The 57,671-nt window shown below is 42.0% G+C and carries 48 protein-coding genes, 2 pseudogenes and 1 riboswitch (2 of these 51 cut by a window edge); of the genes and pseudogenes, 20 read left to right on the top strand and 30 right to left on the bottom strand.

Features of this window, described 5'->3' with window-relative positions:
• The 14 genes from FTT92_RS09675 to FTT92_RS09610 form a co-directional block, all read right to left on the bottom strand.
• Nucleotides 1-1,378, bottom strand: the 5' portion of a protein-coding gene (locus tag FTT92_RS09675) for an amino acid permease (RefSeq protein WP_180172004.1). It extends 26 nt beyond the left edge of the window; the window shows 1,378 of its 1,404 coding nt (coding positions 1-1,378); it begins with the start codon at nucleotides 1,376-1,378; its stop codon lies off the left edge, out of view.
• 213 nt (nucleotides 1,379-1,591) lie between these two features.
• Nucleotides 1,592-2,230, bottom strand: a complete 639-nt coding sequence (locus FTT92_RS09670) for an ATP-binding cassette domain-containing protein (protein ID WP_180172003.1) — start codon at nucleotides 2,228-2,230, stop codon at nucleotides 1,592-1,594.
• Nucleotides 2,217-2,915, bottom strand: coding sequence for a molybdate ABC transporter permease subunit (gene modB / locus FTT92_RS09665; RefSeq protein WP_180009449.1), 699 nt, complete (start codon nucleotides 2,913-2,915; stop codon nucleotides 2,217-2,219). Before modB ends, FTT92_RS09670 begins: the two co-directional genes overlap by 14 nt.
• A 3-nt stretch (nucleotides 2,916-2,918) precedes the next feature.
• Complete coding sequence (gene modA / locus FTT92_RS09660) at nucleotides 2,919-3,680, bottom strand: molybdate ABC transporter substrate-binding protein (protein WP_180172002.1); 762 nt, start codon at nucleotides 3,678-3,680, stop codon at nucleotides 2,919-2,921.
• 9 nt (nucleotides 3,681-3,689) lie between these two features.
• Nucleotides 3,690-4,940 carry a molybdopterin molybdotransferase MoeA gene (locus FTT92_RS09655; RefSeq protein WP_180172001.1) on the bottom strand — a complete coding sequence of 417 codons (1,251 nt, stop codon included), beginning with the start codon at nucleotides 4,938-4,940 and terminating at the stop codon, nucleotides 3,690-3,692.
• The gene (moaCB, locus tag FTT92_RS09650) at nucleotides 4,937-5,860 is read right to left on the bottom strand and encodes a bifunctional molybdenum cofactor biosynthesis protein MoaC/MoaB (protein ID WP_180172000.1); all 924 of its coding nucleotides are present in this window, start codon (nucleotides 5,858-5,860) and stop codon (nucleotides 4,937-4,939) included. The genes FTT92_RS09655 and moaCB overlap by 4 nt, the downstream gene beginning before the upstream one ends.
• Nucleotides 5,861-5,911: 51 nt before the next feature.
• Nucleotides 5,912-6,478 carry a molybdenum cofactor biosynthesis protein MoaE gene (locus FTT92_RS09645; protein ID WP_180171999.1) on the bottom strand — a complete coding sequence of 189 codons (567 nt, stop codon included), beginning with the start codon at nucleotides 6,476-6,478 and terminating at the stop codon, nucleotides 5,912-5,914.
• Nucleotides 6,479-6,480: 2 nt separating this feature from the next.
• Nucleotides 6,481-6,732, bottom strand: a complete 252-nt coding sequence (locus FTT92_RS09640) for a MoaD/ThiS family protein (protein ID WP_180171998.1) — start codon at nucleotides 6,730-6,732, stop codon at nucleotides 6,481-6,483.
• Nucleotides 6,733-6,734: 2 nt separating this feature from the next.
• Nucleotides 6,735-7,772 carry a GTP 3',8-cyclase MoaA gene (moaA, locus tag FTT92_RS09635; protein ID WP_180171997.1) on the bottom strand — a complete coding sequence of 346 codons (1,038 nt, stop codon included), beginning with the start codon at nucleotides 7,770-7,772 and terminating at the stop codon, nucleotides 6,735-6,737.
• A 356-nt stretch (nucleotides 7,773-8,128) separates the two neighbouring features.
• Complete coding sequence (locus FTT92_RS09630) at nucleotides 8,129-8,752, bottom strand: molybdenum cofactor guanylyltransferase (protein WP_373683052.1); 624 nt, start codon at nucleotides 8,750-8,752, stop codon at nucleotides 8,129-8,131.
• Entirely contained in the window at nucleotides 8,752-11,544 is a 2,793-nt protein-coding gene (locus tag FTT92_RS09625; protein ID WP_180171996.1) for a nitrate reductase, read from the bottom strand. Before FTT92_RS09625 ends, FTT92_RS09630 begins: the two co-directional genes overlap by 1 nt.
• Nucleotides 11,545-11,835: 291 nt before the next feature.
• Nucleotides 11,836-13,446: a nitrite reductase small subunit NirD gene (gene nirD / locus FTT92_RS09620; RefSeq protein WP_180171995.1), complete on the bottom strand. Its 1,611-nt coding sequence runs from the start codon at nucleotides 13,444-13,446 to the stop codon at nucleotides 11,836-11,838.
• A gap of 113 nt (nucleotides 13,447-13,559) precedes the next feature.
• On the bottom strand, nucleotides 13,560-16,106 hold the full coding sequence (gene nirB / locus FTT92_RS09615) for a nitrite reductase large subunit NirB (protein ID WP_218951572.1): 2,547 nt from the start codon (nucleotides 16,104-16,106) through the stop codon (nucleotides 13,560-13,562).
• 66 nt (nucleotides 16,107-16,172) lie between these two features.
• Nucleotides 16,173-17,522 (bottom strand): MFS transporter, encoded by a 1,350-nt coding sequence (locus FTT92_RS09610; protein ID WP_180115624.1) that lies wholly within the window; start codon nucleotides 17,520-17,522, stop codon nucleotides 16,173-16,175.
• Between the two features lie 444 nt (nucleotides 17,523-17,966).
• On the opposite strand from FTT92_RS09610, the gene FTT92_RS09605 reads away from it, so the two are divergent.
• The gene (locus tag FTT92_RS09605; RefSeq protein WP_180171994.1) at nucleotides 17,967-18,554 is read left to right on the top strand and encodes an ANTAR domain-containing response regulator; all 588 of its coding nucleotides are present in this window, start codon (nucleotides 17,967-17,969) and stop codon (nucleotides 18,552-18,554) included.
• Nucleotides 18,555-18,557: 3 nt separating this feature from the next.
• Nucleotides 18,558-19,553 (top strand): ABC transporter substrate-binding protein, encoded by a 996-nt coding sequence (locus tag FTT92_RS09600; protein WP_180171993.1) that lies wholly within the window; start codon nucleotides 18,558-18,560, stop codon nucleotides 19,551-19,553.
• Between the two features lie 76 nt (nucleotides 19,554-19,629).
• Here the strand turns inward: FTT92_RS09600 and catM are convergent, their stop codons facing one another.
• Nucleotides 19,630-20,553, bottom strand: a complete 924-nt coding sequence (gene catM / locus FTT92_RS09595) for a cis,cis-muconate-binding transcription regulator CatM (protein WP_078193763.1) — start codon at nucleotides 20,551-20,553, stop codon at nucleotides 19,630-19,632.
• A 103-nt stretch (nucleotides 20,554-20,656) separates the two neighbouring features.
• Here catM and FTT92_RS09590 point away from each other — a divergent pair, with 103 nt between their 5' ends.
• The 6 genes from FTT92_RS09590 (at nucleotide 20,657) to pcaD (ending at nucleotide 25,765) form a co-directional block, all read left to right on the top strand.
• On the top strand, nucleotides 20,657-21,766 hold the full coding sequence (locus tag FTT92_RS09590) for a muconate/chloromuconate family cycloisomerase (RefSeq protein WP_180171992.1): 1,110 nt from the start codon (nucleotides 20,657-20,659) through the stop codon (nucleotides 21,764-21,766).
• A 20-nt stretch (nucleotides 21,767-21,786) separates the two neighbouring features.
• Nucleotides 21,787-22,077 (top strand): muconolactone Delta-isomerase, encoded by a 291-nt coding sequence (gene catC / locus FTT92_RS09585; RefSeq protein WP_078190886.1) that lies wholly within the window; start codon nucleotides 21,787-21,789, stop codon nucleotides 22,075-22,077.
• A gap of 154 nt (nucleotides 22,078-22,231) precedes the next feature.
• The gene (locus tag FTT92_RS09580) at nucleotides 22,232-22,918 is read left to right on the top strand and encodes a 3-oxoacid CoA-transferase subunit A (RefSeq protein ID WP_078193765.1); all 687 of its coding nucleotides are present in this window, start codon (nucleotides 22,232-22,234) and stop codon (nucleotides 22,916-22,918) included.
• A 19-nt stretch (nucleotides 22,919-22,937) separates the two neighbouring features.
• On the top strand, nucleotides 22,938-23,588 hold the full coding sequence (locus tag FTT92_RS09575; protein ID WP_180171991.1) for a 3-oxoacid CoA-transferase subunit B: 651 nt from the start codon (nucleotides 22,938-22,940) through the stop codon (nucleotides 23,586-23,588).
• Nucleotides 23,589-23,713: 125 nt separating this feature from the next.
• Nucleotides 23,714-24,919: a 3-oxoadipyl-CoA thiolase gene (gene pcaF, locus FTT92_RS09570; protein ID WP_180171990.1), complete on the top strand. Its 1,206-nt coding sequence runs from the start codon at nucleotides 23,714-23,716 to the stop codon at nucleotides 24,917-24,919.
• Between the two features lie 66 nt (nucleotides 24,920-24,985).
• A complete protein-coding gene (pcaD, locus tag FTT92_RS09565; protein ID WP_180155708.1) occupies nucleotides 24,986-25,765 on the top strand; it encodes a 3-oxoadipate enol-lactonase in 780 nt (259 codons plus the stop codon).
• 638 nt (nucleotides 25,766-26,403) lie between these two features.
• Here pcaD and FTT92_RS09560 read toward each other — a convergent pair.
• The 3 genes from FTT92_RS09560 to FTT92_RS09550 form a co-directional block, all read right to left on the bottom strand.
• Nucleotides 26,404-27,642: a CaiB/BaiF CoA-transferase family protein gene (locus FTT92_RS09560; RefSeq protein ID WP_180171989.1), complete on the bottom strand. Its 1,239-nt coding sequence runs from the start codon at nucleotides 27,640-27,642 to the stop codon at nucleotides 26,404-26,406.
• A gap of 51 nt (nucleotides 27,643-27,693) precedes the next feature.
• Nucleotides 27,694-29,121 (bottom strand): MFS transporter, encoded by a 1,428-nt coding sequence (locus FTT92_RS09555; protein WP_180171988.1) that lies wholly within the window; start codon nucleotides 29,119-29,121, stop codon nucleotides 27,694-27,696.
• Between the two features lie 209 nt (nucleotides 29,122-29,330).
• The gene (locus FTT92_RS09550; protein ID WP_180023660.1) at nucleotides 29,331-30,551 is read right to left on the bottom strand and encodes an acyl-CoA dehydrogenase; all 1,221 of its coding nucleotides are present in this window, start codon (nucleotides 30,549-30,551) and stop codon (nucleotides 29,331-29,333) included.
• 246 nt (nucleotides 30,552-30,797) lie between these two features.
• Here FTT92_RS09550 and FTT92_RS09545 point away from each other — a divergent pair, with 246 nt between their 5' ends.
• From FTT92_RS09545 to FTT92_RS09515, 7 genes are all read left to right on the top strand, one after another.
• On the top strand, nucleotides 30,798-31,733 hold the full coding sequence (locus FTT92_RS09545) for a LysR substrate-binding domain-containing protein (RefSeq protein WP_180107060.1): 936 nt from the start codon (nucleotides 30,798-30,800) through the stop codon (nucleotides 31,731-31,733).
• Between the two features lie 103 nt (nucleotides 31,734-31,836).
• Complete coding sequence (locus FTT92_RS09540; RefSeq protein ID WP_111884690.1) at nucleotides 31,837-32,538, top strand: NAD-dependent deacylase; 702 nt, start codon at nucleotides 31,837-31,839, stop codon at nucleotides 32,536-32,538.
• 188 nt (nucleotides 32,539-32,726) lie between these two features.
• Nucleotides 32,727-33,671: an ABC transporter permease gene (locus FTT92_RS09535; protein WP_180171987.1), complete on the top strand. Its 945-nt coding sequence runs from the start codon at nucleotides 32,727-32,729 to the stop codon at nucleotides 33,669-33,671.
• The gene (locus FTT92_RS09530; RefSeq protein WP_120367011.1) at nucleotides 33,671-34,552 is read left to right on the top strand and encodes an ABC transporter ATP-binding protein; all 882 of its coding nucleotides are present in this window, start codon (nucleotides 33,671-33,673) and stop codon (nucleotides 34,550-34,552) included. The genes FTT92_RS09535 and FTT92_RS09530 overlap by 1 nt, the downstream gene beginning before the upstream one ends.
• A gap of 81 nt (nucleotides 34,553-34,633) precedes the next feature.
• Nucleotides 34,634-35,650 carry an isopenicillin N synthase family oxygenase gene (locus FTT92_RS09525; RefSeq protein ID WP_180171986.1) on the top strand — a complete coding sequence of 339 codons (1,017 nt, stop codon included), beginning with the start codon at nucleotides 34,634-34,636 and terminating at the stop codon, nucleotides 35,648-35,650.
• Complete coding sequence (locus FTT92_RS09520; RefSeq protein ID WP_180171985.1) at nucleotides 35,647-36,528, top strand: hypothetical protein; 882 nt, start codon at nucleotides 35,647-35,649, stop codon at nucleotides 36,526-36,528. Before FTT92_RS09525 ends, FTT92_RS09520 begins: the two co-directional genes overlap by 4 nt.
• A gap of 7 nt (nucleotides 36,529-36,535) precedes the next feature.
• The gene (locus FTT92_RS09515) at nucleotides 36,536-36,865 is read left to right on the top strand and encodes a multidrug efflux SMR transporter (RefSeq protein ID WP_168377505.1); all 330 of its coding nucleotides are present in this window, start codon (nucleotides 36,536-36,538) and stop codon (nucleotides 36,863-36,865) included.
• Nucleotides 36,866-37,005: 140 nt separating this feature from the next.
• Here the strand turns inward: FTT92_RS09515 and FTT92_RS09510 are convergent, their stop codons facing one another.
• The 4 genes from FTT92_RS09510 to FTT92_RS09495 form a co-directional block, all read right to left on the bottom strand.
• Entirely contained in the window at nucleotides 37,006-37,806 is an 801-nt protein-coding gene (locus FTT92_RS09510) for a sulfite exporter TauE/SafE family protein (RefSeq protein ID WP_180171984.1), read from the bottom strand.
• A 45-nt stretch (nucleotides 37,807-37,851) separates the two neighbouring features.
• Complete coding sequence (locus tag FTT92_RS09505) at nucleotides 37,852-38,346, bottom strand: flavin reductase (protein ID WP_180023652.1); 495 nt, start codon at nucleotides 38,344-38,346, stop codon at nucleotides 37,852-37,854.
• Between the two features lie 104 nt (nucleotides 38,347-38,450).
• On the bottom strand, nucleotides 38,451-39,479 hold the full coding sequence (locus tag FTT92_RS09500) for a methionine synthase (protein WP_180171983.1): 1,029 nt from the start codon (nucleotides 39,477-39,479) through the stop codon (nucleotides 38,451-38,453).
• A gap of 78 nt (nucleotides 39,480-39,557) precedes the next feature.
• Entirely contained in the window at nucleotides 39,558-40,547 is a 990-nt protein-coding gene (locus FTT92_RS09495; protein ID WP_180064233.1) for a putative oxygenase MesX, read from the bottom strand.
• 623 nt (nucleotides 40,548-41,170) lie between these two features.
• On the opposite strand from FTT92_RS09495, the pseudogene FTT92_RS16865 reads away from it, so the two are divergent.
• Both FTT92_RS16865 and FTT92_RS16860 read left to right on the top strand, forming a co-directional pair.
• Nucleotides 41,171-41,454 (top strand): annotated as a pseudogene (locus FTT92_RS16865) (epoxyqueuosine reductase QueH).
• Nucleotides 41,455-41,461: 7 nt separating this feature from the next.
• Nucleotides 41,462-41,836: pseudogene (locus tag FTT92_RS16860) on the top strand (epoxyqueuosine reductase QueH); the annotation flags it as partial.
• Between the two features lie 94 nt (nucleotides 41,837-41,930).
• Here the strand turns inward: FTT92_RS16860 and FTT92_RS09485 are convergent.
• Genes FTT92_RS09485 through FTT92_RS09475 form a run of 3 tightly spaced genes read right to left on the bottom strand, consistent with a single transcriptional unit; the run spans nucleotide 41,931 to nucleotide 43,599 of the window.
• A complete protein-coding gene (locus tag FTT92_RS09485) occupies nucleotides 41,931-42,953 on the bottom strand; it encodes an ABC transporter substrate-binding protein (protein ID WP_180171982.1) in 1,023 nt (340 codons plus the stop codon).
• Nucleotides 42,950-43,147 carry a hypothetical protein gene (locus FTT92_RS09480; RefSeq protein WP_180171981.1) on the bottom strand — a complete coding sequence of 66 codons (198 nt, stop codon included), beginning with the start codon at nucleotides 43,145-43,147 and terminating at the stop codon, nucleotides 42,950-42,952. Before FTT92_RS09480 ends, FTT92_RS09485 begins: the two co-directional genes overlap by 4 nt.
• Nucleotides 43,148-43,158: 11 nt before the next feature.
• Nucleotides 43,159-43,599 carry a CopG family ribbon-helix-helix protein gene (locus FTT92_RS09475; protein ID WP_078190923.1) on the bottom strand — a complete coding sequence of 147 codons (441 nt, stop codon included), beginning with the start codon at nucleotides 43,597-43,599 and terminating at the stop codon, nucleotides 43,159-43,161.
• Between the two features lie 449 nt (nucleotides 43,600-44,048).
• Between FTT92_RS09475 and FTT92_RS09470 the strand changes: the two genes are divergently transcribed.
• The 3 genes from FTT92_RS09470 (at nucleotide 44,049) to FTT92_RS09460 (ending at nucleotide 49,573) form a co-directional block, all read left to right on the top strand.
• The gene (locus FTT92_RS09470) at nucleotides 44,049-45,131 is read left to right on the top strand and encodes a putative zinc-binding metallopeptidase (RefSeq protein WP_180116988.1); all 1,083 of its coding nucleotides are present in this window, start codon (nucleotides 44,049-44,051) and stop codon (nucleotides 45,129-45,131) included.
• A gap of 202 nt (nucleotides 45,132-45,333) precedes the next feature.
• Nucleotides 45,334-47,271 carry a triacylglycerol lipase gene (locus tag FTT92_RS09465; protein ID WP_257231655.1) on the top strand — a complete coding sequence of 646 codons (1,938 nt, stop codon included), beginning with the start codon at nucleotides 45,334-45,336 and terminating at the stop codon, nucleotides 47,269-47,271.
• Nucleotides 47,272-47,710: 439 nt separating this feature from the next.
• Nucleotides 47,711-49,573 carry an AAA family ATPase gene (locus tag FTT92_RS09460; protein ID WP_180171979.1) on the top strand — a complete coding sequence of 621 codons (1,863 nt, stop codon included), beginning with the start codon at nucleotides 47,711-47,713 and terminating at the stop codon, nucleotides 49,571-49,573.
• Nucleotides 49,574-49,596: 23 nt separating this feature from the next.
• On the opposite strand, the gene uca is transcribed toward FTT92_RS09460, so the two are convergent.
• From uca to FTT92_RS09435, 5 genes are all read right to left on the bottom strand, one after another.
• Complete coding sequence (gene uca, locus FTT92_RS09455; protein WP_180171978.1) at nucleotides 49,597-53,202, bottom strand: urea carboxylase; 3,606 nt, start codon at nucleotides 53,200-53,202, stop codon at nucleotides 49,597-49,599.
• Between the two features lie 4 nt (nucleotides 53,203-53,206).
• Nucleotides 53,207-53,869, bottom strand: coding sequence for an urea amidolyase associated protein UAAP2 (locus FTT92_RS09450; RefSeq protein ID WP_180171977.1), 663 nt, complete (start codon nucleotides 53,867-53,869; stop codon nucleotides 53,207-53,209).
• An 11-nt stretch (nucleotides 53,870-53,880) separates the two neighbouring features.
• Nucleotides 53,881-54,618, bottom strand: a complete 738-nt coding sequence (locus FTT92_RS09445; protein WP_180171976.1) for an urea amidolyase associated protein UAAP1 — start codon at nucleotides 54,616-54,618, stop codon at nucleotides 53,881-53,883.
• 29 nt (nucleotides 54,619-54,647) lie between these two features.
• Nucleotides 54,648-54,759: riboswitch (guanidine-I (ykkC/yxkD leader) on the bottom strand.
• A gap of 277 nt (nucleotides 54,760-55,036) precedes the next feature.
• Entirely contained in the window at nucleotides 55,037-56,725 is a 1,689-nt protein-coding gene (locus FTT92_RS09440; protein WP_180171975.1) for a tetratricopeptide repeat protein, read from the bottom strand.
• 39 nt (nucleotides 56,726-56,764) lie between these two features.
• A protein-coding gene (locus FTT92_RS09435) for an NERD domain-containing protein (RefSeq protein WP_180171974.1) crosses the window boundary here: on the bottom strand, nucleotides 56,765-57,671 show its 3' portion. Its footprint extends 329 nt past the window's final position; the window shows 907 of its 1,236 coding nt (coding positions 330-1,236); the start codon falls outside the window, past its right edge — the gene reads right to left on this strand; it ends in the stop codon at nucleotides 56,765-56,767.

Here is a 57,671-nt window from a genome sequence, read left to right as displayed (position 1 = left end):
ACTTAGCTTTTCTTGTCACAACTAAGCCGCAGAGCACCACCAATGTCGTAACACCTAAAGATAATGAAGTTTCATAACTGTAGGCTGGAGATAAAAACATATAGATCAGCACACTTAAGATCACCAAAATGACTGCCCATGTGAGCCATGGAAATAGCCACATTTTAAACGCAACCTCAGTCCCATTTTTTTCGATTTGTGTTCTCAATTTAAGCTGTGAAAATGCAATCACTAAATAAACCAATAAGGCAATTGAACCTGTTGTAGACAGTAAAAATCCAAATACTTGACCTGGAAATAAATAGTTGACTGCACAGCAAACCAAACCCACTACAGACGATGCCAATACTGCAATTGCAGGCACACCAGAGGCATTAATTGATGTGACCCATTGAGGTGCTTCTTTGCGTGTCCCCAATGAAAATAGCATCCTTGATGAACTATAAAGTGCAGCATTCATACAACTTGCAACCGCAATAAAGACCACACAATCAATAATCAATTTTGATTGAGGGACATTTAAACTGACCAAGACATATTGGAAGGTGCCTAATTGTTGTAATTGCGGTGAACGCCAATCTACCAGTGCAACCGTTATAAAAATTGAAACCACAAAAAATAAGATGACTCGATACAACACTAAATTGGTTGCGCGTTTAATTTTTTGCTCAGGATCTTTTGATTCTGCTGCAGCGATCGATAAGATTTCAACACCAAAGAATGAAAATGCTGAAATCAATATTGCTGAAAGTACACCACCCAGGCCATTTGGCATAAATCCATCATTTTTAAATAGATTTTCTACACCACTTACATTAGGTGCTAAGGGCCAAAACCCCAATATGGCGGTGAGTCCAATGCCGATAAAAATTACAATAGCCAAGACTTTTATCAGAGAAAACCAAAATTCAAACTCACCAAAACTCCGAGTACTAAAAAAGTTCGCTAAACTGAGAAGCACAATAAAGAATGTCGCAAATACAGCACTTGATATTGAAGGAAACCATGCATGCAGAATTTCTGCACCAGCGATTGCTTCAATTGGAATAACTAAAACCCAAAACCACCAATATAACCATCCGATGGTAAAGCCCGCCCAAGGCCCAATGGCTTTTCTTGCATAGGTTGAAAATGAGCCGGTGTCAGGTTGAGCTACAGCCATTTCTCCCAACATTCGCATGATTAAAAAAACCAAAATACTGGTAGTAATATAAGCAAGAACGGCGGCAGGCCCTGCTTTTGCAATCGCAGCAGATGATCCAACAAACAGTCCAGCACCAATTACACCACCAATACTGATCATTGTAATATGCCGATTAGATAGCCCTGCACCCAGTTTTGCAGTTGAATTATGTGTGGCTAAGCTATCATCATGCATCGATTAGATTCCCTGTCTGCACGGTCAGTCGTACAAATCATTATTTCCAAGATCATTAGGAATAAAAAAGGGAAAACGCTGTGTTCTCCCTTGTTTTGTAACAATTTAATCTAGAAAATGAGTTTTTCATAGTTCTAATCAAAACTTTAAGATGCAGCTTAATACCATTTTTTCATCTAATTCACTGTTATTACTTATATAATTTATATTTATTTAAAAACTTATTTGACCATTTTCTAGATACAAAATATGGGCTTTTAAATAATCTAACTCATCGCCATGATGCGTAACATATATCATCGGCAGCGCCAACTGTTCTTTCACCGTGTTTAAAAATGGCAATATTTGATCTTTCAGCCTGCGGTCCAGTCCTGTCAGCGGTTCATCTAACAGCAGTAAGTCAGGCTGTGACAGCAATGCGCGTCCTATGGAAACGCGCTGCGCCTCACCGCCAGAAAGTTCATGCGCCCGCCGTTTGAGCAGTGGCTGTAACTCAAGCAGATTAATCACTTGCTCAAATTTAAATTTCGCATTTTCCTGAGCGCCTAAGTTCTCCGCATATTGCAGATTTTGCTGCACATTCATATGCGGAAAAAGCCATGCTTTTTGAAAAATCAGCGCTATATGGCGTTTATGCATCGGCACGTTAATCTTCTGCGCCGTATCGAACACATCACGCTGATTCAGCGATATATAACCTTGCTGCGGCTGCAGCAAACCAACCAAATTTTTCAGCAGCGTAGACTTGCCGCTGCCTGATGGCCCCATAATGCCAAGCAGCTGTTCTTGCATCTGCAGCCGAGCCTGCAATTGAAAATCTGCATATTGAAACTGAAAATCACACTGAAGCATGGCCGGCTCCGAGTTTTCGCTGATAGCGCTGTAAAATATAATAATTGGCAATCAATGCGCCAAAAGCCGCCAGCAGTGAAAGGATCACTAAACGCATTGCGGATTCTTCGCCATTGGGCTGCTGTATCAGCGAATAGATAGCAATTGGAATGGTTCGGGTTTCATCAGGAATATTACCCACAAAGGTAATGGTTGCGCCAAATTCGCCTAAACTTCGGCTAAATCCTAAAATACTGCCGATTAAAATGCCCGGCAATGCCAGCGGCAGGCTAATTGATGCAAATACCCGTAACGGATGCGCGCCTAGTGAGCCTGCAACCTGCTCCAGCTGCTGATTAATCATTTGAAAAGACAAACGGATCGGCTGCACAATCAGGGGAAATGACACAATCATGGATGCTAAAACGGCGCCTTTCCAATTAAAAGCCAGTTGAATGCCCCATTCATTGAGCAGCTTGCCGATCCAGCCATTTGAACCAAACAGCACCAATAGCAGATAACCTAAAACCACCGGCGGCAGCACCATCGGCATTTGTAACAGCGCTTCGACTAAAAATTTCAAATGAAACTCATAGCGCGCCAGCACCCAAGCCAGCCCAATAGCAAATGGCAAGCAAAATACAGTGGCGCAAACGGCAACCTTAGCCGACAGAAACAAGGCGCTCCACTCTTCTGGGCTGAGCATGCTTTAGCCTTTCACACCAAAGCCATAATGCTTAAAAAGCATTTTGCTTTGCGCATGGTCTTTAAGATAACGGTAAAACTTCACGGCCTCAGGTTTAGCTGCGCCTTGATGTGTTAAAGCCAATGGATAAATGATCGGTTGATGAGTATGATTTGGAAAAATCCCGGCTATTTTAACTTTAGAACTGATCAGCGCATCGGTACGGTAAACAATCCCCACTTGGCACTCACCGCGTTCAACAAAAGCCAAAGCCGATCGTACATCATCTGTCCCGACAATCCTTCCATTCAAACTTGATAGCCAGCCCAACTTGGTTAGGCTTTGTTTGGCATATTTTCCAGCAGGTACAGACTCCATTTGCCCTGTACATAAGTGACCTTTGAATGCCTTGGCAAAATTAAACTGCGGCACGGCTTTAAATTGCATATTCACCGCTTTAGGCGTAATCAGCACCAAATCATTGCTTAGCATGTTGAATACTTGCTTTGCAGGTATTTTCTGTTTTTGCACCAAATAATTCATCCAGTCCACATCTGCTGAAAAATACAAATCACTTGGCGCACCGGCTTCAATCTGTTTGGCTAAAGCAGATGACGCGCCAAATACCGGTACAATTTTGATGTCTGGATTCTGTGCCTGATATTGCTTTGCAATATCGCTGATAGCATTGCTTAAACTGGCTGCAGCATAAATTTTGACTGTTTCCGCCTGAGATGCGCCAGCAATGAAGCTCAGTCCTAGTGCTAAAATAAATTTGAATCGCATAGCAAACTCCTAATGCTGAATAAATACGCCTTGAAGAATTTGTCCTGCTTGCACAGACTGCCCTGCAGGAATCCGAACAATGCAATTAGCTTGCATTAAATTGCTCAACATATGCGACTGCTGTTTAGACAGGCTAGTTAGTTGAAGCTTGCCTTGCTTATCAAAGTGCGCCGACATTCTTAAAAACCGCTCACGTGCATCTGCTTTTAGGTCATGTGTCATGACTGCGCTGAACCAGTCCAGCGCAGGTGTTTGACCTTGTAGGGCTTTCAATAATCTATCTGTATAAATTTGCATGCCGACATAGACTGCAGCGGGGTTGCCCGGCAGTCCGAGTAAATAACAGGAACTGCTGTCAGGACGTCTATATTGTGCAAACAGCATCGGTTTGCCGGGTTTTTGTTTCACTTTCCAGAAAATTTGCTGAAAACCGATGTCCAAGGCTGCCGGCCGAACAAAATCATAATCACCGACAGATACGCCGCCAGTCGTTAAAATTAAATCAAAGCTGTCTTTTAAACGGTTGAATAAATCTAAAACCGCCTGTTTTTCATCTGCAATATGAATCACTTCAACTTGGACGTGCTGCGACTGAAACCATACTAAAATCAGCGGCGCATTGGCATCAAATATTTTACCAGCACGGTAATCTTCTATATTTTGCGCAACTTCATCACCTGTAATCACGACCGCAATTTTCGGATAGGCAAAAACTTCGCAGTGTGAAATACCAGCCATACTGAGCGCTGCAATTGATCCAACCGTCAGCTTTTGACCACGCACTGCTAAACATTGTCCAAATGAAATTTCCTCACCTGCATCTCGAATATCTGCATGCGGGCTTAAGGCTGCAGTCAGTTCAATCTGCTGTCTATCCGCCTTTACAATTTCTTGCCGCGCTACAGTTGCCGTGCCTTCAGGTATCGGCGCGCCGGTAAATATGCGGACAGCTTGTCCTGCTTTTAAGCTTATTTCAGCCGTTTGCCCTGCGCGGATTTCTCCAATCAGCTTAAATTGCGCGCCGGGTTTAATTTCACCCGCTGCGCAAATGGCATAGCCATCCACTGCGCTTTGCGCAAATAAAGGCAGCTGAATTGGTGAATGCACATCTGCCGCCAAATAACGGCCTAAAGCGTGCTGAAGCGCCAAAGTTTCATGCGCTAAACTTTGCGTATGTGTCTGAATCAGCGTAAGCGCTTCGTCCACTGAAATCAGTCCAGCCTCGGCCCCGCAGCCTGCGTGCAATACGGCTTGGTTCATTGGTAGCCTCCTGCATGCGGAATATTCTTCTGCACATCAAATAGATGCACCAAGGCAGGTAAAATGGCAATCAATGATTCTTTTGCGCCTTGTCTGCTGCCCGGCAGTGTAATGACTAAACTGTCATCAATATAGCCGGCAACACCGCGGCTGAGGGCCGCATAAGGGGTGCGTTTCTGCCCAAAACTGCGGGATGCTTCCATCAGCCCTGGAATTTCCCGTTTTAACAGCGGCTGAATGGTTTCAACGGTTAAATCTTTCTGGCCTAGACCTGTACCGCCCACGGTCAAAATCAGCGGATATTGCGTCTTATGCTGTTCAATAAGAGCCAAAAGCTGTTCAGGACTGTCCGGTATCACTTGATAGCTGATGTTGCTGAAGTTTGCTTCTTCTAAAATTTCGAGGACATTTTGCCCTGCAGTATCTGATTTTTTACCGGCAGCAACCGTATCTGAAAGCACAATAATCGACGCTGATAAGCTTTCTTTCAATACACGGGTAAAATGTGATTTACCGCCTTTTTTCTTTTGCAGTTTCACCTGATCTAGGCATAAATCTTCAGGCTCACAGTGCGGTTTCAGCATGTCATACAGCGTTAAACCGGCAAGGCTGACAGCAGTTAAAGCTTCCATTTCTACCCCTGTAGGCCCAATGGTTTCTACAGTGGCAATAATTTCGACCTGTGCTTCACCCAACTCATATTCCACATCTGCACGGTAGATCGGCAGCGGATGACAGAGCGGAATAAGTTCATCTGTACGTTTAGCGCCCAAAATACCTGCAATACGTGCGGTTTTCAGCGCGTCGCCTTTTTCTGTATTGCCATTACGCAGCAGTTCAATGCAATGTGGCGGTGCATGCAGTATTCCAGTTGCAATGGCTGTACGGTAACTTTCCGCTTTCATGCCCACATTTTTCATTGCTTTGTCCTTGTCTTATTCATTTGCGTCTGCAGTATTAAATTTGGAGTTTTATAGGTGCCATTGGTAAATATTGGCGTTCAAATGCATGGTCTGATGGCTGTTTTGATGTGCATGTTCACATGACTCGCCATGAATATGAGCATGCTGCGCTGCATGACTTGTCGCCTTGGGCACATGATCTTTACGAATACAGCAGCCCTCTACATATTGGCTGCTGCCGTCCATATAAAACTCTTCTTTCCAGACCGGAACTTCATGCTTAACCCGCTCAACCGCTTCTTCGCAGGCAGCAAAAGCCTCACGTCGGTGCGGCGCATAGGCCATGGCGATAATGGCGGTATCACCGACCTGCAGCGCGCCAATACGGTGTACAACCCGTACATATGACACGCCGTATTTGGCTTGAATTTCCTGTTCAATTTGCCGGATCATTTTTTCAGCCACAGGCGCATAAGCGGTATATTTCAAAGCTTTTACCTCTTTGCCTTCATGGTGATTACGCACCGCGCCTATAAATACACCTATACCGCCGCATTCAGGAAATGCCTTAATGCTGTCAAAATCGGCTTGGCTGAATACCGTGTCTTGTATGCGTGAAATATGCTTGAGCTCCATATTCAGCCTCCCGCCACAGGTGACAACAGCACAATGGTACTGTCCTGCATCAATGCGGTTTGCCTTGGCACAATGTCTTCTCCCATAGCGCAGGCGCAGCGTTCAAGCATGCTGAACGACTCCGGAAATTGATCTGTAACTTGCTGCAAAACCTCTGCAATCGACTGCTGTGCGAAGCAAGTCAGACTCAAATTCTCTGGCAGCAGGCGTTCAATAGCGCCAAAAGATTCTATTTTGATGGTGATATGAGTCATCTTTAACCTCCAATCATATGCATGCTGATTTTTCTAGATGGGCTGGATTGGGCAGTTATGGCATGAAAGCCTTGCTCCTTCTGCCAAATATAACTGCCTAATTTTTGCTGCAAAGCCATTGCATCGAGCGGCATTAACTCTGTTGTTTTACTGCTTTTCAGCTGCTGAATTTCATGGCTGAGATTTAAACCTTTTCGGGCAAACAGGCAGTTAAAAAACTCGCCTTGCGCATTCAGTCTTAGACGGTCGCAGCTGCCGCAAAAAGAATTGCTGATGGTTGAAATAACACCTATAGGCAAGCCGTTGATTAAGTAAGATCTGGCTGGTGACGCACCTTGACCGTGCAATGTTTGCACTTCAAAAACAGTCTTGAGTTTATCCAGTATGTCTTGTTCGGTAACGACCGCAGCTTTAGACCAGTTTTGATCACCATCCAGCGGCATAAACTCGATAAACCGCAGTTCGAAACCTTGTTGCAGCGCCCATTTTGTTAATGGAATGATTTGCTGTTCATTTAGACCTTTCATTAACACGGTATTGATTTTTATTTCAAAGCCCGCTTGCTGAGCCGCTTCAATACCTTCTAATACAGGCTGTAATTGTTTTTGTGTCAGCTGGAAAAATTGCGCTTCATACAAACTGTCCAAACTGATGTTTATGCCATCTAGGCCAGCTTGTTTTAGGGCCTGTGCATATTGCTTCAGATAATGTCCATTGGTGGTCATGGAAATACGTTTAAGGCCTAGCTTTCTGAGCTGCTGCAGCTGTTCAATAAAATGTACAACGCCTTGACGCATAAGAGGTTCACCGCCGGTGATCCGGATTTGATCAATCCCGCGCAGCACCATAAACTCACAAAAATTGTAAAGTGATTCAAAACTAAGAAGATTATGCTTTTTCATCCACTCAGGATGTTCAGGCATACAATAGACACATTTAAAATTACAGCGGTCTGTCACTGAAATGCGCAATTTGCGTTTTTCACGGCCAAACTGATCCTTAAAAATGGTCGCTGGCTGTAATTGTGTCATGCTGTTCATGTTTATCTTCCATGGTGCTGTCATTTGCCCTGTCTTAGCTCAGTACAAATTTTGCGCCCTCTTTTCTTGCAGTAAAAATAGCAATAAGTGTTCCAACTTTGCGCTTTTTTGAATATTTATTTCAGAGGATTTGGTTTGTTTTTTTGACATACAAAATCAATAACTTACAAACAACTAATAGCAATTAAAAATATAAATTGCCGTTAAGCCCATTATCAAAGGTATAAAATTAGTCTGTTTTATCGCTAGATATCATGCTCAAAAGCTTCATATTGGCTGTAGATTTTCTCTCTGGGTTCAAAAACAGCACATTAGGCTCATCATTTAAAATGAAAGCTCCGCAAAAAGTACAGCTTTCAGAGAAAATTCAGCTGACGGTGCTGCTGCAGCTCATCTAAAGAGTTAATACTGTGAAAAAAGAGTGCATTATTTTGAAAACGTGCAACTTGCATGTGCATTTGACTGAAACACCCCTTCAAACTGCGCTGTTTTTGATCAAGATGGGCTTGCAGCATTGTGAGACTGCTTCGTTTCAGCAAACAAAATGGATACAGCGCTTTGCCATTAATTTCCACAACTGCCACTTCACACAATGGATCCCGCTGCATGGCCTGATGCAGTCTCGAAAGCACTTTCTTCGGGATATAGGTCACATCGCACGGGACAAACAAAACATAATCCGACTGTACATGTGACCACGCGCTTTTCATGCCCATCAACGGCCCTAAAAAACCCGCTTCATCATCTTTATACAGCTTTATTGAAGGAATCATGCATTCATAGATTGAATGGTCACGATGGCTGTTAATCCAGACATTTGCAGCCCGTGATTTTAAACACTGATGAATCTTAATGAGCTGAATTTCATCATCAAATTTTTGTAAAACTTTATTTATACCGTTCATTCTGCGGGCTTGACCGCCCGCCAAAATAACCAAGTCTGTTTCTGGATAGCCTACTGATTTGGTGATTTTCTTCATCATTCTGCGTACTCCGTCTGACAGGCTTTAATTAAGCCTCGAATTTCTGATAAGCACGAACCGCAATTGCCGCCGGCCTTTAAACATGCAGTAACTTGTTTTTCATGGGTAATATTCTTTTCTTTAATGGTTTCGATAATGGTATTTTTACCGACTTTAAAGCAGCTGCACACCAGCGGACCTGCACTGTTGGTCATGTTCATCGGCTGACCTGCCAGCAGCGCTTTGCGGTGCATTGCGCTTAGTCGTTCACGCTTAAACATGCCAGCAATCCAATCACGGTCTGGCAGCATAGAGCGTTGCGCAATATATAGACTGGCAATTAAATGCCCATCTTGCAGCACCACGGTATGACTCAAATCGGCAGTTTGATCTTCCAAATTCAGCCATTCAAAGCTTTCATCGGTAAATGGCAGTAATGTTTTCAGCTGCTGGACAGTGTTTCTAAATTTTTTACGATCTGCCAACTCAAAACGTGTCGCTTTCGCTGTTTTAATTTTGGTCCACCAAACCGTGTTTTGAATGGTGTTTTGCACCATTTGCTCAAAGCCGTCACGTACATACAGTACACCTTGCCACTGTATATAAAACGGCTGCACAAATACAGGCGTGTGTTTAAATTCAGGTTCGCCTGAAAGCGCATCGACCACAGGATTCACTACTTTGCCGATACGCGCATCCGATGCAACTTGGTCATTCCAATGAATTGGCGCAAAGATTTGACCGCGCCGAATTTTATTGCTGACCTGCGCACGTAAAATACATAAGCCCCAGTTAGATTTCACCTCAACCAGTTCACCATCTTTAACACCAAACTTCAGTGCATCTTGCGGGTGTATTTCACAAAATGGTTCGGCGATATGTGTACTCAAGTTTGCAGATAAACCTGTACGACTCATGGTGTGCCATTGATCACGGATACGGCCAGTATTTAAAACCAGCGGATATTCGCCGCAAATCTTGTTCAAAGGGTCAATAGCGGTTGTTGCTACAAACTTAGCTTTGGCATCGGCATGACTGAATTGGCCTGCTGCAAACAAACGGCTGACTGCATCAGCGCTCTGATCTAACTGCCAAACTGGCCATTGCACGGGCTTTAATTCAGCATAATCTTGTGCAGATAACTTACTTAAACCCTGCAAGTTAAAGTAGCGAAAAGACTCAGTGGTATCACGTTGATCTAAAGGCGCATTTTGATAAGCAGATAATTTTGCATGTTCAATAAATATGTCATAGCTGCTGCTGTAGTCAAAACCGCTATAACCCATCTTTTTCGCAACTTGTGCAATAGACCACCAGTCTGCTCTGGCTTCACCCGGCGCATCTAAAAAAGCAGTTTGACGTGAAATACGGCGTTCAGAATTGGTAACGGTTCCGTCTTTTTCACCCCAGCCCAATGCAGGTAAAAGCACATCTGCATATATTGCTGTGTCTGTGTCTTTGCAAATATCCGACACCACTACAAACTCGCATTGCTCTAAGGCACGTTTGACTTGATCTGCATCTGGCAAGCTCACAACAGGATTTGTCGCCATAATCCAGATGACTTTTATTTTGCCGCTTTCAACCGCCTGAAACAGATCAACCGCTTTTAATCCCGCTTTATTGGCAATAAATGGACTTTGCCAAAACTCTTGTACTAATGCCTGATGCGCCGTGTTATCGACATCTAAGTGCGCAGCCAGCATATTGGCTAAGCCGCCAACCTCGCGGCCACCCATTGCATTGGGCTGACCTGTCATAGAAAAAGGCGCTGCACCTAATTTTCCGATTTTGCCAGTCAGCAAATGGCAGTTAATAATACTGTTGGCTTTGTCTACACCGCGCGAAGACTGATTAACCCCCATCGAAAATAGCGACATAACTTTGTCAGTTTGCGCAAATTTTTCAAAGAATAGCTGTAATTTTTCTAAAGAAATACCTGTACGCTCAGCAACTGCTGTCATAGAAGCTTCTGTTTTACTTTGCTCCAGCGCTTGCGCCAAACCTTGAGTATGTTTGGTGATAAAATCTACATCACTATGATTATTTTGTACTAAATACTGCAGCAAACCGTTGAACAGTGCGACATCTTGCCCCGGTAAAATTGGTAAATGCAAATCTGCAGCCTCACAGGTACTGGTAAAGCGCGGATCAATGACCACCACGAACAAATCACGTTCTTCTTTGGCTTTCATAATGCGCTGATACAGCACGGGATGGCACCATGCTGTATTGGATCCGACCAGCACCACCATATCTGTATGCTCAAAGTCTTCATAGCTTGCTGGTACAAGGTCTTCACCAAATGCACGCTTATGTGCCGCCACAGCCGATGACATGCAAAGCCGTGAATTGGTGTCAATATTTGCAGTACCTAAATAGCCTTTGACAAATTTGTTAACGGCATAGTAATCCTCCGTCAGCAGTTGGCCCGACACATAAAAAGCGATGCTTTCACGTCCGTAAAGATCTATACATTGCTGAAATTTTTCGGCAATCAGTGCTGTTGCTGTGTTCCAATCTGTAGCCTGACGAGTATGAAATGGTGATGTTTGACGCCCAAGCATCGGCTGTAAAACACGTGTTTCTAATCCAATCGTATCGGCTAAGTTACTGCCTTTAATGCACAGCTTGCCATAGTTTGATGGATGGTTCGCATCGCCAGTCACGCTCACTTTTTGCCCTAAAGCTGTCTGTTCAACTGTTGCGCTCACGCCGCAGCCGACACCGCAATATGGACAAGTGGTTTGCGTTGTTTTAATTTTATTTTCTGTGGAGCTATGCAGTTCCACTATCGGGATGCTATTCACTTCTGCTGGCTCCTTTTCCAAACTTTTTTAAACACTTAACACGCTCAAATCGGTGTCTTTTCATTTACGTTTATATTTAAAGGTCAACATTCGGTTCGACCTACTTTTCTTTCGGGAAAAGTAGGCAAAACCATTGTCATCCGCTGAACTCGTCCACTACCGGCTTCTAACAGATGTATTGCAAATACATGACTATTCATCTGCAATCCTGCCTTAAACAACAGCGGATGACGTTATCGCGTATCCAATGACGATTTAAATCTTGTATCTTTTTTTATCAGGGCGATTCCGTTACCCTGCTTTCTTTAATGCAAAATCCTTACCAAACAGCAATTTGTTTCGGATACTTGAAATTGGAGTTTGATCTGAAATCAATTCTGCATACCATGCCCCGTCTTCAGTATCGCCAAACAGCACAGCACCAATCACTCTATCTTTTTGAATAATAATGCGTTTATAGATTTGGCGTTTTTCATCATTCAAAATAATGTCTTCAAAATCATCCAACGGTTCAAAGTTGCCTGCAGAAAAAACATCACAGCCGCTGACTTTTAACTGCGTCGGAACCGTAGGCGCTTTGAAGGTTAAGCTGCCATGTTCGGCCAAATGCGATGCACAAATGAATGCCTGTCCCCAAAGCGGTTCAACTAAACCGAAAGTTTGGCTTCGGTGTTCAATACATTCACCCACCGCATAAATACTCGGATCAAAAGTTTGCATGGTGTCATTCACCATGACACCGCGGCCGCAGCGCAGTCCTGCACTTTGCGCCAATGCAATATTTGGGCGAATACCGACTGCAAAAACTACAAGATCTGCATCTAAAACAGTATCGTCCTGCAAACGCAGCTGCTTCACATGGCCATCTTCACCCATCAACTCTTGGGTATTTGCTGCAGTCATGATTTTTATACCTTTTTGTTCAATCGCATGATTGAGCATTAAGCTGGCTTTTTCATCTAGCTGACGGTCCATAATGCGGTCCATCAAATGCAGCACTGTGACATTCATGCCACGCTGTTTCAGGCCATACGCAGCCTCTAGGCCAAGTAAACCACCGCCAATCACCACTGCATTTTGCTTAGATTTACAGTAATCCAGCATGCGGTTTACATCATAAATATCACGGAAGCTGAGAACACCTTTTAAGTCAGTTCCCGGTATAGGCGGAATAAATGGCTTAGAACCTGTCGCTAAAATCAGACGGTCATAATCGATGACCAAGCCCTTTTCTGTGTATACCTGCTTACGCGGACGGTCTATGCGTACCGCCGCATCACCTGCTACAAAACGGATATTTTTGTCTTTATACCAAGCATGTGAATGCAGCATGATATCTTCAATGGTTTTATCGCCTGAAAGCACAGGTGAAAGCATAATTCGGTTGTAGTTCCCCCAAGGCTCTTCACCTATGACCGTAATCTCATAACGCTCTGGCGCCATATCCAGCAGATCTTCTAAGCAACGCATACCTGCTAAGCCATTGCCGACCAAAACAAGTTTCATCAACTCAGACGATGGCGCGTTATTGGTAATATAGGTTTTTTGAGCAGTTGGACTAATCAGCACACGGCCATTTTCAATTTTGCTTGGAAAAACCAAGAGTTTTTGGTCTTTATCTTCTAAGCAGCGCCCAGTAGCAAGGCTGAAATGCTGTTTATAAATGGGTGATGCCACAACACGCTCACCCTGCAAGTCACCAATAATACCACGGGACATAACATAGGCTTGACTAAACGGATCTTGATTGCTCAGTGCATAAACCCGCTTTTCTTCACCGACACGGAATATCGCAATTTGCTGATTTTCAATCAGTGCACCCACACCTGTATTTGGCGTAATATCTTCTAATGCACAAACCTCAAACCAGTCTAAATTATTCATTTCTTTTAAAATTGTCATATTCTTCATCCTTTTTTAAACTTCTTTTAGTTCACCATCTTTCGTTTCCGCTTTAACGAGAAACCGAATAAGGATGTAAATCAAATAAAAGAAGTTTTAAATTCGTTATTCTCTTAAGCTTCAACCACTGGAATGCGTGACGAATCGCGTTCAGCTTCTGTTTTGGGTCTGATTTGACCGCGAACGGATGCAAACTGAATATGCGGATCATTTTGCTGTTCTGCTTTTGCATTCACGAAAGTCACAAAGCGTTTACGTACTTCAGGATCTTCTACAGCAGTACGCCATTCATCTTGATATGTACCCACAACATGGCTCATACGGCGTTCAAGTTCACCCGCTACGCCAAGCGAATCATTCACAACGACATCTTTCAGGTAATCTAAACCGCCTTCCATGTTGTCGCGCCATACAGAAGTACGCTGCAAACGGTCTGCTGTTTGAATGTAGAACATAAAGAAACGGTCAATGTATTTGATCAATGTTTGCGTATCTAAGTCTGATGCCAAAAGCTCTGCGTGACGTGGCTTCATACCGCCATTGCCGCATACATAAAGGTTCCAGCCCTTTTCTGTCGCAATCACGCCCACATCTTTACTTTGCGCCTCAGCACATTCACGGGTACAGCCCGACACAGCCATTTTCAGTTTGTGCGGTGAGCGAAGGCCTTTGTAGCGGTTCTCTAAATAAATCGCCAAGCCGACTGAATCGTCCACGCCATAACGGCACCAAGTACTGCCGACACAAGATTTCACCGTACGCAGTGATTTGCCGTAGGCATGGCCAGACTCAAAACCAGCAGCAATCAATTTTTCCCAGATTTCAGGCAGTTGATGCACTTGTGCACCAAACATATCAACACGCTGACCGCCTGTAAGTTTGGTATATAGACCATATTCTTTGGCAATTTGACCCACGGCAATTAATCCGTCCGGAGTAACTTCACCGCCAGCCATACGCGGTACAACCGAATATGAACCGTCTTTTTGAATATTGCCGAGGTAGTAGTCATTACTGTCTTGCAAGCCCGCATGGCTTGGTTTAAGTACAAAGTCATTCCAGCATGACGCTAGGATATTGGCTGCCGTCGGTTTACAGATATCACAGCCTAAACCATGGCCATGCTGTTGAATCAGGTCATCAAAGGTTTTGATTTCGTTCACACGTACCAAGTGATAGAGCTCTTGGCGTGAATAAGCAAAGTGTTCACATAAATGGTTATTTACAGTTACACCTTGACGCTGAAGCTCCGATTTAAGTACTTGAGTGACTAATGGCGCACAGCCGCCGCAAGCTGTTGCAGCTTTCGTACATTTTTTCAATGCGCCTAAAGAGGTCGATCCGTCTGCAATGGCTGAACAAATATCTGCTTTAGAGACGTTGTTACATGAACAAATCGTTGCGCTGTCTGGCAGCAGATCGACACCGCTTCCGCCCGATTTACCTGCAGATTGTGCATAACCAGGCATGATTAGGCTTTCTGGGCTTTCTGGAACTTCTAAGCCATTCAGCATCATTTGCAGCAGGTCATTGTATTCTTTAGCACAGCCCACCAATACTGCACCTAGCAGCTTAGTTTTCTCTGCATTCACGACAATTTTTTTATAAACCTGAGCTGCTTCATCTGCATAGAAATAGCTTAAAGAATTTGGTGTCATTGCATGCGCATCGCCTACAGATGCAACATCAACTCCCATCAGTTTCAGCTTGGTGCTCATATCTGCACCAGCGAAAAGCGTGCAGTTTTGTTCCATCACATGCTTTGCTGCAATACGTGCCATCTCATAGCCCGGCGCAACTAGGCCATAAATTTTATTTTGCCAAAGCGCACATTCACCAATGGCATAAATGTCAGGGTTTGAAGTTTGGCAATAATCATTAATTACAATACCGCCACGCTCACCAATGGCTAAACCACTTTGGCGCGCTAATTCATCGCGTGGGCGGATACCTGCAGAGAATAAGATGATGTCGGTTTCCAGTTCAGAACCATCACCAAACTTCATTACATGCTTCGCATTTGCACCGTCTTCAATGCAAGATGTTGCTTTTTGCGTATGGACTTTAACACCTAGATTTTCAATTTTCGAGCGTAAAACTTTACCGCCTAGATCATCAATCTGAACTGCCATTAAGCGTGGTGCAAATTCAACAACATGGGTTTCTAAGTTTAAATCACGCAGCGCTTTTGCTGCTTCTAAACCCAATAAACCGCCGCCGATCACCACACCTGTTTTAGCATTGAGGCTTGCGGCACGGATGGCATCCAAGTCTTCAATGGTACGGTACACAAAGCAGTTTTCACGCTCATTGCCTGGAATTGGCGGCACAAATGCATATGAACCTGTTGCGAGCACCAGCTTGTCAAAAGAAAGAATATCACCGTGATTGGTCGTGACCGTTTTATTACGCTGATCAATTTCAACCGCTTTGGTGCTCAGGCGTAAATCTATACCGTATGCATCAGCAAAGTCGCTGCGGCACAGGGTTAAGTCTTTCGCTGACTTGCCGCTGAAGTATTCAGTTAAATGCACACGGTCATAAGCAAGACGCGGCTCTTCAGCTAAAATGGTTAATTCAACATCATCACCTGCGTGTTCCAGTACAGATTCGATAAACTTGTGGCCAACCATGCCATGTCCAATCATGATGATTTTCATATTCTTTCTCCGCAATATTTTCTTTGGCACAGCCTAAGCCTCTATACGCTTAGGCCGCTATTTGTATTAGTTTTGAACTTCAGCTAGATTTCTTTCATTCACAGCTTGTTCAAATAAGCGCTGTTCTTTTTCTTTATGCTCTACAGAGAAGCGGATCATCAGCACACAGCTTGCAGCAATCACCACCAAACCGCCAAGCACCATCAGCGTGGTTTGAATATCCAACATGCCTTTAAGCAAGAATCCTGCAGCTACCGCACCAACGTTACCGCCTGCGCCGATAATGCCTGCCACGCCGCCTAAAGCATCACGGTCAATGAATGGCACCAAGGCATAGGTTGCGCCGCACGCCATATGGGTGAAGAGCGCAAAGACTGTCATGGCAAGAATGGCGAAGATTGGCGTGCTCATTTGCGAGAACAGTATTAAAAACAGTCCTTCGAGCAGAATCATCGCAAACAGAACTTTGGTACGGCCATCCAAGCCTTTGGTGGTCGCGACTTTGTCTGAAACAATACCGCCCAGCGCGCGGGCAAACAGTGCCAATAGACCGAAGATCCCTGCTGCCATGCCGGCTTCTTTTAATCCGAATTGGAAATTGTCGACGTAATACAGCGCAATAATGTTGTGAATAAAGATTTCGATACCAAAGCAAGCTGCATAAGCGCCAAATAAAATCCATACGCGATAGTTACGCGCTGCGTGCATGAGAATGGCTGCACCGCCTTTTTTGTCTGAACCGACCGCAACGCCTTGTTCACGCAGTTCTTTAAAATTGCCTTGCGGGCAGTCTTGGGTAAATTTCCAATACAACGCGCCTACGATCAGCATCATCACACCAGGAACGATTAACGCTATGCGCCAGCCCATCGCTTGCTCTACACCAAACATAACGAGTGCGCCAAGCAGTAAAGGCATGAGGGCTTGAGTTGCACCGCCGCCTGCATTGCCCCAGCCTGCTGTTGCCGCATTGGCTGTACCCACCACATTAGGCGCAAACATAATGCTGGTATGGTATTGCGTGATGACAAAGCTTGCGCCGATCGCACCGATCAGCAAGCGGAAGAAAAGAAAAGATTCATAGCTATTCGCAGATGCAACCCCAAAGACTGGGATGCTGCCGACAATTAATAATGCTGTGTAGGTCTTACGCGGGCCATATTTATCACATAAAGGGCCGACAATCAGGCGGACTAAAATCGTGATTGCAACCGCGGCAATATTAATATTGGCAATTTGATCTTTAGTCAGGTGAAATTCGCCTGCAATCACTGGCATCAACGGCGCACAGGCAAACCATGCAAAGAAGCAAACAAAGAATGCGAGCCAACTCATGTGGAAGGCCCGCATTGCTGCTGAAGAAAAATTAAATAGACTTATTTTTGTGGCTTTTTTGGCATTTAAATTTGAAGACATAACCTTCTCCTGACTGAACTGAACGCATGAATTACTCGGTTATGTCGCTAACACATAACAGAGTCGATCAGAACGGACGTCGTTGGCCGTCTACAAATTTTTAGAGTCTTCATTGACTCAACAAGTATTAAGCACGAGCCATGCCAAGTTTTTATTTTCGACTTCAATTCATCTTTACATTGCGGCTTTGAACGCCGACTTGTCAGAAATTAAGCGAATTAAGGTAAATAGATAGTCAATATGCCTATAGAGATGCGGCTGAATGTTCAAACGTGGTTCAGCCCTGCACAAGATCAGTGCACGGAAATGGTTCAATTTTAAAATGTGCATATAACCAAGCTAAAATTTAGAAGCAGATTTATATTTTGTATTGTCTTAAAATTTGGCATTTAAATTGCTTAGAAAACTCAATACGTATTTGTTTGGCTCTGTCTGAGCGTTTGCATGCCAAAACTAAAAATAGCCCTAATTGATGATGATCAAGAACGCGCTGAATTTATTCAAGCCTCATTAATTCAACATGACTTTGATGTGGTCGCCAGTTTCATGATTGATCATTTAAATATGTCATATCTGCAAAATATTCAGGCAGATGTGATTTTATTGGATATGGATCACCCGCATCGCGATGTCATTGAAAGCTGTGTCAGCCAATTTGACTTACCGACTGTTCTATTTACTAAAAATTCGAGTCTCGAAATTATCCGAAGCGCGATTGATGCAGGTGTCACGGCTTATATTGTCGATGGCATTGACCCTGCACGTTTGAATAGTATTTTAGAAATTTCAATTGAACAATATAAAAAGCATAAAAAACTGCTGAATGATTTGGCTGAAACCAAGTGCAAATTGGCCGATCGAAAAGATATTGAAAAAGCCAAAGTACTTTTAATACAAATGCATGGATTAACCGAAGATCAAGCATTTAATTTGCTGAGAAAAAATGCCATGAGTCACCGTATGACAATGGGTGAAATGGCGCGCCGGCTGATTGATGCGCAAGCACTGTTACAGTCTCAATTTAAGGAATAAACCATGCAAAAGCTTGAAAAAACAGATATTCAATTGGGCTATATTCCTTTACTGGACTGTGTTGCTTTGCTCTGGGCAGAACATCAAGGATATTTTGCTGAACAAGGGTTAAATGTCAAACTGACTCAAGAACCGTCTTGGGCAAGTTTACGCGACCGTCTAGCTTTTGGTTTTTTAGATGCTGCCCATTGCTTATCGGCCATGCTGCCTGCGTCTGTGACGGGTAAAGACCATCTCGGCATTCCCTTACAAACCTCTCTTACACTCAGTACTAATTGTGCTTATATTAGTTTGAGTCAAAAGCTGTGCTATGAATTAAATATCCATGCTTTGGATCTTCCAAAAAATTCAGCAGAGAAATTTGCATCGGCGATAAAACAGAATCAAACGATTCAGTTGGCGCATGTTTTTCAGCATTCGATTCATCATTATATTTTAAGAGAATGGCTGGCACTTGCCGACACGGAACTCGCTCAAACGCAAACGTTTTCAACTTTACCACCGCCTTATATAGTGGAAGCAATATCAACGCAACGAATTGATGGATTTTGTGTCGGAGAGCCGTGGAATACACAAGCTGAAATACAAGGCTATAGTCGTATTATCGTCAATAGCCAAGATATTATTGATCATATTCCAGATAAAGTTTTGGCTTTTACCCATGATTGGGCAGAAAAACATCCCAATACCTTAAAGGCAATCAATCTTGCCATCCAAAAAGCCCAAAACGATCTGCTTCAACAAACGCATTTTTCTGAAATATTTTCTTTGTTAAAGCAATATCACATCATCCGTTTTGATTGTTCTGAGCAGATTCACGTCGAGGCTTTTCATCGGATCAAAAGCATCATTCAAAATTTTGGCAAGACCCAAGCACCACAAATTTCAGACTTTGAATGGATGATTCAAAAAATGCAGCAATACGATCAATTAAATATTGAAGATGAAAAGGTTTTTGAAATAGCTCAGTCTTGTATTTATCAAGATACTTTGGGCTGAAGTGATTGATATTCCATAAGACTCTATCATCTGAATAGTGGATTTTATGAAATATCAATCATGAAACCTTGATTAGTTATGCATCTGCATCGATGGCGCGTAAATCGATATTTTCTTCAACGAAAACTTCACGAATGCAATCCAGTATCTTTGGAATGTAATTACTATGATCCATATTGCGCACCGACAAAGAAATTGGACTATAGGCTTCCAAATCTAAGATTGGGATGTACATCAAATTTTTCATCCCAATATCACTAGCACTTTCAGGGATCAAAGAAATGCCTTCTCCCGACGCCACCAAGCCCAAAGCCATATGAATTTCACGCACTTCGGTTAAATGTTTAGGCACAAGTCCTAATTCGGTAAAAATGGATTGAATGAGGGTGGAAAAATTCGGTTTAGGTGTCGTAGGGTAGGCAAAAATTGGTTCATCTAAAATTTGAGAAAGATAAATGCCTTTGTCTTTAAATTCAGCCAAATGATGATTTTTATGTATAGCTAAACGTAGCGCTTCTTTTCTTAATAAAATACGTTTAATAGACGGATCTGTTAATCGCAGTCGTCCAAAACCAATATCGATTCGACCGGTTTTTAAGGCTTCAATCTGATCGCGTGTACCACATTCTATGAGTTCAACATGAATATCTGGGTTACGTTGTCGAAATAAATAAATAATTTGTGGCAATAATGCGTATAAAAGCGAACTGACATAACCAATGCGGACAGTTTTATCGACGGCATTAATTCGCTGTGCCATGGTTGTGGCCTGGGCGGTATGCGTCAATATCTGTACAGCATGCTCATAAAAGAACATACCTGCTTCTGTGGTTTTCACGGGTCTAGAACCACGCTCAAACAACGTAATCCCCAGTTCTTCTTCAAGTTTTTGAATTTGGCGGCTCAAAGGCGGCTGAGCAATACATAATTTTTCTGCTGCCTTGGTAATACTTTGCTCTTCAACCACGGTGACAAAGTAACGTAAGTGCCTTAATTCCATTTATATACCTTTTAAGTATCTAAAAATACCAAAATCGCTCTAGTTAAAGATATTACATTAAATTAGGGTATATAAATAGTTGGATAGATAAGAAATACGCAAGATGTATAAGTCGATTGAAACCCTGCTCGTGGAAATCCCAACAATCCGTCCGCACAAGATGGCTGTTGCAACCATGCAAAAGCAAACCCTTGTTTTGATTAAAATCACCACCGAAGATGGTTATATCGGTTGGGGTGAAGCGACGACGATTGGTGGTCTAGGCTATGGTGAAGAAAGCCCTGAAAGCATTCGTACCAATATTGAAACTTATTTTAGTCCTTTACTGAAAACCCTCACTGGTTTGAATGTTGCTCAAACCATGCAAGCCATTAAACGTAATATTAACGGCAATCGCTTTGCTAAATGTGCCATTCAAACGGCGCTACTCGATATTTTGGCGCAGCGTTTAAATTTGCCTTTAAGCGAAGTACTGGGCGGCCGTTTACGTGACAGCTTACCTGTTCTTTGGGTACTTGCATCTGGCAATACGGAAAAAGACATTGCCGAAGCAAAAAAAATGATTGCGACAAAACGACATAATATTTTCAAACTTAAAATCGGTTCACGGCCCGTTGAAGCTGATGTTGAGCATGTATTAGCCATAAAAAAAGCGTTAGGTGCGGACATTTCTATTCGTGTGGATGTCAACCGTGCATGGTCTGAATTAGATGCCATTAAAGGCATTCAATTGTTACAAGATGGTGGTGTTGATCTGATTGAGCAGCCTTGTGCAATCGATAACATTGACGCGATGCGCCGTTTAACTCGTCGTTTTGATATAGCCATTATGGCAGATGAATCACTGATGGGCCCGCAGACGGCATATCAACTTGCGCGGCACAATTCTGCATCTGTTTTTGCAGTCAAAGTTGCACAGTCTGGCGGTTTAATCGAAGGCTGTGAGGTTTCTAAAATCGCCAAACTTGCGGGTATCGATTTATATGGTGGAACCATGCTTGAAGGCCCTGTGGGCACTATTGCATCTGCACATGCATTTTCTACATTTGACAATTTAGCTTATGGCACAGAGCTTTTTGGTCCATTGCTGTTGACTGAAGAAATTTTAAAAAACCCACTTCAATATCAAGATTTCGAACTCAAGATTCCGACCACAGCAGGTTTAGGGATTGAAATTGATGAAAACAAAATTGATGACTTACGTCGTAAATAATATTTAGCTAGGAGTGAGAAATGCTTTTCCAAGTACGCATGGATGTCAATATTCCATTAGATATGCCAGTCGAAAAAGCCAATGAAATTAAAGCTGTAGAAAAAGCTTATTCACAAGATCTACAACGTCAAGGCAAATGGCGTCATATCTGGCGCATCACTGGTCAATATTCAAATATCAGTATTTTTGATGTTGAAAGCAATGAAGAGCTACACAACATTTTACAAGGGCTTCCCCTTTACCCGTATATGAATATTGAAGTCATGGCTTTAAATCGTCATCCCTCTTCTGTTCGCAGTGATGACAGCTGATGCGATTGGATTCCAATTGTGTAGCAAATGATTGGAATCCATTGATCTGCATTTTTAAATTTGTAAATATTTGAAATAAAAGATTATCTGCCTTTCATGACTGAAGTGGTTAGTCAGGTAAATAGTTTTATCGTTCTTGATGAAGGATCGTAGCATGATTGATAAAAGTACCGCTTCCTTAACAGAAGCACTTTCTCAAATTAAGGATGGATCAACCATTATGATTGGCGGTTTCGGTACGGCTGGTCAGCCTGCTGAACTGATTGATGGATTGATAGAACTTGGCATCAAAGATCTCATCATCGTCAACAACAATGCAGGTAATGGTGACTATGGACTGGCTAAATTACTCAAAGCTGGTGCTGTCCGTAAGATGATTTGTTCTTTCCCTCGCCAATCCGACTCTTGGGTGTTCGATGAGCTATACCGTGCAGGAAAAATAGAACTTGAGCTTGTACCACAAGGTAATTTGGCTTGCCGTATTCAGGCGGCAGGCATGGGTTTGGGTCCAATTTATACACCAACAGGTTTTGGTACGTTGTTGGCAGAAGGCAAACCTACACTCAATTATGAAGGCAAAGATTTTGTCCTCGAAAATCCAATTAAGGCCGATTTTGCTTTAATCAAAGCACATCAGGGCGACCGCTGGGGCAACTTGGTTTACAACAAATCAGCGCGTAACTTTGGCCCCATTATGGCTATGGCAGCAGATGTGACAATTGCTCAAGTTTCTGAAGTTGTTGAACTTGGTGCATTGGACCCAGAGCACATTATTACCCCTGGTATTTTTGTACAACATGTTGTTGCTGTTCAACCTGCACAGCTTGAGCAATCTGCATAAATCACGTGAGGAAAGAACCATGAGCTATACCAAATTAACCCGTGATCAAATTGCAGAACGTGTTGCACAAGATATTCCAGATGGCGCTTATGTCAATTTAGGCATTGGCTTGCCCACTAAAATTTCAAATTATTTACCAACAGACAAAGATGTCTTTCTACATTCAGAAAATGGCCTTTTGGCTTTTGGTCCTCCTCCGGCTAAAGGCGAAGAAGACCCTGAATTAATTAATGCAGGAAAAGAGTTTGTCACTATGCAAACGGGTGGCTGCTTTTTTCATCACGGTGACTCTTTTGCCATGATGCGTGGCGGTCATTTAGATATTGCAGTATTAGGCGCTTTTCAGGTTGCCCAAAATGGTGACTTAGCAAATTGGCATACTGGTGCGCCAAATGCAATTCCTGCTGTAGGTGGTGCAATGGATTTGGCTGTTGGGGCGAAAAAAGTCTTTATTACTACAGACCATGTGACCAAAAAAGGTGAACCGAAAATTGTCGCTGAATTGTCATACCCTGCGACAGGCCTGCAATGTGTCGATCGTATTTACACAGATTTGTGCGTCATTGATGTAACAGTTGAAGGCATGAAAGTCATTGAAAAAGTTGAGGGTCTGAGCTTTGACGAATTACAGTCAATGACCGGTGCAAAGCTGATAGATACGACAGCATAAAGCAAAAAGTCCCTCCTTGATTAAAGGAGGGATTTAGGGAGGATTAATATTCAAAAATTAACTTCCTGTAAATCCCTCCCAACCTCCCGTTAAAAGGGAGGAGCTGAGTTTTTAGGATTTATAAAATGAAAAATGCCTATATTATTGATGCAATCCGCACCCCTTTCGGTCGCTATGCGGGCGGTTTAGCAGCAGTGCGTACCGACGACCTAGGTGCCTTACCAATTAAGGCACTGATGCAGCGAAATCCAAGTATTGCTTGGGAGTCAGTTGATGACGTGATTTATGGCTGTGCGAACCAAGCCGGTGAAGATAACCGTAATGTTGCACGAATGTCGTCGCTACTTGCAGGTGTACCTTTTCAAGTTCCTGCTACAACTGTAAACCGACTTTGTGGTTCATCACTTGATGCAATTGCGATGGCAGCCCGTGCAATTAAGGCAAATGAAGCAGACTTAATTATTGCCGGCGGTGTTGAGAGTATGTCCCGTGCGCCCTTTGTTATGGGTAAGTCGGAAAGTGCTTATGAACGCAGCCAAAAGATTGAAGACACTACCATGGGTTGGCGTTTTATCAATCCAATCCTTAAGCAAATGTATGGCGTGGAAACCATGCCTCAAACCGCTGAAAATGTGGCAGAACAATTCAATATTAACCGTGCAGATCAAGATGCTTTTGCCTTAGAAAGTCAGCGCCGTACAGCTGCTGCACAAGCCAATGGTTTTTTTGAGAAAGAAATCATCCCTGTCGTCATTCCACAGCGTAAAGGCGACCCACTGATAGTCGATACAGATGAGCATCCACGCGGATCGACGACAGCAGAAGGTTTGGCAAAACTCAAACCTGTGGTGAAAGCAGATGGTACGGTAACTGCGGGCAATGCTTCAGGAATCAATGATGGTGCGGCTGCACTACTGATTGCTTCAGATGATGCTGTTAACAGATTTAAGTTAAAGCCACGAGCCAAAATTATTGCAGCAACGGTGGTGGGTGTTGAACCCAAAATCATGGGTTTTGGTCCTGCGCCTGCCATCAAAAAGCTATTAGCTCAAACAGGTCTAAGCCTTGAACAAATGGATGTGATCGAGCTGAATGAAGCTTTTGCGGCTCAAGCCTTAGCGGTTACCCGTGAACTAGGTTTAGAAGATGGCGCTAAACATGTCAATCCAAACGGTGGCGCTATTGCTTTGGGGCACCCTTTAGGTGCATCTGGAGCTCGTTTAGTGACGACTGCGTTAAATCAACTTGAGGCAATTTCAGGTCAATATGCCCTCTGTTCGATGTGCATTGGTGTCGGTCAAGGCATCGCTTTGATTATTGAACGTGTTTAATCCTCAATAAAAGTCCTCCTTCTCATAGGGGGATTTAGGGGATTTATAAAATTAAGGATTCAAAACATGCCTACATTTATATCCAATGATGCAACGATTAATTACGCAACTTTTGGTGACCACACACAACCTGCGATTGTCTTTTCTAACTCTTTAGGCACAAAGTTCAGCATGTGGCAGCCTCAGATAGAGGCGCTGCAGCAGGATTATTTTGTCATTTGTTATGATACACGTGGCCATGGTGCATCTTCTTCCCCCCAAGGGCCATATAGCCTTGATCAATTGGGTACAGATGTCATCCATTTATTGGATCATTTAAGTATTCAACAAGCCGCATTTTGTGGAATATCGATGGGTGGTTTAACAGGCCAATGGCTTGCAATACATCATCCTAAACGCTTTAACCATGTCATTATATGCAATACCGCTGCAAAAATTGGGCAAGAATCAGCTTGGAATGAACGTGCACAGTTAGTCCGTCAACAAGGTCTGAAACCAATTGCAGAAACAGCAGCATCACGATGGTTTACAGAACCCTTTATCCAAAGTAACACTGCAACTGTACAATCTTTGAGTAACGACCTCGGAGCTGGCAGCCCAGAAGGTTATGCAAGTTGTTGTGAAGCTTTGGCTAAAGCGGATTTACGCAATGAAATCTCGTCTATTCACATCCCGGTATTGATTATTGCAGGTCAACAAGACCCCGTAACCACAGTTGCAGATGGTCAATTTATGCAAGAACACATTGCAAATAGCCAATTATTTGAAATTAATGCATCGCATATTTCAAACATTGAACAGCCAGATGCATTTAATCAGGCTTTGCAGAATTTTATACAGCAATAATATGCAGCTGAACAAATTCAATGTAATGTTATTAAAATAGAGCCTTGCCATTGTGCAGGGCTTTATTTCGTTTGAAGGCTTTGATTTAATGTCCGTTCTTAAAATAAATGGACAATTAGAAGAATGGTTCATCTATATAAAAAACGGATCAATATTGCTTTCTAGTTTAATCATTGGCTTTAGTTCTACGATTTCTTATGCAGATGTTAAAACTCAGCGTATTAAGGATATAAAGACTTATACTCTCGTCAATGGAGATGGTATCGAAATCTTTCTGTGCAATTAGTAGACTTGAAAAATAGGCATATAAATGCTTATTGCGTGCAGCATTGCGGAAATTGGTTTGTGTATAATCCAGAATTTGAATGTTATAGCTTTAAGAAAAAATATCAAGGCGCAAAAGTATGGACATCTCTTTCATACGAAAAAATAAAGACCGTATTGCAGGCCCAAGCTTTGGTTAAAAATTATACTTCATCAAGAAGGCTAATATTAAAAATATTCCATAGATGAATATCCAAATTGAAAAAGACCGAAGTATTGGAGTCCTTCGGTCTAAACTTTTAACTCCACTCATTCCACATAGGCGTTTAAGCCCATATATTGAAGAATAGTTTGAAGAATAATCCCATGGAATTTTAAGCTGCAGGATGATTGAGTTGATCAATGATGCCTTGTGCAGCCAATTCATTTAATTCAGCTTCAGTTTTAAATTGGGACAAAATTTCGATTGTGTGCTGCCCTAACTGCGGCGGTGCATGACGGTATTCTACAGGCGTATCAGATAATTTCATCGGTGATCCAATCATTTTAAAATCATGATTTAAAGCATGTGGAATATTCACCACCATTTGACGATGTTGAATTTGCGGTTCATTTAATGCGTCTTCTACAGAGTTGATTACACCTACTGGCACTTTTACCGCATGAATCGCATCAACCCAAACTTGAGCATCTTGAGTCAGAAAATAAGCACTCAATAATGGAATTAATTCTTCACGGTGCTTCACTCGATCTTGATTACGTAAATAGTTCGGCTGATTTAACAGTTCTGTATAGCCAATCGCAATACACAAATCTTTAAATTGTTTGTCATTACCACAGGCAATAATAAATTCTTTATCTTTAGCTTTAAAGGTTTGATACGGTACAATATTCGGGTGATTATTTCCCATGCGCTTGGGTGCTTTGCCCGAAGTCAAATAGTTCATACCTTGATTGGCTAGCGCCGCCACCTGTACATCGAGTAATGACATATCGATATATTGACCGCGTCCTGTATGCTGCCGCGCCAACAATGCCGCCTGAATGGCAATCGTTGAGTACAGTCCGGTCTGAATATCGACCACAGCGACCCCCACCTTTTGTGCGCCACCACCGATTACATCATCAGATTCACCAGTAATACTCATCAGACCTGACATACCTTGAATAATAAAGTCATAGCCTGGTTCTTCCGCACGTGGACCATCCTGACCAAAACCTGTAATTGAGCAATATACGATATTGGGATTTAGTGCACTGAGCGATGCATAATCCAAACCATATTTTGCAAGTGAACCTGCTTTGTAGTTTTCAATCACGACATCTGCCGTCTGGGCAATTTCACGGACTAGGGCTTGCCCTTCTTCACTGGCAATATCAATGGCTACAGAATATTTATTACGGTTCGCACATTGGTAATAGCCTGATTCTCTCGTCGCTTGACCTTGCTGATTTGGCATCCAAGGTGGTCCCCACGTACGGGTATCATCACCCACTTTTGGACGCTCAATTTTGATTACCTCTGCACCTAAATCAGCCAAAATTTGACCGCACCAAGGACCTGCCAAAACACGGCTTAAGTCCAATACACGAATTCCTTTTAATGCACCCATAGTTCACTCCAGATGTGCCATAGTATTGAGCTATGGCACAGGTCTTTTTATTTATTTTACTGTTGCAGTTTTTGCAGATGCTTTTTGTTCTGCATCATCAACATATGTATCTACACTTGCCAGTTTTTCTTTTTCCGCATCTGAAGAAAGTGATGCTTGCTGGGGATCATATTGACGTTCACGAATGAACAAGCCCGGAATAACACCTGCAATAAAGTACGCAGCACCCATTACAATAAAGGCCATGGTGAATGATCCGCCAGCGGCAATCATACCAATGGTTGCTGGTGCTATGGCTGCGCCTAAACGTCCCATATTGTAAGCACCGCCAATAGCCGTACCGCGTACATCCGTCGAGAAGCTTTCTGCCATATAAGTTGCATTTACACCGTATGGAATACCGTATAGGAAACCGAAAGTTACGAGTAAATAGGCGATGTTGGTTGGTGTGTTATAGAAAATGATGATCGGTAAGAATGCTGCCGTAGCTACCGTACCAAACACAAAGGTAATACGACGTCCGAACTTGTCAGCGGTATAGCCTGCTAAAATTTTACCCAGAATCATGGCGGTATATGCGCCTACCATATAGCCTGTCATGGCTTTAAAGTTCATGCTGAGTTCGGTTTCTAGATACGTTGGCATCCAGTTGTTGACACCGTAGTAACCGAATTGTAGAAATGCAGCGGTCGACATCCAAAAGAAGAACATTTTACGATGATTGGTATGCCCAAAAATACGTTTATAAATACTTTCAGAAGGTGCATTTTGATTGACTGCAGCATGTTGCTGTACAGGTTCAAGTTTTAATTCACGGCGTTTTAGCTGCTCAATTTTTGCTTCCTGCCAAGATTTTGGTTCAGGAACAAAACGCATAAAGATCAGGGCAAAAGCAGCAGGAATAATGGTGACATAAAATAGCATGCGCCAGCCGTGATCTGGAATAATGGCACCCGCCATCAGCGTTGCAACGATATACCCCACAGTTTGACCCGTTTGCAAAGTCCCAAGTACTGTTGTGCGGTATTTGGTTGGTACATATTCTGCCATCAGCGTATTACACGCCATATAAAGTGAGCCCAGACCAAATGCGCCAATAAAACGTAAAATTAAAAATTGTTCATAGCTTTGGGTAAAGCCTAAAATACAGGTCATGATTGAGAAAAATACGACCGACCAAGCAATAGTTTTCACACGGCCAAATTTATCGCACGCCCATCCACCCGAAATACCACCCAGCGCCATCCCTGCTAAAGAAGAACTACCGAGCATTCCGGCTTGAAATGTACTTAAACCAAATTCAGCCTTTAAACTGGTCAGGCTGAATGACAGCAACATGATGTCTACACCATCAATCACCAAAGAAATAAAGGCAAAAATAAAAGCCATTTTCCAAGTGTTGCTTGTAATACGATGCATCGTGCCCACGTTAGAAGGCAATTTGAGCGTTCCTGCTCCGTTTCGCATTTCGTTATTCATTTCCTTGTTCCTCATTTTCCCAAATGAGTCATCGGCATTCCTATGTCTGCACATTTGCCTTTTTTATTCTTTTTATTTCATCACTGCTCAGGCTATTGCACAGAGTTACAAGAGTGTTTCACGATGAATCCTTTATTGATTAAGTTTATTTTTGCATAAAAAGTCTCTAAGGCACTCTATGTAGAGCACCTTATCGATATATAATTCAATTAGTTACCAAAAGCCGCGATGCCTGTTTGCGCACGACCTAAGATCAGTGCATGTACATCATGCGTTCCTTCATACGTGTTGACGACTTCGAGATTGACCAGATGGCGGGCAACACCAAACTCATCAGAAATGCCGTTACCACCCATCATGTCACGCGCAACACGGGCAATATCTAAAGCCTTGCCACAGTTGTTACGTTTAATGAGTGATGTGCCTTCTACAGCAGCAATGCCTTCATCTTTCATACGTCCAAATCGAAGCGCAGCTTGTAAACCCAAGGCAATCTCAGTTTGCATATCTGCAAGTTTCTTTTGAATCAGCTGATTCGCTGCCAATGGTCGGCCAAACTGTTTACGGTCCATAGTATATTGGTGCGCTGTATGCCAGCAGAATTCTGCGGCGCCCATTGCGCCCCAAGCGATACCATAACGAGCACTATTTAGACAGGTAAATGGACCTTTTAAACCACGTACTTCTGGAAAAGCATTCTCTTCAGGGACAAAGACATTGTCCATCACAATTTCACCGGTAATCGATGCACGTAAGCCAACTTTACCGTGAATTGCAGGAGCAGATAGACCTTCCCAGCCTTTTTCTAAAATAAAACCACGAATGTCACCAACATTACCTTCAGGCGATACTTCTTTCGCCCAAACAACAAACACGTCGGCAATTGGGCTGTTGGTAATCCACATTTTTGCACCCGTGAGACGATAGCCACCTTCGACTTTTTTTGCACGAGTAATCATGCTACCTGGGTCAGAGCCATGATCTGGTTCAGTTAAACCAAAACAGCCAATGTATTCGCCTGTTGCCAGCTTTGGTAGGTATTTCTGTTTTTGCGCTTCAGAGCCAAATTCATTAATGGGCACCATCACCAAAGAACTTTGAACGCTGGCCATTGAACGGTAGCCAGAATCAACATATTCAATTTCACGTGCAACGAGACCATAACTAACATAGTTTAGACCTGCGCCGCCGTATTGCTCTGGAATCGTTGGGCCAAGTAAGCCAAGTTCGCCCATTTCTCGGAAAATAGATGCATCGGTTTTTTCATGGCGGAATTGTTCGAGTACACGTGGCTGTAAACGCTCTTGACAGTATGCATGCGCAGTATCGCGAATCATGCGTTCTTCTTCAGTTAATTGCTGTTCCAAAAGAAACGGATCTTGCCAGTTAAATTGTACTTTTGGTTTTTTTACATTGACCATTTGATTCATCGCATCCTCTGCTTTTTCGGGCTTTCTTTGTTTTATTCGATGCTATGTGTGAAAAGTGATTCATTCAAACGATTAATTTGCATGTAGATATGCGCCTTTCGCATACCTGAGCTTTGTTCACAGCGTGTTAAGCACTTTAGCCACTGATTTGAACTGCGGATTGCTTTATTTATAGACTATAGTGGTATATGAAAATCATTCTTATATGCCATTTTGTGATACCTATCGATAAAAAGGACTTTATCTATGCGGCGCAATATTCCGTCTTTGCAAAGCTTAATTTGCTTTGAATCTGCTGCAAAACACGCAAGTTATACGCATGCTTCTCAAGAGTTATTTATTACGCAAAGTGCCGTGTCACGCCAAATTCAGCAGCTTGAAGAGTACTTAGGTGTCATGCTATTTAGCCGAACACGTCACGGTGTCGATCTCACAGAAGCAGGTAAGCAATATGCAAAAAGTATTAAACCCTTTTTGCAAGGCATCGAAAAAAGCACCTCAGATATCATGACGCACAAAGGCTTAGGCGGTACTTTAAAGCTGGGCGTTGTGCCAACCTTTGCCACACGTTGGCTGTTGCCAAAATTACATAAATTAAATGCACAGCATCCTGAAATTACCGTGCATTTGGAAACCAGTACCAAACCTTTTTTGTTTAATGAAAATGTCTTTGACGCAGCTATTTTTGCAGGAACGCAACAGCAAATTGAGCATTGGCCTGGCATTCAAGCGCATTATTTAATGGATGAAGAAGTGGTTCCCGTTTGTTCCCCCAAATTGATTGAAAACAACTTTCCACTTGCGGAAATGACGGATGATCATAGTTTTAATTTAAGTGATGAAGAATTGCTTCGATTACCCTTATTACAGCAAACAACCCGTCCAAGTATTTGGCAAGAATGGTTTCAAGCCCATCAAATTCAGCATCCCAAGCCTTTCGATGGGCAGAGGCATGAACTATTTTCTATGCTTTCTGTGGCAGCCAGTCATGGCATGGGAATGGCACTGATTCCACAAATGCTGATCGAAGCAGAACTGAGAAAAAAAGAATTGGTGATTGCATCAAATAAAAAACTGCACGGTAGCAGAAAGTATTATTTGGTCCACTCGAGTCAAGACAGTTCACCGCAAATACAAAAATTTGTCGATTGGGTGCTACAAGAATTGCATCAGCTGAGTTGAAGTAGTCGCTATATTTTGAGTACAGTAAATTCGCTGCATTATTCGTTCAATACATGTAACCGTACCTAATGGACGCATCAATTAAAATATAAGGCTATAATCTATGCAAAAAATTGTGGTGTTTTCAGGTGCTGGTATGAGCGCAGAAAGCGGCATCAATACCTTCCGTGACAGTGATGGTCTTTGGGAGCAGCATCGCATTGAAGATGTGGCCACACCTGAAGCTTGGGCACGCGATCCAGCTTTAGTACAGCGTTTTTATAATGAACGCCGTAAACATATTTTAGCCGCAGATCCTAATGCAGCGCATAAATTGATTGCTGAACTCGATGATTTTTTTGATGTACAAGTCATCACACAAAATATTGATGATCTACATGAACGTGCAGGCAGTCACAATGTACTGCATCTGCATGGCAATATTCGTTACGCAAAAAGCTCTGGCCCTCAGGCGCAATACACGCAGGAATTTTTCCCTATTGAAGGTACTGATTTAAACTTAGAGACCGACAAATGCCCTGAGGGTTATCCTTTACGGCCACATGTGGTCTGGTTTGGCGAAGCAGTTCCTGCCTATGAAGATGCCAGTGTAAGTGTACAAACAGCAGATATTTTTATTGTGATTGGCACAAGTCTGGCAGTCTATCCTGTGGCTGGATTAATTCACGAAATCCCTGCCAACTGCCGTGCATTTTATATCGACCCGAAAGCAGACTATCAACGCGTACCTGAGCAGTATCAATTGATTAAAGCAGGCGCGAGTGAAGGAATGAAAAAACTTTTTTTACAATTGGTTGCGCCATAAAAGTTCATTTTGGCATCAGTATTGATCAAAAAAACTAATATTACCTGCTTCTTTTGCAGGCTTTTTGCTGTTTATAGCTTATCTAACTTGGCTTAAGTCCAATAAATCACGGCATACACGCGTTTGGCATTCAAATTGCTTAACAGTATTACGTTTTATTAAAAAAGTAATATTGGGGCTTGGTCAGTATGGGTTATGTCGCAAGAGAGCTCAGTCCGAAAAGCAAGCTATTGCTTGGCTTAGGATCATTTTTAATTCCTGTGCTCATTTGGTGTGCAGTGAGTTATTTGCCATTTTTATGGCATCCACAGGTGCAAATTACGCAGTCTGGCAGTGTGTCGTATTTGCAAGTCGATAGCCGTGTAGACAAAGCGGTGTTTTATGCCGAAGCGCAATCTGCGGTCAATGCAGGTTTAGCACCACCTCAAGGTAAACTGGTCAATCCAATCTATTTACCTGCACCGCACGAAGTTGCAAAAGCATTAGTTACGGCTTTTATAACTCCACCTGCCCAACCTGATGCCCCATGGTTTCATCAAAGCTTATGGCACAGTATTAAAATTGTGTTCAGCGCTTTTTTTATTGCCTCTCTCATCGGTATTCCGCTGGGGATTCTTTGCGGTTTTTCTCAAAAAATATCACAACTGACCGAACCCTTTGTTGAGTTTTTCCGCTACTTGCCCGCTCCTGCTTTTGGTGCATTAGCCGTTGCGATTTTAGGCATTAATGATGCACCTAAAATCGCCATTATCGTGATTGGTACGCTGTTTCAGCAAATTCTGATTATTGCCAATACCACACGGATGGTTGACCGAGGCCTGATTGAAGCAGGTTTTACGCTAGGTACCAATAAATTAAAAAGCTTATTTCATGTGGTTATTCCAGCGGCACTACCAGATATTTACCGCGACTTGCGTGTCTTGCTCGGCTGGGCTTGGACCTATCTGATCGTATCTGAACTGATTGGCACAACATCTGGGATTACGTGGTTTATTACTCAACAAGCGCGTTACCAAAACTTTGACAATGTCTATGCCGCGATCCTCATCATTGGGGTGATTGGTTTGGTGTGCGATGTGGTGCTAATGAAACTCGGTCAAGGTCTATTTAAATGGAAAGCAGGAGCAAAATAATGAACAGCACAGAATTTAATGCCACCACTTATTTCGATGCAATTTATGCACGCCCTGTCATTTTAGAAGCAAAAAAACTTACACAAAGTTTTAAACACGGCAAGACTGAGCGCACTATTTTAAATCAGTTGGATTTAAAGATTCATAAACGTGAATTTATCTGCGTGATTGGCCCATCGGGTTGCGGTAAATCGACTTTTAGCCGAATTGTGGCTGGGCTTGATCCTTACAGTAGCGGTGAATTGCTGGTCGATGGCCAAGCCATTGAAGGCCCAAGCCCTGAGCGTGGCATGGTGTTTCAAGGTTACACGCTTTTTCCATGGAAAACCGTCAAAGAAAATGTGATGTTTGGCCCTTTAATGAAAGGTGCCAGCAATGCTTCAGCTGAATCCAGCGCCCGCGAATGGATTGATATTATTGGGCTAGAAAAATACCAAGATCAGTATCCGCATCAGCTGTCTGGCGGAATGAAACAGCGCGTTGCTATTGCCCGCGCATTGGTCAATGAACCCAAAATATTATTGATGGATGAGCCGTTTGGCGCGCTTGACCCGCATACCCGTCAAAAAATGCAAAAACATTTAATGGATCTTTGGCAAAACATTGATATCACCATCATTTTTGTGACCCACGACATGGATGAAGCCATTTTATTGGCGGATCGTATTGTGGCGCTCAAAGCCAATCCTGGTGAAATTAAAGAAATAATTGAGGTCGATTTACCCCGTCCTCGTAATCCTGAACTCATGCTGAGTCCTGAATTTAAACAACTGCGCGAACGGGTGGATTTCTTGGTACATGCGCAGGAAGACGAGCTCGACCCAGCGATGGAAAACCTACCGAAAATTCCGCGTATGACTCAAGTCAGTACGCAAAAATAACTGGATTAATCCCTCTTCATCTTTAGGACGGCCTAAATGATGTACTACAGCGTTGGACGGCCAACATTATAGGAATTGAAGATGAATGAATCTGATGTTTTGCCACTTGTTGATATATCGAAAATGCAAAGTACGCTACTGTCAGAACGCTTAGAAGTAGCCTCTGCATTGGATCAAGCCTGTAAAGATGTTGGTTTTCTATATTTAAAAGGTGATCAGTTCAATTTCGATTTTGCGACATCACTGATTCAGGTGGCAAAGCGTTATTTTCGACAAGATACCGCCAGTAAAATGCAACACTATATTGGACTGTCGAAAAATCATAGTGGCTATGTGCCAATTGGTGAAGCACAATTTGCAGGCAACAGCTACGACTTAAAAGAAGCCTATGACATCAATTATGATTACCACGGCGAAACTACGGCATTTCCCTTGCTGGGCCCTACGTTATGGCCAAATGATGCCACATTTAAAAGTACCGTCAGTGATTATTACTGCCATTTACGCAGTATTAGTGAGCAGATTTTTCAGGCCTTTGCTTTAGCTTTGAATGTAGATGAGCATTTTTTTGAGCGCAAAATTACACATCCGACCAGCCAACTGCGTCTAATCCATTATCCGTATAACCCTGAAGTGAAAGATGCTGAAGGTATTGGCGCACATACAGACTATGAGTGTTTTACACTGCTCTTGCCGACTGCACCGGGTTTGCAGGTTTTAAATAAACAAGGTGAATGGATGGATATTCCATTGATTGATAATACCTTGGTGATGAATATTGGCGACATGATGGAAATTTTGTCGAATGGCAAATATTTGGCCACCAAACACCGTGTTAAAAAAGTCTCTGAAGAACGCTACTCTTTCCCTCTGTTCTGTACCTGTAATTACGACACGATCATTGAGCCTGTACATTCTACTGACGCGCCCAAATATCAGCCCTTAATTGGCGGTGAGCATTTATTTAATCAAACCGCGCAAACCTTTAATTATCTTAAAAAACGTATCGCTTCAGGAGAGCTGAGTCTAAGAAATGCTGTGCCTTTGTCCTCATTTGGTATGGATGAAAATACAGAAGTACAAGGAGCAAACGCATGAATTTATTTCAGGCTTTAGCACAGCTTCCAGCAAGCCAAGAGGTTTCAGGCCCTATTCCAGACTATTTGTATGGTGCTTTTCGCCGTAAAAGCATTAGTTTTTCGAATGGATTAACGGATGAAAAAACCATTGTGTATTGGTTTCAGTCACGTAGTTTTACCATCGATCTACGTTTAAAAAGCCGTGAAGATACGCCAGTGAATGAGCGTCAAGGATGGATTGGAAATACTCTTTGGAATGCTGAACAGCAATTATTGTCTTGGGGTGTTAAAGCACACTCGAATTATCAAAATCATGTGCAATGGCCAGAACCTGCAAAACTGCACGCGATTGGCAACTGTATTTTAGAATTCTCTCCAAGCAATGCGTATGTCGAAGACTGGCGTCAACAAGTGCATGAAGGGCTATTTTTAGGCCTGCGCTTGAAGTCAGCTTTAGATGTAGAAAGCCATCAGCCATTGCAGATGGATGGCGGTTTAATTATTTGTGATAAGCATGTGGCCTTCGCACTGAGCCGTTTACCTACAGATCAGCACACAGTTGCCAGCATCGATATATCATCTGCGCCTACTATGTATGAAACGTTGATTGAAAGCTTTGAAGTGTCCATCGCTGTAGATGGTCTGCATAAGTACTATACAACGACTTCCTCTCAGCAAGATCAATCACTTAATTTTGATCATTTTGAATTTATTGATGAAACACATTTAAAGCAAAACCTAATTATTAACGGTCAAGCAATACAGCTGATATTTGAGGTGGATATTTATGTTCCGCATTTTGCATTTCAGCATCGCACTGATACCACGACAGAAAGTACAGATTGGTTGCAAAATGAAAAACAGCACCTCTTGTACCATGCCGTAGAATGTCTATAGGAAATCAATGTCGTTTATATATTTGCTCATCGCAATCATTGCTGAAGTGATTGCTACATCCGCCTTAAAAGCCAGTAATGGCTTTACCGAACTAGTACCGATTATTTTTACCGTGTTGGGCTATGCCATTGCGCTCTTTTTTTTAGGTTTGACCTTTAAATCGATTCCCATGGGCTTAGCCTACGCCATGTGGTCTGCTGCAGGCATTGTACTGATTTCTTGTGTGGGCTGGATTGTGTTTAAACAAAATTTAGACCTGCCTGCCATGATTGGTTTGGCCTTTATTTTATTGGGTATTGTGATTATTAATGTTTTTTCTAAAAGCACAGAGCTTTGAAATGTCAGTTTTAAAATGAAGTTTTTAAATAATATCTCTGAAATTTTAAAGACTTAAATTGCTATAGATAAAAATGCTCTAGCTTGCTGTTGCACACTAGAGCATACGTTTCGAATGAAGCAACTGTGATCAGTCTGCTACTATAAAATGCCTTTCACTAGAAAAAAGCATCCAACAATACATAACAGCACAGCAAAACATTTTTTCAGTACTGCTGGTGAAAGCGCATGCGCAGTTTTCGCACCATATTTAGCCGTAAAGAAACTCATCACACTAATGCCCAAAAAGGCATAGATATGAATAAAGCCAATGGTATTTGGAATTTCAACATGCTGCTGCATGCCAAAGAACATAAAGCCCAATGCCCCTGCAATGGCAATGGGTAAACCGCAAGCGGCAGATGTACCGACCGCTTTTTGCATCACCACGCCATTTGCCGTTAAATACGGCACCGTAATACTGCCGCCGCCAATGCCGAAGATGGCCGATGCAACGCCGATACCCGAGCCCGCTGCAATTTGCTTGCCTGTAGATGGCAGTGTTTTGTTGGGATGGACTGGCTTTTTTGCTCCCATAAACATGGTATAAGCCACCCAAAGTAAAAATACACCGACAATCATTTGCAGATGCAAGCCCGACAGCCATCCTGCAATGCCCGCGCCTGCAAAACAGCCAATCGCCATAGGCGGAGCTAAATTTTTAAATACAGGCCAAATCACAGCGCCATTTTTATTATGCGCCATCAATGAACTGATAGACGTCACAACAATCGTAGCCAAAGATGTGCCGAGCGCCAAATGCATAATCACATCGGTACTATAACCCATTTGGCTAAAAACAATATAGAGCAATGGCACAATGATAGTACCGCCGCCAACGCCAAACAGCCCCGCAGCAAAACCTGCAAATGCGCCAATAATTAAGAAAGTAATGAGTTCCACGAAATAGATACTTTTAAAGTGATGTATTGAAGAAGTCTGACTGGTTTAAGCCAACTCCACTTGACCCACAGCATGATAAGCGCGGTTGAAATATACCAAGCTTTCCTCCTGCTGACTTTGCTTGATTGCAACCACACGGCACATAAACACACTGTGCGTACCCACTTCTTGAATCTGTTCAATCTGACAGTCAAAACTGACCAAAGCATCTTTTAATATCGGTGAACCTGTTTCTAATACAGTCCAAGAACCCAATTTAAAACGCTCTTCCGAATTGAATTTGCTTGAAGCAAAAGCATTGGAAATTTGCTCATGCTGTGCGCCTAAAACATTGACAGAAAGAACTTTATTTTCAAGAAAATGCGCATGAGAACGAGATGATTGATTCATACAAACCAGCAAAGTTGGCGGTGTATCTGTCACACTGCATACGGCTGATGCTGTAAATCCATGCATGCCTGCTTCACCCTCAGTCGTAATCACGTTGACTGCAGTCGTCAATAAAGACATTGCATTTCTAAAATCAGTTGCTTCAATCATCTCTTCAATCTCAATGGTCTATATGGCTTATCTCTTTCTCAGGTTTGGGCAATAGCAAATTTAATTTCCTTATTGCCCTTACATGAAACCGAGTCAGCTCGAATTTATGCAGTCAATTCTTGGCGAATAATGGCAGCGCCTGCGCTTAGCGCATTTAGTTTGCCTTGCGCCACGTGGCGAGGTAAAGGCGCCATACCGCAGTTCGTTGAAGGATATAGCTTGTCGGCATCTACAAATTGCAATGCATTGCGTAATGTATTTGCTACTTCTTCTGCTGTTTCAACTTGATTGGTTGCTACATCAATTGCGCCAACCATCACTTTTTTACCGCGGATGAGTTCAATTAAATCCATGGGTACACGAGAGTTTTGGCATTCAAGTGAGATGATATCGAGCTTCGATTGCTGCAGTTTCGGGAATGATTCTTCGTATTGACGCCATTCATTACCCAAGGTTTGTTTCCAATCGGTATTGGCTTTAATGCCATAACCATAGCAAATGTGAACAGCTGTTTCACATTTCAGACCTTCAAGCGCGCGCTCTAAAGTCGCAATACCCCAGTCATTGACTTCATCAAAAAATACGTTAAACGCTGGCTCATCAAATTGAATAATGTCCACGCCTGCCGCTTCCAGCTCTAGCGCTTCTTGGTTGAGGATTTTAGCAAATTCCCAAGCCAATTTTTCACGGCTTTTGTAGTGACCATCATACAAGGTATCAATCATCGTCATCGGGCCAGGCAGTGCCCATTTGATCGGCTGATTGGTTTGGCTGCGTAAGAATTTCGCATCATCCACAAAAACTGCTTTCTTACGAGATACTTCACCCACAACTGACGGTACACTTGCATCGTAACGATTACGAATACGCATCGTTTCACGCTTTTCGAAATCTACACCTTCAAGATGTTCAATAAACGTGGTCACAAAATGCTGACGGGTTTGTTCACCATCACTGACAATATCAATGCCTGCATGGATTTGTTCATGCAAAGATAATTTCAACGCATCACGTTTTGCATCTAATAATTCTTCGCCTTCAAGTTTCCATGCTGACCACAATTTTTCAGGTTCAGCCAGCCAAGATGGTTTAGGTAAGCTGCCAGCAGTTGAAGTTGGGAGTAAAATGGCCATATTCGATCTTCTATCTCTATTTTCTTTAAAACGGGTGGTTTAACTCACCCGTGTTTCATCTATTTGCGTGATTTAAAATTAAGCTGCGGCTGCATTTTCAATACTAAAATTAGCCGCCCACTCATTCAGAATGTCTTTATATGGCTGGATAAAGTTCTCTTCTGTCCATTTGCCCTGTTTAACCGCCAACTGACCACGTTCAACACGGTCATACACAATACGAGTTAATGAGTAATCGCCAAAGCTTAAGCTTGGTTGATACACTAAACCTGCTGTCGCATTGGTATTGTAAATTTCAGGACGGTAGATTTTTTGGAAGCTTTCCATGGTGCTGATCGCGCTGATCAGTTCGAAATCTGTATAGTCGCTCAGCAAGTTATTTGCTGAATAGAATGCCAATGGTGCAGTCGCATTTTCAGGTTTGAAGTAACGAACGCTTAAGCCCATTTTTGCAAAATAGTCATCGGTACGTGAATAGTCATCATTAGTGTATTCCACACCTAAGATCGGATGCACATTTGCAGTACGGTAATAGGTTTTTGTCGTTGAAACACTTAAACAGATGACAGGTTGTTTCTTAAATTCAGCTTTAAATACCTCTGAATTGATCAAGTGTTGATATAGCTTGCCGTGTAAATCACCAAAATCTTCAGGTTTTTCATTAAACTTGCAGCCGAGTGCTGGTAATACCACGCTGAAGTCGTAGTCACGTACATACGATGAAAAACTGTTGCCGATCATGCCTTCAATGCGTTCATTGGTTTTATGGTCGATGATGGTGCTCTTTAAAGTTTCAATAAATGGGAAAGTTTGACCATTGCCTTCCACATCGAGTTCAGCCGAAATGATGTCAATTTCAAGTGAATAACGATCTGCATTTGGGTTGTCACAAGTAGCTAAACTATTGAAACGGTTATTAATCATTGCCAAAGTACGGCGCAGATTCTCTTCACGGTGTTCACCACGTGCCAAATTGGCAAAGTTCGTTGTTAAACGTGTATTGTCAGCTGGTTTATAGTTTTCATCAAAGCGGATACGTTTGATTGAACATGCAAATTTATGACTCATGGAGATTCACTACCCTAAAATTAAAAATAATCAAAATTTCTGTATGAAGTAATTTATACGTGAAACTTAAGATGAATAAAAATGATTTAACCTCAACTCAAAGTGAGATAAATTCATGTTTAAGATTTAAATACAATGAATTTTCTTCAACTATGCATCATTCAACTGGCGATAAAAAAACTGCCACCCGGGTAGCATTTAAATTTTATTTAATATAAATAAGGGCTTAAAAAAAATTCAATGAAAATTTTTTCATTCAAACACACATCTGAAATGTGTCGAATCGTACAGATTGGCTCAAAATCTCCACTCTCAAAATTTAGCGATTTATTCATTAGGGTGAATTTTTCTAACTTTAAAATGAAAAAAGATCAAATCACTAATTGTTTTAATATTGAATCTGTAACACTAATATACTTTTGTCCTGAGCTATAAAGTTCTTAAACCTTGCCATAAATAGATAAACCAAATATGAAATAAGCATATATTCATGTCGTTTCAGCTTTTTAGTCAATATACTGAATATGACTCAACTTGTACTTAGAAAAAATCAGCATATTCGAGCTTTGGTATGTTAAGGAATCGCTAAAATATTCGGTTTATACTTATACCTTCTTAAAATCATGTCTAATAAATTAGAACGTCAGACACTGACTCTCCCAGTAGGTCATGACAAGCTTTTACTCCACTCTTGCTGTGCACCATGCTTTGGCGAAGTCATGGAAACATTAATTGAATCAGGTATCGATTTTCAATTTTCTTTTACAATCCCAATATTCATCCTGCGAAAGAATATGAGATCCGTAAAGAGGAAAATATCCGCTTTGCCGAGAAACATAACATTCCGTTTATTGACTCTGACTATGACACAGACAATTGGTTTGCTCGCGCTAAAGGTATGAAATGAGCCTGAAAAAGGCATTCGTTGCACGATGTGTTTTGATATGCGCTTCAAGCGTACTGCACTTTATGCGGCAGAACATGGTTTTAGCTTAATTAGTAGCTCACTGGGAATTTCACGCTGGAAAAATATAAAGCAGATTAATGACTGTGGTCATCGTTCGGCTTCACATTATGACGGAATAACCTATTGGGACTATAACTGGCGTAAAAATGGCGGTGCTGTACGCATGCTGGAAATCAGTAAAAAAGAAGAATTTTATCAGCAGGAATATTGCGGCTGTGTGTATTCACTGCGCGATACCAACCGCTGGCGTATGAGCCAAGGCCGTGACCGAATCAAATTGGGTGTGAAGTTTTATTCCAATGCGATGGATGAAGAAGCTTGAGTTCTGCCCTTCGTTATTTTTTATGGATATTAATTTGATGTTGTAAAGCCCTGAAATTTTTACATCATTCAGGGCTTTTTTTAGCTATTTCAACTTATTTCAGTTCTTCAACCAAAGCTGGATAGATTGATCCATCGACATCCATTTCAGTTTTATAAATGCCATTAGCAACATTAAATTTATTTACGTGGTAGCTAGAACCATAAATCGAGTCAAAACCAGCTCCTTTTTTAAAGACTTGTTTGTTGGCAGCTAAATCCAGTAAATGTGTGCCTCCAATAAACTGTTCATACTGTGCAGGATCAACGCCGACACGGGTCGACATGATTTTCACTGCATCGGCATGTGTTGCAGGGTCGTTGATGTATTTAACAGTTTTATCCCAAACCTGAATGATTTTTTTCCATTCTTCTTTGTTAGTTGATAAATGCGTCATGTTGACGGTTAATGTGTCATAAATCAGACCGGGTTTATCTTTCGATGTATAAATAATTTTAGAGCCAGCAACAGCTTTCAGCGCTTGATTTGCGACTGGTTGCCACACGGCAATCGCTGCAATATCAGGACTTGCAAATACTTGTGGCAGCTCGTTGGTCATGGTGTTGACCAACTTTACTTCAGAGGCTTGAATTTTTGCATCATCCAACGCCGTCGCCAAAAGCAAATGATCAACCAAGCCCTTTTCTGTCGCGACACTTTTTCCTTTTAAATCAGTTAGACTATTGATGCCATCTTTAGCAATAATGACATCATTACCCGCAGAATAGTCCGTCGCCATAATCATGACGCCTTTTGTGCCGCCAGAACCTGTGACTAAGTTGTCACCATTGGTGACCAAAACGGCATCCAACTGATTTGCAGCAAATGCAGATAGTGAGGCTGAATAATCAAACCATTTAAAGTCCACATTGACACCGGCTTCTTTCAACCAGCCTTTTTCAATAGCAACTTGCCATGCGACAAAACCAGGCCAGTCGCTATAGCCGATCGTAATGGCTTTTGTATTGACAGTGCCTTCTGCTTGCGCGTTTGGTTCAGGTGTTTTGGCCGTATTGTCACAGCCACCTAGTAAGATTGCGGTCACAACGGATGCAGATAAGCAGGCTTTTTTGATCATAGTGCGATTTCCCCGATGGCATTACAGTTAAATTTGGTATTGGTATACAAAAACGATGGTGTATTCAGATTGCTGACAGATTGAGCATTGTGCTTTGCACGATTTGGTCTTTGGTTACCTGCATTAGCATGTGCTTGCTGTTGGTCTGTGATTTGGTCCTTAAACTGACCTTGTGATCGATATAATTGACCCATTTTAAAACTCCTTAATTCTTTGCATTTTGCGGAATTGGCGGCATTACAGCGTCCATCAACTCCAAATGTCCTTTAATCACACCCTTAAGTGCTGAAAAATGCTGACTAATAACTTTGAGCTCTGAACTAACGCCTTGCAGAATCATGACTTCTAAAATCTTGTGGTCATCGAGTTGAATATGTAGCGAGCTCACCACTTGTTCTAAAAACTGCTGCTGTAAATCTAAAAGCTGAATACGTAGCGCCGTACTACTTGCGTCATAAAGTAAGGTAAATGTGCCAACCATCACTTCGTTGCGCTGCTCCTGATCGGCAATCAGATGCTTATTGATCATGTCGACAATGGCCTGTGAACGGCTTTCATAATGCTGATCGACAATTTTTTGATCCAAAGCATCAACTGTTTTTTCAGGCACTGTAATACTGATACGCGCCAGCTTTTGTTTAGGCACTGTTGTTCCTTATTTTTTTTGCTGAATATAGAAACCCGCGCGGGCGCTCAGTAGCTCAATAAAAAACTGCTTTAATTGATGCAGAAATGTTGCAGATTGATGTCGGTTCATATGCATCTCCTGTTTGAGTAATACAAAATATTTATTTCGTAATATCATTAGAAATGCAGAATCTGTGCCAAGTGAGGAATATGAAAAATGATCGATTTTTTGGCCTTTTAACTTTCTTTTAGATTTTATTGTTCATAATTTGTGCAATAAATGCACTCATAGCGACCCGTTTGCACTATTGCTGCAATGGTTCATTTTATGATGGAATATTTTTAAAAAAACCGTTGTTCTTAACCAAGAGCATTGACCGACATGCAACAAACTCGAAGTTCAATTTATTTCATCAACATTGAACATCATTTATACTGATTGATCATTCTATTAATCACTCAACGCCTATGAAGTATTTCAGCTGCGCGGTCTGTTCTAACCAAATCTTTTTTGCCAATTCACACTGTGTCAATTGTCAGACTGCGCTGGGTTATATTGCCTCTGAAAAGCAAATGGGCTGTTTTGAAAAGCACAGCAGTACGTTATGGCTTGCGTTAAATCCTGAAATAAAGGGAAAACGCTTTAAACCTTGTCATAATTATCAGCATCATCAGGTATGTAACTGGATGGTGCCTGCCGACAGTGAAGAAATTTATTGTGAGTCTTGCCTGCTCACGCATACCATTCCCAACTTAGATAACCCAGACCATATTGTGTACTGGGCACGATTGGAACATGCCAAACGGCGTTTTTTATATTTGATGCAGCAACTGAATACCATGCCGCGTCCTAAACGCAGTCAAGATGACCGTTTTGGACTTCGTTTTGATTTTTTGATGCCAACAGAAAATACACCAGTCATGACCGGTCATGCCAATGGCATTATTACCTTAAATGCCAGTGAAGCAGATGTGATTTACCGCGAAACAACGCGTATAAAAATGGGTGAAAACTACCGTACACTTCTAGGTCATTTTAGACATGAAAGCGGTCATTATTATTTTGATTTAATCAAACATTTACACCCAGAGCTGATTGATGAATTTCGGGAACTATTTGGTGATGAACGACAAGATTATAGTGAAGCTTTGAAACGACATTATAATGACGGTGCGCCACAAAATTGGGCGGATTACTATGTCAGTTCATATGCCAGTACGCATCCTTGGGAAGATTGGGCGGAAACATGGGCGCATTATTTGCATATGATGGACACCCTAGAAACAGCCTACTATGCAGGATTAGTGGTCAAAACCAATAAGTCAGATTTGAATAATTTAGAATTAAAAGAAAATCCGATTGGCGCTCAGGATTTTGACCTATTGCTGCAACATTGGATGACCTTGACCTTTAATTTAAATGCGTTGAACCGCAGCATGGGCTTAGATGATGCATATCCGTTTACGCTGTCGAATCCAGTATTGGATAAATTGCGGTTTATTCACCACAAACTGCTCAACATGACCTTAAAAAACCAGCAGCACAATTAGATTAAATTTAACACGTGACAGTGTTTGAATCTCAAATCAACTTTTCGGTATTACAGCATTCGTACATTAGCTTAGTTTGAAAGGATGTATACGTAGTAATTTTCTTGGATTGAGCGCTGTAACACCTGCCCTATTTTTACTATTTTATAAAGGTTAAAATAACAAAAAATAGATGCCTGTGACCTTTCCAATGATGCCTTTCATGCATTTACCAGCTCGTTTTATGTGTATCATCAGCCTGAGTTTGCTCAGCGGATGCCAATTGGTCAAATTACAAGAAAATCAACTCAGTGCGTCACTAAATAATAAAACAGATAGCATATTAACCCATCAGAAGCTCAGTACATTTAGCCATCAAATCCTGTTAATGGTGAATGAAAGCGACCAATCTTGTTTAAATGCGCTTGAAAGCTGTATTCACAAAATGCTTAACAATGAAACTTTAGATATTGCTCAAGTCTATGCCGCAGCAAGTGAGCTGTACATGGCACGTGCTTTAAGAGCCGATCAAAATCCACAATGCAAAAAAAGCTTAAAACAACACAGCGGAAAATTAGCTTCAAGCAAAATAAAAATGTGTATGGATCAACAGCTTGCAGACTTTGATTTCAGTCTTCGCTACAGCTATGTCTATCTATTTAAATCCGCTCAAGCCCCTGAAGAACGCTTATTTGATTTGCGTCAGGGACAAGTCCGCACCTTTTATAATGTGGCTTTATCACGTTTAATTACCTCATCATTTACCCGTTTTGACTATCAGCAAATGCCTGAAAGTTTAATGCTGGGTTCATCGCTTTATCATTTTAACTATGAGCATTATCCTGAAATCAAAAATGCGGACATTGATAAATTACTGTCGAGCTATAATTTTAATTTTTCAGGCTTAAAAACCATTAACCGTCAGGAAGGAATTGGTTCTGAATTTGTCTTAGTCAAAAAAGCCACGGATCTGTCTGCTGCCCAGCCTTTTGTACTAGACCCTGAACAATATTATTCAAATAAACCCAACCCGAATATCCATACTGCACGGTATTTATCTGTCAGTGCGATCGCCGAGCCTGCCAAGACCAATAGCAGCATTAGTGAAATTTTGTCGCCGCAATCAGACTTTAATGTTGAATTATTTAATCCCTATCAATTTAAAAAGGCAAAAATTGAATCTCAGTCCTACACGCTAACGGCCAATTATTCTGTGCCTTATGGACTTTGGTTAGCCGAAAATAAATTAGGAAAATCTGGCTATTGGACACTCCTAAATAAGGAAGAACATTTGCGCATGCCACATGTGTTTATGTTAGAGCCGTATCAACCCCATAAAAAGATTATTGTCATGGTTCACGGATTAGCCAGCAGTCCTGAAACTTGGATCGGCCTGACCAATAACATTATGGGTGATCAAAAACTACGTGATCATTACCAAGTTTGGCAAGTGTTTTACTCAACCAATATGCCAATATTTGAGAGTCGTTTTCAAATCAATGCTTTACTCAAACAGGCATTTGCAACTGTTCAGCCCAATACGCCATCGGCTCAAGATGCTGTCCTTATCGGACATAGTATGGGCGGCATCATCAGTCGTTTATTGGTTAGTGATGCAGATATTTCCGCTCAAGCTATTCCACTCATGAACTATGAACAAAATACACAGTTACAACGTCATCCAATTATCCGCGATCGTTTTGTCTTTAAAGCCTTGAAGCCAGTTAGTCGTGCAATTTTCATTGCCGCACCGCATCATGGTACTGACTATGCAGACCGCTGGTTTACCAATTTGGCGAAAAAAATCGTGGTATTGCCTTTAAGTTTTTTAAATGATGTCAATGTTGAACTCCCGAATGCAAAAAATTCAACTATGGGCCTGATTAAGTCTGGACCTGCAGATTTAAGTCAAAAATCACGTTTTATGCTGTTGTCTGCTGACATCATGCCAAATAAAGATATTCCTTATCATTCTATTATGGGAAATCAGACGCAAAGTACTGAACTGAGCAAAATGTCGGATGGCATTGTTCCCTATACAAGTTCTCATTTAGATGGCGCGGTGTCTGAAAAGATTTTCTATGGTGGACATTCAATCCATGAATCTGCGGATGCCATTTTAGAGTTACGACGCATTTTGAGAGAACATTTGGATAATTAATAGAAATTTTTAAAGCGTGGTTTTTATGAACTTGATCTTGTAGATCGTCTAAAGTGGTCTTTATCGTTTTTTGCCCTTTAGCTTTTTCTGCTAGTTCTGTTAAAAACACATCTTCCGAAAGACAATCATTCAAAATTATTTTTGCATCTTCCACAATTCGCTTTCGACTTTCAGAGCTACGAGCATCTAAAAGTTCTTCTAATCTTTTAGCCATAATTAATAAATCCCCCTTAGATTCTTTTTTAGGTTGAAACGCTTGCAAAAAAGCGTAAATATATAATATTGTTCATTTTTACCAATGTCCTAAAGATGTAAATAACAGTTAAATATTGATCTTTTTTAGTTGGGTTATATTTATCTTTTAATAGCTAACACAAAATGTTAAAGTTTTATTTTGATTAATTTTAAACCAAAAATTCAACTACAGATAAAGATTATTATGAAATTAATAGCACTTAAATTAGAAAACTTTAGGGGATATCAGGGCGAAAACTTGATAAATATCGATTCAAATTTAACAGGAATCATTGGGAAAAATGATGCTGGTAAATCTACGATTTTAGAAGCATTAGATATTTTTTTTGAAAACTCCTCTTTAGAAAAGACCGATAAATGTGTGCACTGTACAGAAGAAGATAATATTTCAATAACTTGTATTTTTGATGACATTCCAACATCGCTAACACTAGATGCAACATCCGTCACTACTTTACAGAATGAATATCTATTAAATTCAGAGGGTCACTTAGAAATAAAAAAAACATTCCGTGTAAATCAAAAAATATCTACAGATCTGAGCTTGATTGCGAAATATCCGAGTAATTCCGGATTAGATAATTTGATAATATTGAAAAATGCAGATTTAAAAGCCTTATTTAAAACCAAAAATTTAGATATCTCTCAAGTAACCGATCAAAGATCTAATACATCATTAAGACAATCCTTATTTCAATCAGAGACACTCGCATTCGCAATTAAGGAAATTCCTTTAAACAAAGAGGATGCAAAAAATGTCTGGGATGTATTAAAAAACTTTTTACCTATTTATGCTTTATTCAAATCGGACCGAAATAGTAGCGATCAAGATAGCGAAGTCCAAGATCCTATGAAACTTGCTATCAAGCATGCTCTCTCTGAAATTCAACCACAATTACAAGTGATTCAAGAACATATCAAAAATAAGGTAGAAGATGTAGCAGGAAGAACTTTAGAAAAACTCTCTGAAATGGATTCAGCATTAGCAAAAGATTTAATTCCTGATTTTTCAAAGGAACCTAAGTGGGAATCTATTTTCTCGATGGCTTTAGCATCTGAACAAGGGATTCCTGTCAACAAAAGAGGAAGTGGTGTTAGAAGATTAATTCTTCTAAATTTTTTTAGAGCCGAAGCAGAGAAAAAATTTCAAGAAGCAAATGGACGATCTATAATTTATGCAATTGAAGAACCTGAAACTTCACAACATCCTAATTATCAGGAAATGTTGATAAAAGCTCTATTAGAACTATCTTTACTTCCTAAAACTCAAATTTTAGTAACAACACATACCCCTGCTTTGGCAGGACTTATGCCTATTACTAGCCTGAGATACATAGCTAAAAATGAGAGTAATCAACATGTAATTTCTCATACTGACAACGATGACATACTAAAATCTGTCAGTAGTGATCTAGGTATACATCCTTTTAGTGAAATTTCTAATCCTCAATCTCGAGGGTATATCTTTGTTGAAGGTGTATCAGATGTCGTATTTTTGAAACACATATTTGCTAAATATGCTGAAAAAGGATTGATCCAAAAAGATTATATCGCTGAATTAGAAGTACAACTACTAATTAGTGGTGGAAGTGACAATCTAAAACATTGGGTTAATTATAAATTAATTGAGTCACTCCAAAAGCCTTGGGCTGTCTTTTTTGATTCAGATAATGATGGACAAAGCTGTCAAAAACATCAACAAAATTTAAATGTAAAAGCAAAATATCCCAATATAGTTTTTCATTTAACTGAAAAAAGAGAGTGTGAAAACTATCTACATCCTAATGTCATATTTAGAGTATCTAATAACAGACTTAACTATACTCCTGATAAATTCTCTGATCAAAAAGTGCTTTTAACTCCTCTTTTATCCGAATATATTGCTATTAAAAAAAGTAATTTAATTGAAAAATTATGGGGAAATAGTACATGTGAGGAAATTATTGAAAGTTGCACAGATCAACAAGGAAATAATGAATTCCTTCAATTCATTAATCAAATCGAGGAAAGATTTGGTTTGGTTGAATTAGAAAAAAAGACCGCCTAAGCGGTCTTTTTATTACTATCTCATCAAGCCACTGGCGACAAAGTAAACAACACCTGCCCTGTTTTCACCGTCTGCCCTTTTTCAATGGTAATTTCAGAAACCATCATACGTTCAGGCGCAATAATGGGGATCTCAATTTTCATCGCTTCAATCACAGCAAGCGTTGCACCTTCTTCAACAATATCACCTGACTTGCATTCAATTTTCCAAATACTTCCCGGCATATGTGATTCCACTGCACAGCCACCTTCAGGCACTTCAACACCTTCACTATCATCGACCGCATCTAAACTTTCAGAGACATATTCAGCAAGCCCTGCTTCATGCCAACGACGACGTTCTTCATCAAAGTTGGCTTGTTGTACAGACTTAAATGCAGAAATGGATGCTTGGTTTTCAGTTAGGAAGTCGTTGTACTCTTTTAAGTTCAACACTCCTTCTTCAATACGAAGTTTTAAGCGACCTGCTTTAAAGTCCTCACGCATCTGCATCAGTTCAGCTTCTGAAACTTCATAAAACTTGATTTGGTCAAAGAAGCGTAATAACCACGGCATACCTTGCTCAAAGTCAGGGTTTTTACGGTAGCGTGACCACATTTGCGTGGTACGACCAACAAATTGATAGCCACCCGGACCTTCCATACCGTACACGCACATATACGCACCGCCAATACCGACAGCATTTTCAGGTGTCCATGTCCGTGCAGGGTTGTATTTGGTGGTCACTAAACGCTGACGTGGATCAAGTGGCGTTGCCACAGGTGCGCCTAAGTACACATCGCCCAAGCCCATGACCAAATAACTTGCGTCAAACACCACATCTTTAACAGCTTGTTTGTCTTTTAAGCCATTAATACGACGGATAAATTCGATATTGTCTGGGCACCACGGTGCATCTGGACGCACGGTTTGCATATAGCGTTCCGTTGCCAATTGCGTTTGCGAATCTTCCCAAGCGAGTGGCAGATATACGGTACGTGATGGGACTTGCATTTGGGTCACATCAGGCAGTTCAGCTTCAGCGACTTGTAATAAACGCAGTAAATCAAGTTGATCAAGCTTGATCGAATCAAAATGGATTTGTAGCGAACGAATACCCGGTGTCAGGTCGATAATGCCGGCAATGTTTTGCTTTTGTACCCATTGCATGAGCGCATGGATACGGAAACGTAAGTTCAGATCTAAAACTAACTCACCATATTCCACCAACATGTAGTTGTTGCCCGCAGGACGATACACCACATCCGGCAATCCATGCTGACCTTGTAATGTATCAAGCACCGCATTTTTTAAGGTGGAAAGTTCAGGATAGAACGACTCCTCAAAATCCACAGCTTGCGTATCAAATGCTTCTAATTGCGCATGATATTTTTCATTTAAGAGCTTCGCTTGATGATAACTCACAGGTATAAATCGAACTTTGTCTCCTGCTTTCAATTGACCTAGTTTCCAAAGCTCAGAATTAATCACCACGGCAGGACAAACAAAGCCTCCTAAACTTGGACCATCTGGACCCAAGATAATCGGCATATCGCCCGTGAAATCAATCGCACCAATCGCGTATGCATTGTCATGAATATTTGATGGATGCAAACCGGCTTCACCGCCATCCTCACGTGCCCATTCAGGTTTTGGACCAATCAAACGTATACCTGTACGGCTTGAGTTAAAGTGAATCTCAAAAGTATTGGCAAAGAAGGTATCAATGTCTTTTTTAGTAAAGAAGTCTGGTGCACCATGCGGGCCGTACATCACCGCAATTTCCCATTCATGGCTAAACGTTGGCACTTGTTCAGGCGCAAGCGCTGTCACTTGTTTAGATGTAAATGCAGTTATTGGCAACATATCTCCAATCAATAAATTACGACCGGCATGACCACCAAACTGACCAAGGGTAAAGGTTGCTTGTGAACCTAAATATTCAGGCACATTCAGACCACCTTTAATCCCGATATAGGTGCGACAACCTGTGGCGATTTTGCCACATTTTAAAATCTGACCTTTGCGCACATTCACGGTTTGCCACATTGGCACAGACATACCATCAAGGGTTGATGGCATATCACCACCGGCAAGCACGATTTGACTGTCACAATGGAATTTTAAAGTGGGACCTTGTAGCGTACATTCTAAGCCTGCAATGTTATAGGCATTACCAAGTAACTGGTTTGCGATATTCAGTGATAGTGGATCAATGGCACCTGATGGTGGTACACCCACATCCCAATAACCCAAACGACCTGTGACATCTTGCACAGAAGTTTGAATGCCTGATTGCAACACTTCAATTTTTTGGGTTTTCCACTCAAATGTATTTAAGAATCGTGTGGTTTGCGTACCGGCTTTAAATACATCACAGTCGATAATATTTTGTAGATATTCAAGATTAGTTTCGATGCCTGCAACCGATGTTTTCGCGAGTGTCTCGGTCATGGCAGCAATTGCAGAATCACGATCGTCCGAAGTCACAATAATTTTCGCAATCATCGGGTCATAGAATGACGATACATTTGAACCCGTTTCCACCCATGTTTCATTACGGGCATTAGCATCAAACTCAACATGTGTCAGTAAACCGGCACTTGGTTGGAAGTTTTTAATTGGATCTTCAGCATATAAACGTACTTGAATCGAATGACCTTTCGATTCAAGTTGTTCTGTTGGTGCAATCCAATCACCGCTGCCTAAGGTCACCATCCATTCCACAAGGTCTACACCAAACACTTGCTCCGTCACGCCATGTTCAACTTGCAGGCGGGTATTCACTTCTAAGAAATAGAATTCCTGTGTGTCGGTATCCATGACAAATTCTACTGTACCTGCAGAACGGTAATTCACCGACTGCATCAGACCAATCGCAACTGATTGAATATAGGCACGTTGCTCATCATTGATATGCGGTGCGGGCGTTTCTTCCACGACTTTTTGGTTTCGGCGCTGCACCGAACAATCACGCTCGCCGAGTGCTAGAACTAAACCTTTGCCATCACCAAAAATTTGCACTTCGATATGACGGGCATTTTGTACGAATTTCTCAAGGTACAAACCTGCATCTTTAAAGTTGGCTTGGGCAAGATATGAAACCGTAGAATAAGCATCTTTCAGCTCTTCTTCATTCCATACCAAACGCATACCAATACCACCACCGCCTGCGGTGCTTTTCAGCATGACAGGATAACCAATACGCTTGGCTTCAAGCAGTGCTTCGGCTTCATCTGCCAATAATTGACTACCCGGCAGTAAAGGTACATTGGCTTGAATCGCAAGTTCTCGTGCCGTATGTTTTAAACCAAATGATTTCATTTGTTCCGAATTTGGCCCTAAAAATACTATGCCTTGAGCTTCACAGAGATCACAAAATTCTGCATTTTCAGACAAGAAACCATAGCCCGGATGAATCGCTTCTGCACCTGTTTGTTTTGCGACTTCTAAAATTTTATCGACATTTAAATAGCTTTGGCTGGCAGGACTATCACCAATAAATACTGCTTCATCCGCCAAGGTCACATGCAAAGAATCACGGTCTGCTTCGGAATACACAGCAACAGATTGAATGCCTAATTTCTTGAGTGTACGGATCACACGGCAAGCGATTGCACCACGGTTGGCAATGAGGACTTTATTAAACATGGTATTACTCCTCGCCTTCACGAATGATCAGTTGAATTTTTGTTGGGTTATAGGCATTACATGGGTTGTTCAATTGCGGGCAATTTGAGATCAATACGATCAAATCCATTTCAGCTTTAATTTCGACATATTTTCCCGGTGCAGAAATACCGTCATCAAATTTAAGATGACCCTCAGCAGTCACAGGAACATTCATAAAGAAGTTAATATTTGGACCGATATGGCGCACATTTAAGCCATGTTTTTTGGCAATCGGATGTTGCGATAGAGCAATCATGAAATTATTACGGCAACTGTGCATTGGGAATTTGTCATGTGCATAGCGAACAGTGTTGCTTTCACATGAGCATGCACCGCCCAAAGTATCATGACGGCCACAGTTGTCGTCATGAATGGTGGCAATTTTATTGCCAAAGTTAGTATATAGCGCTGTGCCTTTTTCTAAATAAATCTGTTGGTTAATGGCTAAGGTATCCGTTGCGCTATAACGCTCTTCAGGATTTTGGATAGAGATAAAAAGCGTATCCACCGCTTGATTGCCCTCTAAATCCACGATACGGAAATACTGCCCTTTTTTGACTTCGCACATCCATGCTTCACCGGCAGAACATACTTCGCTTAACACTGATTTTTCAGAATGTTGTGTTGGATTTACTAATGCAGTCATGATCATTCCCCTCAAGCCGTTAAAGCGTAATAGCGTTTATTATTTTGAAAAGCACGTTGATTTTGCGGGCAAGAATCACGGCAAACATCGGTGTCTGCCAAAGGTAACGCCTTAAATAAACTTAGTTGTACGTCAGCAGGGTTATATTCTTCTGCTTGAGATAATCCATGTGGTGCACTAGATAAAAAGACTAAACAATCCATTTCAAAGCGCAGTTCAATAATTTGATCGGTGTTATCGGAGTCGATATAAGACAAGTTACCTGTATCATCAGGCGCAACCTTAGAGAAGAGATTAAGTGTTGAACTTAAGTCGGTTGCAGATAAACCAAACTTGGTCATTTCAAGCAATAAGCTATCTTTGCCGTTGCGGTACATATCATTACGGGCATCTTGGAAAGTTTTACTGCCAAATTGGTTTTCAATTTGTTGTGCGGTACTTGGTGCACAAAAAGCATCATTCCAAGCGTGATCATCTTTCACAATCGAAATCATGGCACGGCCTAAATCCGACGCCAAAATATGACCTGTACTTAAATAAGCCGTGTGTTGCCCTTTAAGGCTATCTGGCATGTTGTAACGTTCAAGCTTATCTTCACTATTTACACAGTACAGCGCCACATTGGCATTTTGCCCTAGCGATTTAAGCTGTAATACTGCCCCTCGCTGAATACGCGCTGACCAGTGGTGTCCACCCGGTAAAAGTTCAGTCCATAGTGCTTTATCGTCATGATAATGTTTTGTGCTCATTGCAGCCTCTGCCTAATTTTTAACTGTTTACCTCCCGGGCTTTTATCCCTCCGTGCAGCTTTGCTTTGAATTAAAACGAAGCCGTGAACTCTCGGTCGCGGTCATACATAGAAATGTATCGGAACCCTAGATCACTTTATGATGTAAGTAGAAAAGCAAAGGCTATGCCAAAACAGTAATACTATTTATACAACCGGTAATACTGCTAATTCGGGAAGTTTGGCAAAGAATCAAAAGACGCCTGAATCTTTCAGGTGCAGAAAATGCGCTTTGCCTGCAAAATGCACCAAAATAAACAGATGCGCCAACAGGCAAACAGAAATGAAAAAAGCCCACATAGCATCTGAGCGCTTATATATGACAAGGAAACCGCTTAGTCAGCTTGATCTTTCCGCGAAGAAGTCTTCATTAATCCGCGTTATTTACGGTCTGCATCTTTGAACCGGTTGATCCATCTTACTGCGTGGGGAAATCCGCTTGCTGCGGCTTGACGGTAATAGCTTGCAGCCAGCGCCGGATTTTTTTCGACCCCCATGCCTGCATAATAGGTCATCGCTAATTCATGCTGCGCTTCTGGAACACCTTGAGCGGCTGCTGCTTCAAAATAAGCCAGCCCTAATTTATGACTGGCAAACAGACTGCTGTCAGATGCGTCCTTCGCAGCCGGTACATATTCACGTGAATAGAGCCAGCCCAGTTTATAAATGGCGTGGGCATTTCCTTGCGCAGCTGCTGCTTTAAATAGCTTTTCAGCTTCAGTATAATCTTGCTGCAAATATTTAAAACCTTCGGATCTAAATATCGCCAGCTTATACTGCGCCGATGCGCTTCCGCGCTGCGCTTGCTCGGTCAGTTTTTGTATGCCTGCTTCTGTATAATCTTCCTCAGTCAATTGATCCCTCGGCTGTGTCTTTACCCAGCGCTGAAAGGCTTCAGGCCCTGTATTTTCTTCTGGATTGAACCAGCCGGGTATATCAATCATATGTCCAGAGAGCAGCGCGGCATAATTCATGGCACGGCTGTCCCCTTTACGCGCTGCGCTCTCAAACAGCGGAAGCGCTTTTGCTCTGCTGACCGCGTCATTTTGATCGAGATACAATCGGGCTAAACCAAACTCAGCCAAAACAAAGCCTTGAGCAATCGAAGCCTGATACAGCTGCACTGCCTGCTGCAGGTCTGTTTTTACACCCAGCCCGGTTTCATATTTTTTAGCCATATTGAATTGGGCAGCCGGATGCTTTAATTTCAAAGCCAAAGCAAAATAATGATTAGCCAAATCACGATTCAAAGCTACCTGCGTAGCGGTATTTTCCAAGCGTTTTGAATCGGTTAAAGAGGATCTGTAATGCTTAATCGCCTTGTAATAACCCGGATCAAAATTTTTAGCTACGAACTCGCCGGAACCGTCATACAGCACAGCTAAATTATTCATGGCTTCCGGCAGCTGCTGTTTTGCAGCTTGTTCAAACCAATAGAGCGCCTGCTGTGAATTTTTTTCAGTTCCAAATCCGATCGCGTACATATAGCCCAAATCATTTTGCGCTATGGCGCGGCCTTGCTTGGCGTGTTCCAAATTCCGCTGCAGCATTTGCGGCGCCTCTGTTTTAACTGCAGTCAGGTAATAGCCGAATGCATAAGGCAAGTACATTTCGACACCAATGCCCTGTTCAAACATTACCCCCAAGTTATAGTGCGCATCTGAAAGGCCTGTTTGGGCAGCTTTGCCGAATAATTCATAGGCTTTTAAAGTGTCCTTTTTTACCCCCATGCCGCGAAGATACATCTTGCCCAGATTATTTTGCGCTTTCGGATTGTTTTTTGCTGCGGCTGCATTGGTCCATTCATAGGCCTGACGCAGATCTTTTTGAACAAAATCTCCTAACAGATACATTTGCCCCAGATTGACCTGTGATGGCGTATGGCCTTCTTTTGCCCATTGTGTCAGCTGGGCAATATAAAGCTTCTGTTTACCGGATGGCGCAATTTTCAGCTCATCCATCGTCTGATCAAACTGCCCATGTGAAGGCAAAGCATAGACCGCGTCCGGCGCGGCTAAAACCAGCATACTGATCGCAAGCGGAATGATTTTCTTTGAAAATATGTGCATTTTTAGTGATACATCCTGTAATTCAAATTTATGCAGGCTTTAGTAGCTCGAATCCCTTAAGCGTGAATCAAGGTCATCAGCCTGCTGTATTTTTTCTTCCGCTGCGGCGGCTGGCGTTCTCGCTTCTGCTGCGCGGGGCGCCAGATTTGCGCGCGTTTCAGCAATAACCGGCGGCGGATTCTGCTCTCCGCGCTTCGGCTGCAGTATTTGTTCTGATGCCGGCTGCTGCTTCGTTTTTTGTACCGCAGGTTCCGTCAATTGGACCGCTGGCGCTGGCTGTTCCGCTTCCGGCCGCTCAAGGCTTCTTGGGCGGTTTTCCCAAAAATCATCCTGCTGCTGTGCCCGCTGCGCCGGCTTTTCATCCGACCATTTCAGTTCGGCCTGAGGCTGTTCTGAGGATGCGTCCGTTTCTGCACGGCCCCGAGTGTCCACGGTGCTTTGATGCGAAGTTTCACTGACAGCGCTTTCGTTTTTTTTGCTCATCATTTGGGTGAAAATATTCCCGATTTTTTGCCATACGGCCGGAATAAGCAGCAGTAATGCAAGAAACACTATCGGCCAAAATTTACTCAGCGCCGGCGGCTGGCTGCTGCGCGGGGGCTTTATTTGCGCCTGCCGCATTTTCACCTGTACCGTCGCTGCTGTGTCCGGCACTGCTTTAGGCGTTAAATATGCATGCGCAACAGCATCAACCGGCGGTTTTGGCTGCCATTCATAGGGCATCAAGTTCATTTTGCCCATAAGTTCGGACACCCACTGCTGCTCTAAGCGGATGCCAGCGCTTTTTTTAGCCGCGAAATATGCGCTGCAATGCGCGATATCCGTAATGCCCATCCACTTCCGGGTTTTTTCACTCAGTTGATCTTCAACATCTGTTAATGCAGTAAAGACCGTGACGGCGCCGATATGCCCCAGTTCACAGCGGCTGAAAGCCGGCTCATTGCTT

Source organism: Acinetobacter sp. YH12023 (assembly GCF_013420135.1).
Lineage (GTDB): Bacteria > Pseudomonadota > Gammaproteobacteria > Pseudomonadales > Moraxellaceae > Acinetobacter > Acinetobacter amyesii.
The sequence above is the reverse complement of the archived record's forward strand: the minus strand, read 5'-3'. Positions and strand labels throughout refer to the sequence as shown.

Excerpts from the sequence above, each read along its gene's own strand:
- pcaD (WP_180155708.1), top strand. The coding sequence starts at position 24,986 with ATGCCTACATTTATATCCAATGATGCAACGATTAATTACGCAACTTTT.
- FTT92_RS09670 (WP_180172003.1), bottom strand. The coding sequence starts at position 2,230 with ATGCTTCAGTGTGATTTTCAGTTTCAATATGCAGATTTTCAATTGCAG.
- pcaF (WP_180171990.1), top strand. The coding sequence starts at position 23,714 with ATGAAAAATGCCTATATTATTGATGCAATCCGCACCCCTTTCGGTCGC.
- FTT92_RS09545 (WP_180107060.1), top strand. The coding sequence starts at position 30,798 with ATGCGGCGCAATATTCCGTCTTTGCAAAGCTTAATTTGCTTTGAATCT.
- FTT92_RS09605 (WP_180171994.1), top strand. The coding sequence starts at position 17,967 with ATGCCAAAACTAAAAATAGCCCTAATTGATGATGATCAAGAACGCGCT.
- uca (WP_180171978.1), bottom strand. The coding sequence starts at position 53,202 with ATGTTTAATAAAGTCCTCATTGCCAACCGTGGTGCAATCGCTTGCCGT.
- FTT92_RS09550 (WP_180023660.1), bottom strand. The coding sequence starts at position 30,551 with ATGAATCAAATGGTCAATGTAAAAAAACCAAAAGTACAATTTAACTGG.
- FTT92_RS09535 (WP_180171987.1), top strand. The coding sequence starts at position 32,727 with ATGGGTTATGTCGCAAGAGAGCTCAGTCCGAAAAGCAAGCTATTGCTT.
- nirB (WP_218951572.1), bottom strand. The coding sequence starts at position 16,106 with ATGAAAATCATCATGATTGGACATGGCATGGTTGGCCACAAGTTTATC.
- FTT92_RS09470 (WP_180116988.1), top strand. The coding sequence starts at position 44,049 with ATGAAGTATTTCAGCTGCGCGGTCTGTTCTAACCAAATCTTTTTTGCC.
- FTT92_RS09610 (WP_180115624.1), bottom strand. The coding sequence starts at position 17,522 with ATGTCTTCAAATTTAAATGCCAAAAAAGCCACAAAAATAAGTCTATTT.
- catC (WP_078190886.1), top strand. The coding sequence starts at position 21,787 with ATGCTTTTCCAAGTACGCATGGATGTCAATATTCCATTAGATATGCCA.
- FTT92_RS09640 (WP_180171998.1), bottom strand. The coding sequence starts at position 6,732 with ATGACTCATATCACCATCAAAATAGAATCTTTTGGCGCTATTGAACGC.
- FTT92_RS09460 (WP_180171979.1), top strand. The coding sequence starts at position 47,711 with ATGAAATTAATAGCACTTAAATTAGAAAACTTTAGGGGATATCAGGGC.
- FTT92_RS09590 (WP_180171992.1), top strand. The coding sequence starts at position 20,657 with ATGTATAAGTCGATTGAAACCCTGCTCGTGGAAATCCCAACAATCCGT.
- FTT92_RS09560 (WP_180171989.1), bottom strand. The coding sequence starts at position 27,642 with ATGGGTGCATTAAAAGGAATTCGTGTATTGGACTTAAGCCGTGTTTTG.
- FTT92_RS09445 (WP_180171976.1), bottom strand. The coding sequence starts at position 54,618 with ATGAGCACAAAACATTATCATGACGATAAAGCACTATGGACTGAACTT.
- FTT92_RS09450 (WP_180171977.1), bottom strand. The coding sequence starts at position 53,869 with ATGACTGCATTAGTAAATCCAACACAACATTCTGAAAAATCAGTGTTA.
- moaA (WP_180171997.1), bottom strand. The coding sequence starts at position 7,772 with ATGAACAGCATGACACAATTACAGCCAGCGACCATTTTTAAGGATCAG.
- FTT92_RS09655 (WP_180172001.1), bottom strand. The coding sequence starts at position 4,940 with ATGAACCAAGCCGTATTGCACGCAGGCTGCGGGGCCGAGGCTGGACTG.
- catM (WP_078193763.1), bottom strand. The coding sequence starts at position 20,553 with ATGGAATTAAGGCACTTACGTTACTTTGTCACCGTGGTTGAAGAGCAA.
- FTT92_RS09525 (WP_180171986.1), top strand. The coding sequence starts at position 34,634 with ATGAATGAATCTGATGTTTTGCCACTTGTTGATATATCGAAAATGCAA.
- nirD (WP_180171995.1), bottom strand. The coding sequence starts at position 13,446 with ATGACAATTTTAAAAGAAATGAATAATTTAGACTGGTTTGAGGTTTGT.
- FTT92_RS09500 (WP_180171983.1), bottom strand. The coding sequence starts at position 39,479 with ATGGCCATTTTACTCCCAACTTCAACTGCTGGCAGCTTACCTAAACCA.
- FTT92_RS09515 (WP_168377505.1), top strand. The coding sequence starts at position 36,536 with ATGTCGTTTATATATTTGCTCATCGCAATCATTGCTGAAGTGATTGCT.
- moaCB (WP_180172000.1), bottom strand. The coding sequence starts at position 5,860 with ATGAAAAATGTGGGCATGAAAGCGGAAAGTTACCGTACAGCCATTGCA.
- FTT92_RS09485 (WP_180171982.1), bottom strand. The coding sequence starts at position 42,953 with ATGATCAAAAAAGCCTGCTTATCTGCATCCGTTGTGACCGCAATCTTA.
- FTT92_RS09580 (WP_078193765.1), top strand. The coding sequence starts at position 22,232 with ATGATTGATAAAAGTACCGCTTCCTTAACAGAAGCACTTTCTCAAATT.
- modB (WP_180009449.1), bottom strand. The coding sequence starts at position 2,915 with ATGCTCAGCCCAGAAGAGTGGAGCGCCTTGTTTCTGTCGGCTAAGGTT.
- FTT92_RS09530 (WP_120367011.1), top strand. The coding sequence starts at position 33,671 with ATGAACAGCACAGAATTTAATGCCACCACTTATTTCGATGCAATTTAT.
- FTT92_RS09630 (WP_373683052.1), bottom strand. The coding sequence starts at position 8,752 with ATGAAGAAAATCACCAAATCAGTAGGCTATCCAGAAACAGACTTGGTT.
- FTT92_RS09465 (WP_257231655.1), top strand. The coding sequence starts at position 45,334 with ATGCATTTACCAGCTCGTTTTATGTGTATCATCAGCCTGAGTTTGCTC.
- FTT92_RS09540 (WP_111884690.1), top strand. The coding sequence starts at position 31,837 with ATGCAAAAAATTGTGGTGTTTTCAGGTGCTGGTATGAGCGCAGAAAGC.
- modA (WP_180172002.1), bottom strand. The coding sequence starts at position 3,680 with ATGCGATTCAAATTTATTTTAGCACTAGGACTGAGCTTCATTGCTGGC.
- FTT92_RS09555 (WP_180171988.1), bottom strand. The coding sequence starts at position 29,121 with ATGAATAACGAAATGCGAAACGGAGCAGGAACGCTCAAATTGCCTTCT.
- FTT92_RS09600 (WP_180171993.1), top strand. The coding sequence starts at position 18,558 with ATGCAAAAGCTTGAAAAAACAGATATTCAATTGGGCTATATTCCTTTA.
- FTT92_RS09480 (WP_180171981.1), bottom strand. The coding sequence starts at position 43,147 with ATGGGTCAATTATATCGATCACAAGGTCAGTTTAAGGACCAAATCACA.
- FTT92_RS09505 (WP_180023652.1), bottom strand. The coding sequence starts at position 38,346 with ATGATTGAAGCAACTGATTTTAGAAATGCAATGTCTTTATTGACGACT.
- FTT92_RS09440 (WP_180171975.1), bottom strand. The coding sequence starts at position 56,725 with ATGCACATATTTTCAAAGAAAATCATTCCGCTTGCGATCAGTATGCTG.
- FTT92_RS09575 (WP_180171991.1), top strand. The coding sequence starts at position 22,938 with ATGAGCTATACCAAATTAACCCGTGATCAAATTGCAGAACGTGTTGCA.
- FTT92_RS09495 (WP_180064233.1), bottom strand. The coding sequence starts at position 40,547 with ATGAGTCATAAATTTGCATGTTCAATCAAACGTATCCGCTTTGATGAA.
- FTT92_RS09645 (WP_180171999.1), bottom strand. The coding sequence starts at position 6,478 with ATGGAGCTCAAGCATATTTCACGCATACAAGACACGGTATTCAGCCAA.
- FTT92_RS09520 (WP_180171985.1), top strand. The coding sequence starts at position 35,647 with ATGAATTTATTTCAGGCTTTAGCACAGCTTCCAGCAAGCCAAGAGGTT.